This is a genomic window from Gordonia sp. DT30 (assembly GCF_049844915.1).
GTDB lineage: Bacteria > Actinomycetota > Actinomycetes > Mycobacteriales > Mycobacteriaceae > Gordonia.
In genome coordinates, this window is sequence record NZ_JBNCLY010000014.1 from 57,672 (window position 1) to 115,342 (window position 57,671).

Sequence of the window (57,671 nt, forward strand, 5' to 3'; positions counted from 1 at the left end):
CGGTGGAGAACCCGAACTCTTCGGCCCCGAGCAACGCCGCCATGATGACGTCGCGGCCGTTGCGCAGCGCCCCGTCGCACTGCACGGTGATGCGGTCGCGTAAACCGTTGAGCATCAAGGTTTGCTGCGCGTCGGCGAGTCCGATCTCCCAAGGGGTCCCGGCATGTTTGAGCGAGGTCAGCGGCGACGCACCGGTACCGCCGTCGTGTCCGGAGATGAGCACGACGTCAGCGTGCGCCTTGGACACCCCGGTGGCGACCGTGCCGACGCCGACCGCACTCACCAGTTTCACGTGGATACGGGCCTGTGAGTTCGCATTCTTGAGATCGTGGATCAGCTGCGCGAGATCCTCGATCGAATAGATGTCGTGGTGCGGCGGCGGGGAGATCAGCGCGACACCGGGCGTCGAGTGCCGGGTCTGGGCGATCCAGGGATACACCTTGTAGGCCGGGAGCTGGCCGCCCTCACCGGGTTTGGCGCCCTGCGCCATCTTGATCTGGATGTCGGTGGCGTTGATCAGGTAGTCACTGGTGACGCCGAATCGCCCGGACGCCACCTGTTTGACGGCGCTGCGTCGCTCCGGGTCATAGAGGCGGTCGGCGTCCTCGCCGCCCTCGCCGGAATTCGAGCGCGCACCGATCCGGTTCATCGCGATCGCGATCGTCTCGTGCGCCTCGGCGGAGATCGAGCCGTAGCTCATCGCCCCGGTGTTGAAGCGCTTCATGATCTCCTCGGCCGGCTCCACCTCCTCGAGCGGAATCGGCTCCCGTGAGGCGAGTTCGAGTCCGAAGAGCCCACGCAGCGTGCCGCCCTCACGCGAGAGCCGGTCGACCTCGTCGGAGTATTTTTGGAACACGTCGTCGCGGCCGGTCTTGGTGGCGTGCTGCAACATGAAGATCGTCTCGGGGGTGAACACGTGCAGTTCGCCCTCGCGGCGGTACTGGTATTCGCCACCGACCTCGAGTCGTCGGTAGACCTGCTCGGTCGGATTCTCCGGAAACGCCCGAAGGTGGCGCATGCGCACCTCTTCGGCCAGTTCGTCGAGCCCGATGCCCTCGATACGCGAGACCGTACGGGTGAAGTACTCCTTGACCACCGCCGCGGAGAGGCCGACCGCCTCGAAGGCCTGCGAAGCAGTGTAGGAACTGATGGTGGAGATGCCCATCTTGCTCATCACCTTGAGCACCCCCTTGCCCAGCGCCTCCACATAATTGCGGATCGCCTTTCTCGGCGCCACCCCGACGAGCTCACCCTCGGCGACGAGGTCCTCGATGGACTCCAGCGCCAGATATGGGTTCACCGCGGCTGCGCCGAAGCCGATGAGCAGTGCGATGTGGTGTACCTCGCGGGCATCACCGGATTCCACCACGAGCGCCACCTTGGTGCGTTCTTTGGTGCGGACCAGATGATGGTGGACCGCCGAGACGGCCAGCAGCGACGGGATCGGCGCATGATCGCGATCGGTGTGACGATCGGAGATGACCAGGGTGTGGTGTCCCTCGGCGATGGCGCGGCTTGCCCGCATCCGCAGATCCTCGAGCGCATCGGCCAGACCCTGGCCGCCGTCGGCGACCTCGTAGAGTCCGTGCAGCACCTTCGCCGACAAACCGGGGTTGTCCCCGTCGTCGTCGATGTGGACGAGCTTGGCGAGATCTTCGTTGTCGATGACCGGCCAGTGCAGCAGGATCTGCCTGCATGAGGCGGCGGTGGGCCTCAACAAGTTCTGTTCGGGTCCCATCACCCGGGCCATCGAGGTGACGATCTCCTCGCGGATGGCATCGAGGGGCGGGTTGGTGACCTGCGCGAACAATTCGACGAAGTAGTCGTAGAGCAGACGGGATCGTTTGGACAGCACCGCAACCGGGGTGTCGGTACCCATCGAGCCCAGCGGCTCGTATCCGGACGCCGCCATCGGGGTGAGCAGCACTCGCAGATCTTCCTCGGTGTAGCCGAAGGAGACCTGCCTGCGCATGACGGTGTCGTGGTTGGGCTTGTACACCGGGCGATCGGGCAGGGTCGCGATGTCCAGGAGGCCCGCGTGCAGCCACTCGTCATAGGGTTCGGCATCGATCAGCTCGCCCTTGACCTCGTCGTCGGGGACGATCCGGCCCGCGGCGGTGTCGACGAGAAACATCTTGCCCGGTTCGAGCCGGCCCTTGGAGACGACGTCGTCGACGGGTACATCGAGCACACCGGCCTCCGAGGCGAGGATCACCCGACCATCGCGCGTCTGCCACCAACGGCCCGGCCGCAGGCCGTTGCGGTCCAGGAGTGCCCCGACAACCTGCCCGTCGGTGAACGTGACACACGCCGGGCCGTCCCATGCCTCCATGAGGGAACCGTTGAACTGTAGGAATGCCCGACGCTTCGGGTCCATCGACGGCACGTTCTCCCACGCCTCGGGGACCATCAGCATCACGGCGTGTGCGACGCTGCGACCGCCGAGATGCAGCAACTCGAGCACCTCGTCGAGCGAGGCGGAATCCGAGGCTTCGGGCGTGCAGATCGGAAATGCGCGCCGGAGGTCGCCGGGGATCAGGTCGGTGCCGAGGAGCGCCTCCCGCGCACGCATCCGGTTGCGGTTGCCGCGGACGGTGTTGATCTCGCCGTTGTGCGCGACGAAGCGGAACGGGTGTGCCAGCGGCCACGACGGGAACGTGTTGGTGGAGAACCGGGAGTGGACGATCGCGATGGCGCTACGGCAACGGTCGTCGCGCAGATCCGGGTAGTACCGGGGCAGCTGCATCGTGGTGAGCATGCCCTTGTAGACCATGGTGCGGCTCGACAACGACGGGAAATACAGCCCGGTGCCCGCGGCCTCGATCTCCGATGTCACACGCTCGGCCTGCTTACGGAAGGGGTAGATCGCGCGATCGAGGTCGATGCCGCCGATACGCGCCGAGCCCGTAGGCGGGTCGACGGTCACGAAGAGCTGAGCCATATGCGGCATACAGCCGAGCGCGGTCTGCCCGACGTCGGCGCCGTGGGCGTCCACGGGCAGCTCTCGCCAGCCGAGGATCGTGATCCCTTCGGCGGCGGCCAGGTCGGCGACCCGGGTGAGCGCCGCGGCCCGGAGGCCGGGGTCGGTCGGCAGAAAGCAATTGCCCGCCGCGTAGGTGTTCGCACCGGACGCGGTGGCGGCCGGCAGCTCGAAATCGACGCTCGCGCGCAACAACTCGTCGGGGAGCTGGATGAGGATGCCTGCGCCGTCGCCGCTGTTGACCTCTGCACCGGCGGCGCCACGGTGTTCGAGGTTCTCCAGCGCCAACAGGCCGTCGGCGACGATCGAGTGCGACCGCCGACCATGAATGTTGGTGACCATCGCCACGCCACACGAATCGACCTCGGCCTCTGGGTCGTACAGTCCCTGCCTGGGCGGGAGCGCCGAAAACAACATCACTACCTCCACCGGATTCGCTACGAATCACTGCATGATGTCCTCAGGGACAGCGCTGGCCCGTGGAGCACTACGTGGGTCGCGCGCAGATAGAACTGCCGCGGACCGCGAAATCCCACTGTATCCGACGCGTCACCGTGGTGCCCGCGATGAATGCTGCGCGACCGGTGGCAGGCGTCTCTCAGGAGCTGTGGTCGTCGGTGCCCGCGGCCTCGACCGTGTCTTCGCTGTCTCCGGCCGGTTCGGCCTCGTCGGCGGATTCGGCGTCCTGAGTCGGCTCGGCGTCGGCGGGTTCGAGATCGTCGGCGGGTTCGAGATCGTCGGCGGGTTCGAGATCGTCGGCGGGTTCGAGATCGTCGGCGGGTTCGGCGACACTGTCCGCTTCCGACTCGACGATGGCTTCGGGGTCTTGCGAGGAGTCGGTCAACTCATCGGCAACCTCGGGCAGCTCCGCGTCGGCTTCGGGCGCCGCAACTACGTCGGGCTCATCGGCGGCCTCGGGCTCCGCCGCACTCTCGGGCTCCGCTGCACTCTCGGGCTCCGCTGCACTCTCGGGCTCCGCTGCGCTCTCGGGCTCCGCTGCGCTCTCGGCGTCCGCTACCGCGTCCGGAGTGGTCCACGCCGACGACTCGATGCTCTCCGCGGCCGCCGCCGTGGGGATCGGCTCCGTGGGGATCGGCCCCGTGGGGATCGGCCCCGTGGGGATCGGCCCCGTGGGGATCGGCTCCGTCTCCTCGCCGAGGTCTGGGTCGACGGCCGCTTCCTCGTCGTGCTCGGCGATGGCCTCGGTGAGCTCAGCAGGTACCGTCGCGTCGTCGCCGGCGTCGGTCATTTCGCCGTCGGAGTCGAACAGCTCGGTCTCGTCCGGTTCGTCGTCGGCCTCGGGCTCGTCGTCGGCCGCGGGCTCGTCGTAGCCGACGGGCTCGTCGTCGACGTAGCCGACGGGCTCGTCGTCGACGTAGCCGACGGCACCGAGTGCTTCGAGTTCCTCGGCCCGGTCGGGGTGATACATCTGCAGACCACGTTCGCGGCCCTTGGTGGCGACGACGAAGTAGATCGCCGCGCACACGAAGAGCAGTGCCGCGGTGAACACGTTGATGCGGATGCCGGCAATGAAGGTGTAGGCGGTGTCCGAGCGCAGCAGTTCGACCACGAAGCGTCCCGCGCAGTAGCCGGCGACGTAGAGAGCGAACAGTCGGCCGTGGCCGATCCGGAATCGGCGATCGATGATGACGAGCGCGAGCACGACGAGAACGTTCCACACGAGCTCGTACAGGAACGTCGGGTGAACCACCTCGAAGACCTGGCCGGTGGAGGTCCCGCTGATGAGGTTCGGCCCGGTTTGGACGCCGTCGGTGCGTTCGTAGATCTCCAGACCCCACGGCAGCGTGGTCGGGCGGCCGTACAACTCCTGATTGAAGTAGTTGCCGAGTCTGCCGATGGCCTGGGCGAGCAGGATCGCCGGGGCGATCGCATCGCCAAAGGGCGGCACTCTGATACCGCGGGTACGACACCCGATCCACGCGCCGACGGCCCCGAGAATCACGGCGCCCCAGATTCCGAGACCACCGTCCCATATCTTCAGGACGTCGATCGGGCTCTTGCCGCCGCCGCCGAAGTAGATCTGCCAGTCGGTGAGGACGTGATAGATGCGGCCACCGATGAGGCCGAAGGGCACTGCCCAGATCGCGATGTCGAGGACCTCGCCGGGTTGCCCACCGCGAGCCACCCAGCGACGATCACCCCACCAGACCGCGACGATGATGCCGACGATGATGCACAAGGCATAGGCCCGCAGCGGCACCGGTCCGAGATGCCACACACCTTGGGGCGGACTCGGAATATAGGCGAGCAACGTCGTCGTCGGCGCGATCACGGTCACACCCTAGCCGACCACCGAGCACACACGATCGTGTGACCTGGGAACGTCATTCGCTGCGGAGTTCATCGGGGCGGACGCGGGTTGGCGACGCCGTCGGCGAGTTCACCGACGAGATCACGCAGTTGCGCCTGCCCGGCCTGGGCTGCGGTGACCAGCGCCGAGCCGACGATGACGCCGTCGGCGTACGAGGCGATCTGCGCGGCCTGCTCGCCGCTGCGAACGCCCAGCCCCACCCCGATCGGGATGTCACTGTGCTCACGGATTCGGGCACACAATTCGGGTGCGGCGTTCGACACGGCGCTGCGAGCACCGGTGACACCCATCGTCGAGGCGGCATACACGAACCCGCGACACGAATCGATGGTGTGGGCAAGCCGCTCCGGTGTCGACGACGGTGCGACGAGGTAGATGCGGTCGAGGCCGTGGGCGTCGGAGGCCTCGTGCCAGGCGTGACCTTCTTCGGGAATCAGATTGGGTGTGATCAGCCCCGCCCCGCCGGCCTCGGCGAGATCGGCGGCGAACCGATCGATGCCGTACCGCAGGATCGGGTTCCAGTAGCTCATCACGACGGCCTGCCCACCGGCCTCGGTGATCGCGCGGACCGCGGTGAACACGTCGCGCACCCGGACCCCGTTGGTCAGGGCGAGGCCGGCGGCCTCCTGGATGGTCGGGCCGTCCATGACCGGATCGGAGTACGGCACGCCGACTTCGATGATGTCGCAGCCGGCCTCGACCATCGTCGTGAAGGACTCGACCGAACCGCTGACCGTGGGATAGCCGACGGGCAGATAGCCGATGAGCGCGGCGCGGCCTTGCTCCCGGCATCGGGTGAACACCGGCGAGAGCCGTGACGAACCGGCGTGCCGGGCGGTGGTCGCGGTCATCGGCCCTCCCCTGTTTTCTCCGCGGCGGCCTCTTTCTCGGCGGCGGCCGATTCGCTTTGGCCCGCTTCGGTTTCCGATGGCGGCGGATCGAAGAGATGGAACCATTCGGCGGCGGTGTCGACGTCCTTGTCGCCGCGGCCGGACAGGCTGACGACGATGATGGGGGCGCCCGGGGTGCCGGCCTGGGCGCCGCGCGGCGATGTCCGGGCGAGCTCCTGGCCGAGCTTCAGGGCGCCGGCAACCGCATGCGCCGATTCGATCGCCGGAATGATGCCCTCGCGTCGGCTCAGGAGCGCGAGCGCATCCATCGCCTCGGTGTCGGTGATGGGCCGATATTGTGCGCGCCCGATGTCTTTGAGGTAGGCGTGTTCCGGACCGACCCCCGGGTAGTCCAATCCGGCTGAGATGGAATGGGATTCGATGGTCTGCCCGTCGTCGTCCTGCAGCAGGTAGGAGTAGGCGCCCTGGAAGGCACCGGGCGTTCCGCCGGTGAAGGTGGCCGCGTGCCGCCCGGTCTCCACCCCGTCGCCGGCCGCCTCGTAGCCGACCAGTCGCACGTCGGCGTCGTCGATGAACGGATGGAACACGCCGATCGCGTTCGATCCACCGCCCACGCACGCGACCACGGCGTCGGGCAGCCGCCCGGCCTGATCGAGGATCTGCGCGCGGGCCTCGAGTCCGACGATGCGCTGCAGGTCACGCACCAGCATCGGGAACGGATGCGGCCCAGCAGCGGTGCCAAAGCAGTAGTAGGTGTCATGGGCGTTGGTGACCCAGTCACGAAGCGCCTCGTTGATGGCGTCCTTGAGAGTGGCCGAACCGGTTTCCACGGCGATGACGGTGGCTCCGAGCAGTCGCATCCGCGCCACATTGAGGGCCTGGCGTTCGGTGTCGACTCGGCCCATGTAGACGATGCATTCCATGCCGAACAGTGCACAGCCGGTGGCGGTGGCGACCCCGTGCTGACCGGCGCCGGTCTCGGCGATGATGCGCGACTTGCCCATGCGACGGGCCAAGAGGAGTTGGCCGAGGACGTTGTTGATCTTGTGTGAACCGGTGTGGTTCAAGTCTTCTCGCTTGAGGAAGATCCGGGCACCACCGGCTTCGTCGCTGAGCCTGCCCGCCTCGTACAGCGGCGAGGGACGCCCGACGTAGTCACGCTGCAACCGGTCGAGTTCGCCCAGATACTCGTCGTCGGTGCGCATCTTCTCGTAGGCGGTGGTCACCTCGTCGATGACGGCCATCAGCGCCTCGGGCACATGCCGGCCACCGTAGACACCGAAATGGCCACCCGCGTCGGGTTCGAGGGAGGTGCGGGTCGCCACTCCCTGACTGGCCGTGGGCAGCTGGACCGGAGCGGCGGTGTCAGTGCCGCTGTTTTGCTGGTTCGTCACAGGACACCTCACTGCATCACGCATGCCAGCGGGATCGGCCGGAGCCGAAAACCACTGTCAGCGAACGGGTTTCGGACAGGACGGGTGGGTGCCGGCGGTGACCAGATCGGACACCGCGGTGCGGGGGTCGCCGCTGGTGACCAGTCCTTCGCCCACCAGGACAGCGTCGGCACCGGCACCGGCGAAGGCCAGCAGGTCGGCGGTGCCACGCACACCCGACTCGGCGACGCGAATCACCTTGGTGGGCAGCCCGGGAGCGATCCGGGAGAAGTTGTCGCGATCGACCTCGAGGGTCTTGAGATTGCGATTGTTGACGCCGACCACCGAGGCACCGGCGGCGAGCGCCCGGTCGGCTTCTTCCTCGGTGTGCACCTCGACGAGCGCGGTCATGCCGAGGCTCTCGGTTCGGTCGAGCAAGGCGGCGAGGACGTTCTGCTCGAGGGCGGCCACGATCAGCAGGATCATGTCGGCGCCGTGGGCCCGGGCCTCGTGGATCTGATACGGACCCACGATGAAGTCCTTGCGCAGCACCGGTATGTCCACCGCCGCGCGGACCGAGTCGAGGTCGGCGAGCGAACCCCGGAAACGTCGTTCCTCGGTGAGCACGCTGATGATGCGGGCGCCGCCCTGTTCGTAGGTGCGCGCGAGTTCGGCGGGATCGGGGATGACGGCGAGGTCGCCCCGCGAGGGACTCGCGCGTTTGACCTCCGCGATCACGCCGATACCGGGCAGGCGCAACGCCTCCATCACGTCCTTGGGTTCGGGCGCCTGGGCAGAGGCAGCCTTGACCGCCGCGTAATCGATGACCGCTTCGCGCGCGGCGACGTCGGCCTTGACTCCCTCGATGATCGAGTCGAGGATGTTCGGCGTGCTCACGACAGCTGGTTCCCTTTCGACGCTCCTGCCCTCGTCAGGGTAGTCCGGCATCGTTCTCGGCCCGTGCGCGGGTCCGTTGCGACCGATTCCCATCTCCGCCTCCGTCTCAGCGCGGCTCGGTCGGGTCGATCCCGGTGTCGAGCGCGTCCCACATCATGCGTTCGTTCACACCCGGTGAATCCGGCCCCGAAGAGTCCGGATTCGAAGGATCTGACCCGCCCGGATCCGGCTTCGCGGGATCCGAACCCGAGGAATCCGGGTCGCTGATGGCAGCGGTGCGTCGCTGATGCTCGGCGAAGAGTTCACGTTCGAGTTCCTCACGGCGGGCAGCCGGGGTCCGGTACTTGCTCGACATCCCGGCGCCCGATGCGGCGCGCAACAGCAGCACCGCGGCCGCGACGCAGCACACCGTGCCGATCAGGACGATGGCCGCCACCCAGCCGTTGGTGGTCGTCAGCCGGACCACGTAGCGGTCGGACAGGTCGATCGCGCGCGCTGCGTACATCGAGTCCTGACTACTCGTCAGCACCGACAACGCCGGGAATGCGGCGAGCAATCCGCCCGCGGCGACCAGGAGCGCCACCACCCGTAGTCCCCATCCGCGCAACGAGAAAGCGGCGAGGATGGCCGCCAGCAGTACCAGCGCCAACGGTGTGAGCCATGGACTCCAATCGGCGCCCTTGACCGGCATATAGCGGTCGGGCGACATGCCGTCGCCGGCGAACACCGTGGCCCACGTCAGCCTCGAGGACACCCAGAAGGCCAACGCGGCCAGTGCCAACAGGACTGCCGCGATCACCTTGATCCGGCGCGCCCGCGATGCCGAGGTCACGGCGTTGCCGGTCGGTCCGTCGGACGGTGGGTCGCCGGGTACGGCATCGGGTGTGGAGGGTCGATCAGTCACTGCCTTGTCCATCTCTGCATTCGGTGCCGCCCACTCGACGCATCGTCGAGGCGGCGGCGATCGCGTTGAGCACCGCGGTCGCCTTGTTGCGGGCCTCGTTGTACTCGTAATCCGGGTCGGAATCGGCGACCACCCCGCCACCGGCCTGAACATAGGCGCGGCCCTGCTTGACCAGGGCGGTGCGGATGGCGATCGCGGTGTCGGCGTTGCCGGCGAAATCGAGGTAGCCGACAATGCCGCCGTACAGGCCGCGCCGGGTGATCTCGTTCTGTTCGATCAGTTCCATCGCGCGCACCTTGGGCGCTCCGGTCAGGGTGCCCGCCGGGAAACAGGCGGCCACCGCGTCCAGGGCGTGCTTGTCGTCGCGCAACTCCCCCGACACCGTCGACACCAGGTGCATCACGTGGCTGTAGCGCTCGATGTGGCGGTAATCGCTCACCTTGACCGACCCAGGCCGGCACACCCGGCCGAGGTCGTTGCGGCCGAGGTCGACGAGCATCAGGTGTTCGGCATTCTCCTTCTCGTCGGCGATGAGTTCCTTGCCGAGGAGCTGGTCGTCTTCTTCGGTCGCGCCGCGCCACCGGGTTCCGGCGATCGGATGCGTGGTGGCCCACCGATCCTGCACGGTCACCAGCGCCTCCGGACTCGAACCGACGACGGTGTAGGGGTCGGCGTCGATGCCGGGGACGCGCAACAGATACATGTACGGGCTCGGATTCGACGCGCGCAGCACCCGATAGATATCGAGGGGGTCGGCGTCGGTGTCCATCTCGAAGCGCATCGACGGCACGATCTGAAAGGCCTCGCCTGCCTCGATCTCGCCGACGAGGTCGCGCACGATCCGGTGATACTCCTCGCGTGAGCGCTGCACACGGTAATCGGGTGCGGGCTTGTCGAAATGCGAGACGGTCGACACCGCGGGCGCGGCGAGCGCCTCGGTCATCCGGTCCAGACGCGCGAGGGCGTCGGCGTATGCCTGTTCGGCGCGGTCGTCGGAGCCGTCCCAGTTGACGGCGTTGGCGATCAGCGTGATGGTGCCCTCGTGATGGTCCACCGCGGCCAGGTCGGTGGCCAGCAGCATCATCAGATCGGGAAGTTGCAGGTCGTCGGTGGTGGTGGCGGGCAACCGCTCGAGGCGACGAACCATGTCGTAGGCCATGAATCCGACGAAGCCGCCGGTCAGCGGCGGCATGTCGGGTAACGGGTCGGTGGCCAGCAGCATAAGCGACTCGGCCAGCACGGTCAGCGGGTCACCGTCGACCGGAGCGCCGCTCGGTACCGTCCCCCACCAGCTGGCCCGGCCGTCGACAACGGTGAGGGCCGACGGCGCACCGGCACCGATGAACGACCACCGCGACCAGCTGCGCCCGTTCTCTGCCGATTCGAGCAGAAAGGTACCGGCGCGGTCTCCGGCGAGTTTGCGGTACGCCGACAGCGGGGTCTCCGAGTCGGCCAGCACCTTGCGGGTCACCGGCACGACGCGGTGGTCGGCGGCCAGCTCGAGAAACTCGGCCAGCGTGGTGGTGGCCGATCCGGCGGCGTGCTCGTGGGTGGATGTGCTCATCCCAGAGGCTCGCCGCCGACGCCCCACTGCGTGCGCGGAATCTCGGTGATCGTCACCCACACCGAATCGGCGCTCTTGCCGGTCGCCCGCGCATAGGCCTCGGTCACCGCGGCGATCGTCTCGCGTTTCACCCGGTCGGAAAGCCCGGGGGTCTGCGAGATCTGGATCAATGGCATGACTCCTCGCCACCTTTCATCGAATGAGCGTCGGTCCCGATTCTCCCAGGTTCGCTCCGGCAGCTGCTATCCGGCACCGACGGCGTCGGGTTCGGCGAACGGCAGCGACGGGGTGTCGAAGCAACTGTGGTTGCCGGTGTGGCACGCCGCGCCGACCTGGTCGACGATCAGCAGCACGGTGTCGCCGTCGCAGTCCAGCCGCGCGTCGCGCACGTATTGCGTGTGGCCGCTGGTGTCACCTTTGACCCAGTACTCCTGCCGCGACCGCGAATAGTAGGTCGCGCGGCGGGTGGCCAGCGTGCGTTCGAGGGCGGTGTCGTCCATCCACGCCACCATCAGCACCACGCCGGTGTCGCGTTCCTGCGCGACAGCGGCGAACAGGCCATCGGCGTTGCGTTTGAGCCGTCCGGCGAGTTCTGGGTCGAGTGCCATGGGTCATACCTCCATCGGGGAGACGCGTGAGGCGTCGGCCACCGGGGTGTCGCGTGCCGTGCGCACGGTGATGCCCTGGGCGGCCATCGAGTCCTTGACCTCACCGATCGTGAGTTCGCCGAAGTGGAACACCGATGCCGCGAGCACTGCGTCGGCGCCCGCGGTCACCGCAGGCGCGAAGTGCTCGACCGCGCCGGCGCCGCCACTCGCGATGACCGGTACGTCGACCGCCGCGCGCACCGCGCGCAGCATGCGGATGTCGAATCCCTGCTTGGTGCCGTCGGCATCCATCGAGTTCAGCAAGATCTCGCCGACGCCGAGTTCTTGTCCACGCCTTGCCCATTCGACGGCGTCGATACCGGTCCCCCGACGCCCACCGTGTGTGGTGACCTCCCAGCCCGACGCGGTGGGCTCGGCGTCGGCGGGAACGGTGCGGGCATCCACCGAGAGCACGATGCACTGCGAACCGAAGCGCCGGCTCATCTCGGCGAGCACCTCCGGTCGCGCAATGGCCGCGGTGTTGACACTCACCTTGTCGGCACCGGCCCGCAGCATGGCGTCGATGTCGGCGACCGCGCGGATGCCGCCACCCACGGTGAGCGGGATGAAGATCTGCTCGGCGGTACGACGCACGACCTCGAGCATGGTGGCGCGGCCCGAACTCGAGGCGGTGACGTCGAGAAAGGTCAGCTCGTCGGCGCCCTCGGCGTCATAGCGTGCGGCCAGCTCCACCGGGTCACCCGCATCGCGCAGATTCTGGAAGTTGATCCCCTTGACGACGCGCCCGTCGTCGACGTCGAGGCAGGGTATGACGCGCACGGCCAGGGTCATCGGTTGTTCTCCTCGGGACGGGACGGGCGGCCGGTCGGATCCGACCGCGGGTGCGACGGCGGGTGACCGGTGGACTCGACCGACCAGTCGTCGCCGATCACCTCCTCCACAACGGCCATGACCTCGGAATGAATTCCACGGGCACCGGCGACCAGTGACGGCGAGTCGACCGTCCAGCGCCGTCCGGACAGATCGGTGGCCACCCCGCCGGCCGCACGGACGAGCGCGGCCCCGGCCGCGTTGTCCCACGGATGCCGGCCGAAGGCGATCGATGCGCCGAACGTGCCCGACGCCGCGAAGGCCATGTCGACGCCGGTGCTGCCGGTCATCCGGAGCCGGGCGACACGCGTGGACAGTGCGCGGATGAGGTCGGCGCGACGCGCCCCCGGATACCTTCCGCCGTGCCCGGCGTTGAACGGGCCGAACCCGATCGCGTTCTGCGCCAACGTGGTCGGGCGTGGGAGAGCCACCGGCTCCCCGTTGCACAGCAGCGGCGAGTCGAGATGGCCGGCGAAACGCTTGCCCGACAACGGAAGCCACGTGAGACCGAGCACGCTCTCACCGTCGGCGAGCAACGCCAGCAAGATGCCGGTCAGCGGCACGCCCGCCGAATAGTTGAAGGTGCCATCGATCGGGTCGAGCACCCACACCACGCCCTCACCGACCGGCGGCCCACCGAATTCCTCGCCGTGCACCCCGAATCCGGTGCGTTGGGAGAGCTCGTCGCCGATGCGCCGCTCGAGGTCGAGGTCGATCTGGGTGGCGAAGTCGGTGTCGCCCTTGCGAACCGCGCTCGGCGCACCGAGCCCGGCGATGAAGTGGTCACTGACGCCGTCGAGGATGCCCCCGGCCACATTCAGCAGCCGGGGCAGGTCCAGGTCGGCGGCGGGGGTCACCGTCCGCTGACCGCCGACAGTGCCTCGGGCAGCGTGAACCGTCCCGCATAGAGCGCCTTGCCCACGATGGCGCCCTCCACTCCGCTGTCGACGAGACCGGCGATGGCGACCAGATCGTCGACGGCCGACACTCCGCCGGAAGCGACGATCGGCGCATCGGTGGCCGCGGCGACCTCGGCGAGCAGGTCGAGGTTCGGACCGCCGAGTGTTCCGTCCTTGGAGACGTCGGTGACGACGTAGCGTGCGCAGCCGTTGCCGTTGAGTCGTTCGAGGACCTCCCACAGGTCGCCGCCGTCGGTGACCCAGCCGCGTCCGCGCAGCCGGTAAGAGGTGCCCTCGCGGATGACGTCGAGCCCGACGGCGATGCGGTCGCCGTACTTGTCGATCGCGCGGGCACACCACTGCGGGTTCTCGAGGGCGGCGGTGCCCAGGTTCACGCGGGTGCAGCCGGTGGCCAGCGCCGCCTCGAGGGAGTCGTCGTCGCGAATGCCCCCGGACAGTTCGACCTTCACGTCGAGTTCGCCCACCACCCCGGCCAGCAACTCACGGTTGTCGCCGCGTCCGAACGCGGCATCGAGGTCGACGAGGTGAATCCACTGTGCGCCGTCGTTCTGCCAGGCCAACGCGGCCTCGCGCGGCGACCCGTAGGACGTCTCCGTGCCGGCGGCACCCTGCACCAGACGCACGGCCTGACCGTCGGCCACATCGACGGCGGGCAGGAGTTCGAGGGTTGTTCCCATGGGGTTCGGCGGGTCCTTTCGGGTTGTCGACCGTACGGTCGGCGGGTCAGCGCGTCGGGGGATTCATGCCACGCTGGGCACGCAATGCGCGTTCGGCCTTGCCGATCAGCCGCTTCGACGTCACCCCGATCGCGGTGATCATCAACGCGACGCTGATCAGTGCGGCGACGAGTCCGGCGATCGGACTCCACCTGGCCAGGGCCAGGATAATCGGGATAGAGATGAGCAGGACGATCACGCCTGCGCCGAGTACGAACAGCACGAACCGGCCGTAGGAGAACTGATACTCGGCATCGCCGCCCGGATGCCCGCCGGCTGCGGCGCCCCCGGAAGACCCGGGCGAAGAGGTCACGACAGGCTCCCGATCCAGTTGCTCAGCAGCTGCGCCCCCGCGTCACCGGATTTCTCCGGATGGAACTGGGTGGCGCTCAGCGGTCCGTTCTCCACCGCGGCCAAGAACTTGCCGCCATAGTCGGCCCAGGTCAATTGCGGGGCCCGCAGTGCGGTGCCCTCGTTGTCCATATCCCAGGACTGTGCGGCGTAGGAGTGCACGAAGTAGAAGCGGGTCTGGTCATCGAGTCCGGCGAACAGCACCGAGTCGTCCGGGGCGTCGACGGTGTTCCAGCCCATGTGCGGCAGCACCGGCGCCGGCAACCGGGTGACCGCGCCCGGCCACTCGCCGCAGCCGTCGGCCTCCACCCCGAACTCGACTCCCTGCTCGAAGAGGATCTGCATGCCGACGCAGATGCCGAGCACCGGCCGGCCGCCGGCGAGGCGACGGCCGATGAGGCGGTCGCCCTTGACCGCGCGCAGACCCTCCATGCAGGCGGCGAACGCCCCGACGCCGGGCACCACGAGCCCGGTCGCGTTGAGTGCGGCGTCGAAATCGCTGGTGACGTTCACCTGCGCTCCGGCCCGCTCGAGCGCACGCTGGGCCGAGCGCAGATTGCCCGATCCGTAGTCGAGGACAACGACGTCTGGGCTGGTCACGTCCGGGCTCATAGGGCACCTTTTGTCGACGGCACACCCGAGACGCGTGGATCCGGCTCGGTGGCCTCCCGGAGTGCTCGGGCCACGGCCTTGAACTCGGCCTCGGTGATGTGGTGGGGGTCGCGTCCGTAGAGCACCCGCACGTGCAGGGCGATACGGGCGTTGAGCGCGATCGACTCGAAGACGTGGCGGTTGATCACCGTGGCGTAGGGCACGCCCGGATGGCCGCCGATCACCGCGGTGAGCAGATGCTCCGGTTCGCCGCTGTGGACGCAGTACGGCCGGCCGGAGACGTCGACCACCGCGTGCGCCAGGGTCTCGTCCATCGGGATGTAGGAGTCGCCGAAGCGCCGGATGCCCTTTTTGTCTCCGAGTGCCTGCGCCAATGCCTGACCGAGGACGATCGCGGTGTCCTCGATGGTGTGGTGCCCTTCGACCTCGAGATCGCCCTGCGCCTGGACGGTGAGGTCGAAGCTGCCGTGCGCCCCGAAGGCGGTCAGCATGTGGTCGAAGAAGGCGATGCCGGTGGAGATGTCGGTGCGGCCGGTGCCGTCGAGGTTCAGCTCGACCGCGATCGACGACTCCTTGGTCGTGCGTTCGATCTTGGCGATCCGCGGTGACGAGGCGGTCGTTGCCCTCGAATCCTGTGTGGTGGTCACTTACCCATTCTCCAGATCGGTGGCGGCGAGTCGACGGCTGACGTCGAGGAAGGTGTCGTTCTCGTCCGGCAGGCCGATGGTCACCCGCAGGTATCCGGGTATCCCGACATCGCGGATGAGGACCCCCTCGTCGAGGTAACGCTGCCAGGAGGCCTGCGCATCGGCGAATCGCCCGAACAGCACGAAATTGGCGTCGGAATCGATCACCTCGAATCCGGCGGCGGCGAGGGCGCCGACGACCCGCTTGCGTTCGGCGACGATGTGCGCCACCCCCGCCAAGGTGTCGTCGCCGTGCCGCAGCGCCGCCCGCGCGGCGGCCTGGGTGAGAACCGACAGGTGATATGGCAGTCGGACCAGTTGCAGCGCGTCGACGATGGCCGGTGCGGCGGCCAGGTATCCGAGGCGGCCTCCGGCGAAGGCGAAGGCCTTGCTCATGGTGCGGCTGACGACCACCTTGGCCGGGAACTCATCGATCAGCTCGGCGGCACTGGGTTGCTCGGAGAACTCGGCGTAGGCCTCGTCGACGATGACGATCCCCGGCGCGGCGTCCACGATGGCCCGCAGCCCCGCATTCGGTATCGACGCACCGGTCGGGTTGTTGGGCGAGGTGACGAACACGACGTCGGGCCGGCGGGCGCCGATCTCGCCGACGGCGTAATCGACGTCGAGCGAGAAGTCGGCGTTACGCTTGGCCTCCAGCCACGTCGTGGTGGTGCCGTCGGAGATGATCGGGTGCATCGAATAGCTCGGCACGAAACCCAGTGCACTGCGCCCCGGGCCGCCGAAGGCCTGCAACAACTGCTGCAGGATCTCGTTGGAACCGTTCGCTGCCCAGAGGTTCTCCACCGAGAGCCCGACACCTGTCGCGCGCGTCAGGTACTCGGCGAGTTCGGTGCGCAACGCGATCGCGTCCCGATCGGGATAGCGGTGCAGGTCGGCTGCGGCGACCCGCACGGACTCGGCGACGTCGGCGACCAGAGCCGGCGACGGCGGATGCGGATTCTCGTTGGTGTTGAGAATCACCGGAACCTTCAGTTGCGGTGCGCCATAGGGACTTTTGCCACGCAGGTGTTCGCGCAACGGCAGCGCGTCGACACCGATCGACGCTCCGGGAACCCGTTGCCCGCTCACCGCGGTCACTTCCGTACCTCGCCGGCGAACCGCCGGCTGACCGCATCGCCGTGTGCCGGCAGGTCTTCGGCCTGGGCGAGGGTCACGACCTTGTCGGCGACGTCACGCAACGCGGCCTCGTCATAGTCGATGACGTGGACACCTTTGAGGAATGTCTGCACCGACAGCCCCGAGGCGAACCGGGCCGAACCCGACGTCGGCAGAACGTGATTGGAGCCCGCGCAGTAATCGCCGAGACTCACCGGGGCGTAGTTGCCGACGAAGATCGCACCCGCGTTGTGCACACGGTCGGCCACTGCGGCGGCGTCTCGCGTCTGGATCTCCAGGTGCTCGGCGGCATAGGCGTCGACGACCGCCAGACCGGTGTCGAGATCGTCGACGAGGACGATCCCGGACTGCTTGCCCCTCAAGGCAGTTGCCACCCGCTCGCGGTGTTTGGTCTGGGCCACCTGCGATTCCAGGGCGGTGTCGACCGCGTCGGCGAGTGCGACACTGTCGGTGACCAGTACCGACGCCGCGAGCACGTCATGCTCGGCCTGCGAGATGAGGTCGGCGGCAACGAGTTCCGGTACCGCGGACGCGTCGGCGAGAATCGCGATCTCGGTCGGGCCGGCCTCGGAATCGATGCCCACCACCCCGCGGCAGAGTCGCTTGGCGGCGGTCACGTAGATGTTGCCGGGTCCGGTGATCAGGTCGACGGGATCGAGCACCGCCCCCGGTGTCTCGGCGGCGTCGGTGTCGGTTCCGCCATAAGCCAACAGGGCGATGCCTTGCGCGCCGCCGACCGCCCACACCTCGTCGACTCCTAGCAGCGCGCACGCTGCGAGGATGGTCGGGTGGGGCCAGCCACCGAAATCCTTCTGCGGCGGCGAGGCCACCACCAGCGAGCCGACCCCTGCCGCCTGAGCCGGTACGACGTTCATGATCACCGATGACGGATACACGGCATTGCCGCCGGGCACGTACAGACCGACCCGGCGGACCGGAATCCACTTCTCACTGACGACGCCGCCGTCGACGACCTCCGTGCGGGTCGTCTCCCGGCGTTGGTCGGCGTGCACGGCGCGGGCGCGGGTGATCGATTCGCGCAGCGCGGCGGTGATGGCCGGATCGAGCGCGGCGAGCGCGTCGGCGATCATGGCGGTAGGCACATGCACCGAGGTGGGACGCACGCCGTCGAAGCGCTCCCCATACTCCAGCGCCCCGGCGGTCCCCTGTTCGGCGACCGCATGAACCACCGGCGCCACCGTGTCGAGAACGGCGTTGACGTCGGTGCCCCCGCGGGGCAGCGCGCGACGCAGTTCGGCGAGCGTCGGGGTGCTACCGCGCAGGTCGGTTCGGGCGAGCATGGTCTCTCCTGGTCGGGGTGCGGGAATTGACGAGTCCAGGATACGGGGCTGGGGCCACCCGATTTCACCTGCACCTCGCGCGCGCGTCCCGTCAACTCGGAGACGAATCCATTACGCGACGCTAACGGATTGCGGTTCTCGCCGCATCTGCCCCACCGGCGGCGAATATGCTCGCGGCGACTCACGAGCCGAGTCACCGATCCAGACAAACGCCGCCACCGAAATGGAGACCGGTGTGAGTTCTCGACACCGACGCCGTTTTCCGCGCCGGGTGCAAACGCTCGGTGTGCTCGTGGCCAGCGTGTTATCGCCGCGTCCGCAGCGATAACCCTGTCGGCCGGCGACGCCCGGGCCACGCGACTGGTGTCGGTACGCGACGTCTCGGCGACCGAGTCGGTGGTCGAGGTCTATTCGACGGCGATGAACAAGGTCGTCGTCAACCAGGTGCTGCATCCACCCGGGCGGCCGGGCGGACCGACGGTGTACATGCTGCCCGGACTCGGCGGCGGCGAGGACGGTATCTCCTGGATCAACAACGGCGGTGCCCGCGGTTTCTTCGCCGGCAAGCGGGTCACCGCGGTCTTCCCGGTCGGCGGGCGGGCGTCGATGTTCACCGACTGGCAGAACGACGACCCCGTTCTCGGCCGCAACAAGTGGCGGACCTATCTCACCCGGGAGCTGCCGGCGATCATCGACCGGACGTTCCACACCAATGGCGTCAATGCCATCACCGGTGTGTCGATGTCGGGCGGCCCCGCGCTCGCGATCGCCGAATCGGCGCCCCGACTGTATCGGGCCGTGGCCTCGTACAGCAGCTGTCCCGGAACCACCGACCCGGTCGGTCTCGGCGCGGTGACCGCCGTCGTCACCCGTGGGGGCGGGAACGTCCTGAACATGTGGGGGCTGCCCGGAAGCCCCGCCTGGACCGCGAACGACCCGATTGTCAATGCCCCGAAGTTGCGTGGAAAGGCGATCTTCCTGTCTGCGGCGTCGGGCATTCCCGGCCCCATCGATGGCGGCCCGCGTGAGACCTTCGGCGAACTCGTCGGCGGCGGACAGATCGAGGCCTACACGCGGGCCTGCACCACGAACATGTCGAACCGGCTGCACGCCTTGGGAATTCCGCACTCCTTCTCCGCACGGCCCCAGGGCTCGCACTCGTGGGGACTGTTCGCGGCGGACCTGCGTGCATCGTGGCCGGTGATCGGCACAGCGATCGGGGCGTGAGCGGCACCGCGCCTGCCGCTTTCGTGGGCCGGCGCCCTATGAAGTTCTCAAGGTACGGTCGCGGTCCCGGCGGGCCGGGTGCAAGGGGTGGAAAGTCTTGTGGGTAGGCCTGTTTCAGGCAGGTGTCAGATGGCTTGTGCGGTCAGGCCGCGTTGTCGAGTCGTAGGGTGCGCCGGTTGTAGGCGGGTTGTGGTCGTCGTTTCGGGTCGATGGTGGCGGGTGGGATCAGCCACGGATGCCGGTCGAAGCCCATGACCACATCCCAGTAATCATTCGGCCCGCTCGCTTCGCTCCCGGCGCCGGCGCGGTCGTGGACGTCGTGGTGGCACGCGGTGCACAGCAGGCAGCCGTTGTCGACGTCGGTGGGGCCACCGTCGGCCCAATGCTTGAGGTGGTGGCTCTGGGTGCGCGAGGCGGGTGCACCGCATTTGATGCAGCATTCGTCGCGGAGGATGAACGCTTTGCGTTGGGCGTTGGTGAACAATCGTTTACGGCGTCCGAGTTGTAGGGGTGTTTGTTCGTCGTCGAGGATGGCGACGGTCAGTTGGGCGTCACACGTCAATGTGGTGGCGAGTTGGTCGGTGACCGGCCCCATGTGTTGCAGCGCGGATCGGTCGGGCTGTTCGGCGTTGAGTGTCAAAAGCACGTCATACCGCGATGTCGTCGACACCGTGTCGTCGGCGAGTCCGCGGGCGGCGGCTTCCAACAGTGTTTCGAGTGCGTCAGCCTGGCGTTGCCGGACCGTGCGCGGGTCGTGGGAGCCGTCGGGTCGGGGTGTGGGGGCGGACAGCGTTTCGATGGTGGTGCACAGCTTTTCGCCGACACTCATGTCGAGGTCGGCACGCATGTCGAGGCGGCCGTCGCTGGTTGTGGCGAGGGTGACGCTGTTGAGGGAACGATTTTCGGCAGCGGGTGCGCCGCCGGTGTCGTCGGCGAGGAGGTTGCCGAGTTGTCGCGCGTGCTTACCGATTTCGGCTGGACTCATACCCGACAACGCTTGGGACACCAACGCGCGGGTGTGATCGCGGCGTTGTTCGGGGGTGACGGGTTCGCCGGCGCGGGATTTGATGTGGCCGAGTCCGAGGACGATGGCGTCGGCGTGGTCGAGGGATATCGCACCGTCGACGGTATGTGTGCGGAGGCCGTCGATGCCTGTGGTGGTGCCGACGCGGACGAGTCGGCCGGCAACAGCCGGCGCGATTCCCATGGTGATCAACAGTTGTCGTACCGAGCGGCCTTGGGGTGCGGTCATCTTGAGGCGGTCGAACTCGCCGGTCAGGGTGGCCGCGTAGTGATCGAGCATGTTGCGCAACACGATCAGCTGCTGCATTGCCGCGAACGCCTCTCGGGAGGTGATATCCGCACGGAAGGTGCGGTCGTCGAACTGCGCGATGAGGCCCGCGAACAGCTCAGCCGAAAGCTCCGTGGAATGAGTGGTGTCGTCGATCATGAATTCCCCCTGGATGATCTTGCGATGACCCCAGTATAGCAGAAGAATTGCTCGAAGAGGGGGTGGAGGAAGATTAATCCACAAGGGCTGCAACACCTTTCGTCCCATCAGTGAACGATTGCCACATCAGTGAACGCCTTCCTCAGCGTGAACAGAAGTCACGTCGCCAGTATCGTCGGCGACCATTGTTGCTACTCCTGACCCACCGGGCGCCAAAATCGAATACCCGGATTTTGGGCTCGCCGAGGTCACCGGGACCGCATTGCAGTGGAATTGGTCCAGCGGGCCGATCTTTATCACGGATCCTGTGGACTCGACTCGACGGATCTCATCGATCGATCCCAAGGGTCCGGGCATAACGCTGCGCTGCCCGCCAGCGGTCAACTCGCCCGCCACGCATCGCCTCTGCGACCCAGCCCGTTGGCGCTCCCCCGACGCCGACGCTCCGGCCCCGCACCGGACTACGGGATATCCAACCCCAGATCGAGCACGGTCACCGAATGGGTGAGCGCCCCGACGGCGAGGTAGTCGACGCCGGTGCGGGCGTATTCGCCGGCCTGATCGAGGTGCAGACCGCCCGACGACTCCAGCCTCGTCTCCGGCGAGCGAGAGTTGCGGCGCTGCACCGCAATCTGCGTTGCCCACGGCTCGAAGTTGTCGAGCAATACCAACTGCGGTGCGAGCGCCAGCACCTCGTCGAGTTGCTCGAGCGAATCGACCTCGACCTCGACCGGTAGATCCGGTGCGGCCGCGCGGACCGACTCGAGTGCGGCACCGACCGAACCTGCGGCAGCGACGTGGTTGTCCTTGATGAGTGCGGCGTCACCGAGCCCCATACGGTGGTTGACCCCACCACCGGCCCGCACCGCATACTTCTGCAGAGATCGCATGCCGGGCAGAGTCTTTCGCGAGTCACGGATCTTTGCGTCGGTGCCGGAGACCGCGTCGACCCACGCCGCGGTGGCGGTCGCGATCCCGGAGAGGTGACACAGCAGATTCAGTGCGGTGCGCTCGGCGGTGAGCAGCGCCGCGGTCGGAGCGTGCACCGTGAGCACCGAATCGCCGGGCGCCACGCGCGTGCCATCGGCTGTCACCGCGGCGACCTCGTAGGCACCGTGGCCGATCACCTCGTCGAAGACGGCCAGCGCCACCGGGATTCCGGCGACGACGCCGTCTGCGCGGCTGACGATGGCGGCGTCGGTGGTCGCGTCGGCGGGCACCGTGGCAGCCGTGGTGACGTCGGGGCCGAAGCGCAGATCCTCGTCGAGGGCGGTCCAGATCAGCCCCCGGATCTCGTCGGTGATCGCCAGGTCGAGTGCACCGGTCGTGGTTTGTCCGACGAATGCGGCATTCATCGGGTCACTCTCCCGAACCCGGGTTGCCGATCGCGATCATCCGCTCGACACTCTGACGTGCCCGCGCCGCGACGTCGTCGGCCACGAACACCTCATCCCGCCCCTCGCGCAGTGCCCGCAAGAGCGCGGCAGGGGTGATCATCTTCATGTAGGGGCAGGACGCACGGTCGTTGACCGCCTGGAAGTCGATTCCGGGCGCGGCCTTGCGCAACTGATGCAGCATGCCGATCTCGGTGGCGACCAGCACCTGCGCGGCGCCAGTCGTGCGGGCCGCGTCGATCATGCCGCCGGTGGAGAGGATCTTGACGCGGTCGTCGGCCACCGCTCCCTCCCCGGCGAGATAGAGCGCAGATGTGGCGCAACCACACTCGGGGTGGATGAACAGGTCGGCATCGGGGTGGGCGTCGGCCTGCGCGGTCAGCTCGTCGCCGTTGATCCCGGCGTGGACATGGCACTCGCCGGCCCAGATGTGGATGTTGTCGCGGCCTGTCTCGCGTTTGACGTGCGCGCCGAGGAACTGATCGGGCAGGAAGAGCACGTCACGGTCGGGATCGATGGAGGCGACCACGTCGACGGCGTTGGACGAGGTGCAGCAGATGTCGGTGAGCCCCTTGACCTCCGCGGTCGTGTTGACATACGACACGACGACGGCGTCGGGGAACTCAGCCTTCCACGCCCGCAGCTCGTCGGCGGTGATCGAGTCGGCCAGTGAGCAGCCTGCACGCTCATCCGGGATGAGGACGCGTTTGTCGGGACTCAGGATCTTGGCGGTCTCGGCCATGAAATGCACACCGCAGAAGACGATCTCGTCCGAGTCGACCTCGGCGGCGATCCGCGACAGCGCGAGCGAATCACCGACATGGTCGGCGACATCCTGGATCGCCGGCAGTTGATAATTGTGGGCCAGCAGGGTGGCGTTGCGGGCTCGGGCGAGGCGACGGACCTCCTCGGCCCATTCGGCGGTCGGCTCGACACCGCTGTATCCACCGGGTCCGTCGACCCAGTGCACGTCGGCCGGCGCGGACGCCGTCGCGCCGGCAGTGATGCGGTCGCTGGTGATGCTCATCTACCACTCCGTCCTTCATGCCGCCCGGGCATCGCGCTCGTGGCACGGGCTCTATTCCGAGGCCGGTTTTCGTCTGCTGGTCGAAAACCTGGTGACCATCGTAACACCGCCGCCGGCGCGGACATTCCGCCGCGAAGCGAGTAGTTCCAAGCACATTCCAAGTAGTCCACTACGCGTTTGCCGAAAACTCATCGCCCGTAGCGTTCCGTTTGCATCGCTGCTCCACCCCTCACCTGCACCTTCACAGGAGGCCGACCCTCATGACCGCAAGCCTGCCCACCACCGCCGACATCACGAATCCCGTGATCCCGGCAGTTCCACCACGTCCCGTCATCGCGGTGCGACGCACCTACTCCACTCCTCTGCAAGCCGTTCGCCGCCGACAAGAGGCACTCGAACGACTCGCCGCCCGACGCAGCGTTCCTGCAGCTCCTCCGCGACCGGTCACGCTGCGCGCGGTGACACCGGCGGCACCGCCGGAAACCCCCACATATCCCGCGGTGCCGCTCACCTCCCGCGAGATCGAGGTTCTGCGTACCTGGCTGTTGGTCGATTCCAAATCCGAGGCGGCGAGTGGCCTGCACATCTCCGTCGGAACGGTCAACACGCACCTTGCGCGGATTCGCAACAAGTACGCGCAGGCCGGTCGCACCGCACGCACCAAGGCCGCACTCGTCGCGCGCGCCATCCAGGACGGACTCGTGGTACTCGACGAGCTCTGAGCACTCGGCCCACCACATTTTCTGCGCCAAGCGATCTCAGCGCAGATCTCACATGGGAGGGCGCAACGTGGCAAATTCGTCGGTGACCCGAATCTCTTTGTCCGCGAAGGCATACAACGCCGGCGGCCGGCCCCCGGATCGGCCGGTTCGCCCGAGGGTGCCCGTGGCCATGACGACACCACGACGACTGAGGATACGCAACAGATTGGTGGTGTCGACCCGGTAGCCGAGGGCAGCGCCATAGATCTCCGAGAGCTCCGACATCGGGAATCGGGCGGGCGCGAGTGCGAACGCGATATTGGTGTACGACAGCTTCGCGGCCAGCCGCAACCGGGCCTTGGTGATGACCTCACCGTGATCGAAGGCGAGCGCGGGCAGCGCGTCGACGGGATGCCAGTCGCCGCGGTCGGGCACGGTATTTCGTGCGTCACTGGGCACCAGCCCCACATACGTCGACGCGATCGTACGAAGCTCGGGCACGCGGTCCGGTGCGGAGAACACCGCGAGTTGTTCGAGATGTGCGAGCTCCCCGAGGTCGAGTCTGCCTGCGACGATCTGGCGCGCACTCGCCTCCAGGGTCTCCCCCGGTACGACGTCACCGCCGGGCAGACACCACCGGCCGCCCTCGTCGGGTGCCAGCAACACACAGAGCTCGGGCGCGCCGGCGCCGATACCGCGAACCCGGAACACCGCGGTCAGGACCTCGACCCGCACACTCGACGTGGACGCCGCATCGGACCCGGAGGCAGGCGAGGGCGAGGGCATGGCGTCGATTGTATGGGTGCACCCCGCACGGTTCACCCGGGCGACGTTTTTGGTCAGTGGCCTTGCCCGGGCAATCCCGGAGCCGCAGGCAACGGCGCCTCGGCCACTTCCGGCGGGGCGTCGCCGACCCCGAGGTCGCCATGGCGACTGACGAGTGCGAGCACCAGGTAGACCAGCGTCGCGGCCAAGGGCGCGCAGACCACCAGAGCCCATGCACCGCTGGGGGATCCGCGCGTCGCCCCGTCGAGCCACAGGTCGGGTGCGGCCCGGAAGCTCTGGCCGACCGAGAAAGAATCCGGGTCGGGGAATCGGCGGGCGGCCATCAGCGTGCCCGCCCACCCGGCGATGCCCGAACCGACAACGGTGGACACCAACACGACCCCGTAACCGGGCAGCCCACGCCAGGCCGACGCCACGATCCAGACCAGCACGGCCGCGATCGCGCCGTAACCGAGCATGACGAACGCAAAGGCCGACACCCCGGCAATACTGTCGACGGCGATGACACGCGTGTAGCCCTTGACAGCCGTCATCGCCGGAGTGAGAACCGCCCACACACCGCCCGCGACGACTCCGAGGACCACGACGACCACAGCCGCGGCGACCAGGATCGCCGGCGTGCGATGCGGCAGGCGCGTTCGGGTCGGCGCGGTCACCGGTGACCCGATCGGGAGGAGTCGACGCCACCGTGGCGTGAGCATCGGGCATCCCAACCGTCGGGGCGGACCTGCACCACCATCCGCCGCCCGCATTGGCCGCAGAACCGTGGCGGCTCCAGCCCCAGCCGGGCCGCGGGGGGTATGGCCTCGGGTGACTGGATCTCGAGCTCGATACCGGTGTAGACGCCGTACCGGCAGGGCGGATCCAGCGGTCCCGGGATCGGCGGCGTGCCCGTACCCGTCGCGTCTGCCGTCGCTGCGGTTGACCTCATCACTCCACTCACCCTGCGAGCCTAACCACTTGTGCCGTGTCCCCGGTCGTCGTGCGCGTCAGATGCTGTCGTTGAGCGCCTTGATCGGCATCGACAGATCGTTGAGCAGGTCGAGATCGTCCTCGGCCGGCCGGCCCAGCGTGGTCAGATAGTTGCCGACGATGACGGCGTTGATGCCACCGAGGATGCCCTGTTTCGCGCCGAGATCACCGAGGGTGATCTCGCGGCCGCCGGCGAACCGCAAGATGGTGCGCGGCAGCGCCAGCCGGAAGGCGGCCACGGCCTTGAGTGCCTCGGCGGCGGGCAAGACGTCGAGATCGCCGAAGGGAGTGCCCGGGCGCGGGTTGAGGAAGTTGAGCGGGACCTCGTCGGGTTCGAGGGCGGCGAGGTCGGCGGCGAACTCGGCGCGCTGTTCGAGGCTCTCCCCCATGCCCAGGATGCCACCGCAGCAGACCTCCATGCCCGCATCGCGCACCATGCGCAGGGTGTCCCAGCGTTCCTCCCAGGTGTGGGTCGTCACGACGTTCGGGAAGTGGCTGCGCGCGGTCTCGAGATTGTGGTTGTAGCGGTGCACGCCCATCTCGGCGAGCGCATCGACCTGCTCCTGGGTGAGCATGCCCAGGCTGCAGGCGATCTGGATGTCGACCTCGTTGCGGATGGCCTCGATGCCCGCAGCGACCTGCGCGAGCAGCCGCTTGTCGGGTCCGCGTACCGCGGCGACGATGCAGAACTCGGTGGCGCCGGTCTTGGCGGTCTGCTTGGCGGCCTCCACGAGCGACGGGATGTCGATCCAGGCACTGCGCACCGGTGAGGCGAAAAGGCCCGACTGCGAACAGAAGTGGCAGTCCTCAGGGCACCCGCCGGTCTTGAGGGAGATGATTCCCTCGACCTCGACCTCGGGACCGCACCAGCGCATGCGGACGTCGTGGGCCAATTGCAGCAGTTCGGTGAGCCGGTCGTCGCCGAGCCGGAGCACACGGAGCACCTGGTCGCCGGTGACCGGCTCGCCGCGTTCGAGAACCTGCGTGCGTGCGAGGGCGAGGATGTCGTCGGTCGCCGTATCGGCTCGTGTGGTGACGGTCTGTTCGGGTGCCTGGGTCATGGGAGAACTCCTTGCGGGGTCGTGGCGGGCTGGGTCGTGGCGGGCTGGGTCGTGGCGGGCTGGGGCTGGGTCGGTGCTCCCGAGGCGGGGGCGAGGGTCGCAATCCACCCGGCGTCGAACCATCCGGGTGCAGCGCGGGTGAAGGCGGCACGGTCGCGTCGTGCGGCACCGGCGGGCAGCGCGCCGACGACCGGTACGCCGGTCAGCCGGGGCAGGTCCTCGAGGTTGCAACGCATCGCGAGATCCGGTGCCTGCGGCCAGGATCCGATCACGAGTCCGGCCGGCGTCAAGCCCGCCGACCGGATGGCACGCACGCTCAGGTCGGCATGATTGAGAGTGCCCAGATCCGGCGCGACGACGACGAGGACCGCCGCCGAGAGTGCGGTCGCGACATCGAGGATCGTGTGGCCGGGGCCCAGTCGCACCAGTACCCCGCCGGCACCCTCGACGATGGTCATCTGGTGCTGCGCAGCGAATCCGGCGATCCGGCGGTGCACGTCTCCGGGATCTGCCTGGGCCAGGCCGGCATGACGGGCGGCGGTCTCGGGAGCCAGCGGGTCGGGGTAGCGGACGCATTCGAGGGTCGGCAGATTCCCGGCGAGTGCGGTGACGGTCGCGAGGTCACCCGGCTCCTGCGGGCCGACCCCGGTCTGCATCGGCTTGCACACCGCGACGTCGGTACCGCGGGCGGCGAGGGCCGCCGCGAGCGCGGCGGTGACGATCGTCTTGCCGACATCGGTCGAGGTGCCGGTCACTACGAGCGTAGAACCGGAAACCTGTGGTGGCCCGGTGTGCGTGCGCGTCACCTCGCCCCCACTTCACCCAAGGCGGCGCCCACCACGTCGGCAGCGCGGTCGACGGTGGCGGCGTCGAGGTCGGCGCGCATCGTCAGCCGCAGCCGCGAGGTGCCCGCCGGCACCGACGGCGGACGGAAACATCCGACGAGTACCCCTCGGGCCCGGCACGCGGCGGCGGCGGCGACCGCCCGTTGCGGGTCGCCGAGAATCACCGACAACACCGCGGAGGTCTCCGGTGATCCGTCCGGCCCGGTCGGCAGGTCGACGCCCAATCGGTGGGCCATGCGAAGGACGTTGTAGCGCAGCCTTTCCGGGATCTGCGGATCGGCGCGCAGGACGCCGAGCGCAGCGCGCGCCGCACCGACTGCGGCCGGATTGAGCCCGGTGTCGAAGATGAAGGTGCGGGCCCGATCGATGAGGTGATCGCGCAGCACCGTCGGACCGAGCACGATACCGCCCTGGGCGCCAAGGGATTTCGATGCGACAGCGGTGACCACGAGGTCGGGCGCACCGGACAGGCCGGCGTCGGCGACGACCCCGCGCCCACCCGGGCCCCGCACACCCAGTGCATGTGCCTCGTCGACCAGCAAAGCCGCCGCGTGCGCCCGGGCGGCGTCGTAGAGCTCACGCACCGGGGCGGCGGCACCGTCGACGCTGTAGATCGAGTCGGTGACGACCAGCGCCCGCCGTTCCGCCCGATCGGCAAGAGCAGCGCGGACGGCACGGTGATCCCCACGCTCGACGACCACGACCCGGGCCCGTGAGAGCCGGCATCCGTCGATCAGTGACGCATGTGTGCCGGTGTCACTGACGATCAGGTCGCTGCGCCCGGCGAGTGCGGTGATCGCACCCACGTTGGCGAGGTAGCCCGACGAGAACAGCAGGGCCGCAGGGAAACCCAGGAATGCGGCGATCTCGCTCTCGAAGTCGACATGTGCGCGCGTGGTGCCGGCGACCAGTCGCGACGCCGTCGCCCCGGCGCCCCACTGCGCCACGGCGTCGTGCGCACCGGCGAGGACCGCCGGATTGGTGGACAACCCGAGGTAGTCGTTGGAGGCGAGGTTCACCAGCTCGGCGCCGGCGGCACGGACGAACGGCTCCCGGTGCAGGCCAGCCTCGACGGTGGCGCGCTGGTCGTCCGACAACCAAGCAAGTGCGGTACCGGCGGCGTGCTCGCCAGGTGTCCGCGGCATCGAGGCCGGTGCGGGGTGTAGGGCCGTCATCGCGACACCACCTCTCGTGTTGCGTCCAGTGAGGTACCGACCGCGGCCCGCATACCGGTCGCGATCTGCTCGACGTCGGCGGCGGAACTGATAAACGGGGGCATGGCGTAGACGAGCGTGCGGAACGGCCGCAGCCACGCACCGGAGTCGACGGCGGCCGCGGTGGCGGCCGCCATGTCCACGGGGGTGTCGAGTTCGACGACGCCGATCGCGCCGAGGACGCGGACGTCGACGACACCGTCGACCGACCGGAGTGGTTCCAGCCCGGCGCGCAGGCCGGCGTTCACCCGGGCGACGTCCTCGCGCCAGCCACCCGAGATCAGTAACTCCGTCGAGGCCACCGCGACCGCGCACGCCAGCGGATTGGCCATGAACGTGGGCCCGTGGGCCAGTCCGCCCGCCTCACCGGCACTGATGACCGCGGCGATCTCGGCGGTGCACAGTGTCGCGGCGAGCGTCAGATATCCCCCGGTCAGAGCCTTGCCGACGCACATGATGTCGGGAGCGACGTCGGCAAGATGCGCGGCGAACAACGATCCGGTGCGGCCGAATCCCGTGGCGATCTCGTCGAAGATCAGCAGCACGCCGTGCTCGTCGCAGATGCGTCGCAGCGCCCGCAGGTGGGACGGATCGTGAAACCGCATGCCTCCGGCGCCCTGCACGACGGGTTCGACGATGATCGCCGCGAGTTCATCACGACGGGCGGCGACCACGTCGTCGAGTGCGGCGACGTAGGCGTCGTCGGCGACTTCCGGCGGGGCGGGCACGAAGATCTGCCGTGCCAGTACGTCGCTCCACATCTGGTGCATGCCGCCATCGGGGTCACACACGCTCATCGGTGTGAAGGTGTCGCCGTGGTAGCCGCCCCGCCAGGTCAGCAGCCGCGTCCGGTCGGGCCGGCCGCGTCCACGCCAGTACTGCAACGCCATCTTCACCGCGACCTCCACCGAGACCGAGCCGGAATCGCAGAAGAACACCTTCTCCAGCGGTTCGGGAGTGAGCTCGACGAGAAGTTCGGCCAGCCGGGCGGCCGGCTCATGGGTGAGGCCGCCGAACATCACATGCGACATGGAGTCCAGTTGACGCCGGACCGCGTCATCGAGGACCGGATGGCGGTACCCGTGGATCGCCGCCCACCACGAACTCATTCCGTCGACGACCTCGCGGCCGTCGGCCAGGTGCAGGCGCACCCCGGACGCGCCGCGAACGACGAGCGGTTCGGTGGGCGCCGGGATCGCACCGTAGGGATGCCAGATGTGCGCGGCATCGATCCGGCTGATGCTGTGGTGATCCACGGGTGGTCCTTCGTGAGAATCGGGAGCAGCGGTCCTCGGACCGCCCGACCCCTGGACACTGTACAGGCACTCCTGTACGTCGTACAGGGCCTGGTGGGCGGCGTGCCGCGCGAGGCCTCTACGCTGGGCGGATGAGCAACAGCCGCGCCGACATCCTCGCCGCGGCCCGCGACGTCCTCACCCAGCACAGCCTCGCCGACCTCACCATGCGCAGGCTCGCGAGCGAGGTCGGCGTCCGCCCCAACGCCCTGTACTGGCATTTCCCCAACAAGCAGACCCTCCTCGCGGCACTCGCCGACGACATCCTCGGCGCGCTCGCCCGACCCGACCCAGGTCTCCCATGGGACCAACGGCTCGAAGTGCTGGCAACCGGGATGCGAGCCGCACTACTGAGCGTGCCCGACAGCGCCGAGGTGGTGTCGTCCAGCTGGGCCAGCGGCCTGTCCGACCGCGCGGTCGCCGACGACGTCGCCGCGATCGCCACGACCGGCGGACTCGACCTGTACGGCGCGCGGGCGGTCGCCACCGCGGTGTGCCAGGTGGTGATCGGCCTCACCATCGAAGAGCAGACCCGCGCACAGATGGAACGACTCGGCGTCACCGGCCCGACCGAACGAGACTTCACCGCCGAGTTCACCGACGCGCTCGCAGTCATCATCGACGGCGCCCGCAGCCGCGCACCGATGGCCGGAAGCCTCTGATCGATCCCTGACACCATTGCGCACCCGGCGCGCGCCGACACACCCCCGATCGCCGCGCATACCGGTAGCGTCGAGGTTGCATATGTCTGTCCAGCCCCGTACGAAAGACCAAGTTCCCGCCGTGGCCACCACGCAGGCCCCCCACGCCGACGCCCACCCGGCGCCGTCGCCGCTGCCGGTCTACCGCACCGATCTCGACGGTCTGCGCGGCATCGCCATCACCCTGGTGGCCTGTTTCCACATCTGGTTCGGTCGGGTCTCCGGCGGTGTCGACGTCTTCTTGACGTTGTCCGGATTCTTCTTCATCGGCTCGCTGTTGCGTCACACCATCGCCAGCCAGTCCACCGATGTGGGATTCCGGGAGACCCTGAGTCCGTGGCCACGGCTGAGCCGGTTGCTCCGGCGCCTGCTGCCTGCACTACTGACGGTGCTGATCGCGGTACTGGTCCTGACGGTGCTGGTCCTCCCACAGACTCGTTGGGCCGGAATCGGCCATGAGGTCACGGCGAGTGCCCTTTACTACCAGAATTGGTATCTGGCGCTGAATTCGCAGGACTATCTGGCCGCCAGTTCGGCCAACAGTCCGCTGCAGCACATCTGGTCGATGTCGATGCAAGGCCAATTCTTCCTCGGGACATTACTGGTGGCGCTGGCCTTCGCGGGCCTGCTCAAACTATGCGGGCGCGTCGTGGCGCCGATCGCGACGCCGCAGACGATTCGGGTGTTCGTCGGTCTCGGCCTGCTCGGTGCGGCCGCGGTCTCGTTCTATTGGGCAACCATGCGCATGGGCGTGAACCAGCAATGGAACTACTTCGACACACTGTCGCGGCTATGGGAACCGTTGGCCGGTGGGCTGCTCGCGGTGTGGATGCCACGATGGCGGGCCCCGCGATCCCTGCGGAACCTGGCCACCGCGGTGGCACTGGTCTTGATCGTCACCTGCGGCTGGTGGATCGACGGCGTCGACGCCTACCCGGGTCCGTGGGCGCTGGTGCCCGTCGGCTCCACGGTGCTCATCATCTGGTCAGGGGCTGCGGTCATCGGGCGGGCGACCGGTGGTCGGCACGTCAAGACCGGCGACACGTTGCCCCCACTCAACCGGATGCTCGCCTCGAAGTACCCGGTGTGGCTGGGGACCATCGCCTATGCGCTGTATCTGTGGCACTGGCCGCTGCTGATCTTCTACCTCAACTGGCGCGGCAAGAACCACGCATCGTTCCTCGACGGTGCCGGGCTGCTGGCGGTGTCGATTGCATTGGCGTGGCTGACCAAACGCTATGTCGAGGATCCGTTGCGGGCCGGCGCCCCGAGCCGCACGGCGGCCGCCCGAGCGTGGTCGGTCCGTGGCCACCGACTTTCCTACACGGCAGTGGTCACCACCATCCTGGTGATACTCAGCGTGTCCGGGGCCGCCGCGATCGGCGTATGGCACCGGCACGTCGCCAACCTCACCGTCGACACCGCCAACCTCGATCCCCGCGAGTATCCGGGGGCGCGCGCCCTGCTCAACGGAGCGCCGGTACCCGCCCTCGATCCACAACCGACACCGCTGGAAGTCATCCGCGACTACCCGATGACCTCGACCGACGGATACATGAGCAGCTTCGAGGACCCGGCAATCCACGTCGGCGTATACGGCGATCCGACCGCGGCCCGGACCATTGCGCTCGCGGGCGGATCACACGCGGAGATGTGGATCAGCGCACTCGATCGGCTGGGCAAGGCACAGCACTTCCGAGTGACGACCTACCTCAAGATGGGGTGCCCGCTCTCCACCGAAGAGCTACCCCGGATGCAGAACGGGGTGCCCTACCCGCAATGTCATGACTGGGTCGAGCGTGTCATCCCGCAGGTCATCGCCGACCGTCCCGACGCCGTCTTCACCAACTCCACCCGCCCGCAAACGGGCGCCCCCGGCGACATCCTGCCGTCCACGTACGTCCCGGTGTTCGAACGGTTCACCGGTGCCGGTATCCCGGTGCTCGGAATCCGGGACACACCCTGGCCGCACAGCGCCGCGGGCGCCACCGACACCCCGACCTGCCTGGCCGACGGCGGCAACGCCGAATCATGCGGGACGGACCGGGCATCGGCACTGAACGCGACCGATCCCGCGGCCGCACTGGCAGCCACCAATCCGAGGTTCCACCCGCTCGATCTCTCCAACGGACTCTGCACCCCGACGCGATGTCCGGCAATCGTGGGAAACATCATCGTCTACAAGGACTGGCATCACCTGAGCGCAACCTACGTGCGCAGCCTCACCGACGAACTGGGTCCTCAGATCGGTCGGGCGCTGCCCTGGACGATCCGAGGGGGGCCATGAGCACGACGACGATTCCGGTCGCCGACCCCACTCGGCATCTTCGTCACCCGCATCGCCGTCACCGGCCGGACGGTTCCGAGATGAACGCCGACCGCATCGCGGCTACTGTCGGTACATGAACACAGGAAGGTGGGCATGACCGTACCGCCAACCGCCGATGACCAGGCCGACGCCGTCGCGGCCGACATCGATCAGTCCGATTCTGATCAGCCCGACACGGCGACCACAGCGGCCCCGTTACACGACAGCAAGCGACCACACTCGGCCGAACAGCTCATCGCCGACGAGACGCACACCGAAGCACTGGTCGCTCCCGAACCAGCCCCCATTCCGGTATGGCCGGGCCAGCCTTACCCGCTGGGCGCCACCTACGACGGGGTGGGCACCAACTTCTCACTGTTCTCGGAGGTCGCCGAGGCAGTCGATCTATGCCTCATCGACCGGAACGGGTCCGAACGCCGAATCCGTCTCGAGGAGGTCGACGGCTACTGCTGGCACTGTTATCTGCCCAATGTCGTGCCTGGCCAGTTCTACGGCTATCGCGTCCACGGGCCATATGATCCGGCAAGCGGATTGCGTTGCGACCCAAGCAAACTGCTACTCGACCCATATGGCAAGTCCTACCACGGACAGTTCGACGGGGATGCGTCACTGTTCTCCTATCCGCTGCCGGACACCGAGCCAGACGAGACCGGAACGAACGAGACCGGGACAGACGACACCGGGATAGACGAGATCGGCGCCCACGACGGCAAGGTCCCACAGACCCCGACCGAGGGCACAACCGCGGCGGACGAACCCGCCGATGAATCCGGACCACACCCGACCCCGGCGTCGCCGCCGACCACCGAGAAGACCGGCGACACCGACGACGCATCGCCGGCGGCCGCCGGCTCGGTGGCCGATTCCGCCGACAACACCCGGCGCGAACCCGACGACTCACCGCCGACACCCTCGATGCCACAACTGGATTCGCTGGGCCACACCATGTTGTCGGTGGTCATCAATCCGTTCTTCGACTGGCAGAACGATCACTCACCCGGATTGCCCTACCACCAGACGGTGATCTACGAGGCCCATGTGAAGGGGATGACGGCGACACATCCCGACATCCCCGAGGATCTGCGCGGGACCTACGCGGGTCTGTCCCATCCGGTGATCATCGATCACCTCACGTCGCTGGGCGTGACCGCGATCGAACTCATGCCGGTTCACCAGTTCATGCAGGACTTCGTACTACTCGACCAGGGTTTGCGAAATTACTGGGGGTACAACACCTACGGCTTCTTCGCGCCGCACGCCGAGTATGCATCGAACCACGACCAGCCCGGTAGCGCCGTCACCGAGTTCAAGGCGATGGTCCGCGAGTTCCACAAGGCCGGTATGGAGGTGATCCTCGACGTGGTCTACAACCACACCGCCGAGGGAAACCACCTTGGCCCGACGATCTCCTTCCGCGGCATCGACAACGCCGCCTACTACCGTCTCGTGGACGACAACCCCGAGATGTACATGGACTACACCGGGACCGGCAACAGCCTCAACGGCCGTCATCCGCACACGCTGCAGCTCATCATGGATTCGTTGCGGTACTGGGTACTCGAGATGCACGTCGACGGCTTCCGTTTCGATCTTGCCTCCACCCTGGCGCGGGAACTACATGACGTCGACCGGCTGTCGGCGTTCTTCGATCTCGTGCAACAGGATCCGGTGGTCAGTCAGGTCAAGCTGATCGCCGAGCCCTGGGATGTGGGCGAGGGCGGATATCAGGTCGGCAACTTTCCGCCGCTGTGGACCGAGTGGAACGGCAAATACCGTGACACCGTTCGTGATTACTGGCGCGGCGAGCCGGCCAGCCTTGGCGAGTTCGCCTCTCGCCTGACCGGGTCCTCCGACCTATACGAGGCCACCGGCCGGCGACCCCTGGCCAGCATCAACTTCGTCGTCGCACACGACGGTTTCACCCTGCGGGATCTGGTGTCGTACAACGACAAACACAATCAGGCCAACGGTGAGGACAACCGCGACGGGGAAAGCCACAACCGCTCGTGGAACTGTGGCGTCGAAGGTCCCACCGATGATCCCGAGATCAACGAGCTGCGCGCCCGCCAGCAGCGCAACATCCTCGCGACGCTATTTCTGTCCCAAGGCATCCCGATGCTCGCCCACGGCGACGAGATCGGCCGAACCCAGCTGGGCAACAACAACGTCTACTGCCAGGACTCCGAATTGTCCTGGATGGATTGGTCGTTGGCCGAAGAGAACGCCGACCTGCTCGAATTCACCCGCAAGGCGATTGCCCTACGCACCAAGCACCCGGCGTTCCGTCGGCGCCGCTTCTTCGCGGGGAAACCGATCCGGTGGGGCCAGCAGTATCTGGACATCGCGTGGTTGACCCCGTCGGGTGAGGAGATGACCACCGCTGACTGGGACAGCGGATTCGGCAAGAGCCTCGCGGTGTTCCTCAACGGCAACGGTATCGGGGAGAAGGACGATCGCGGCGAGAAGATCGTCGACGACAGCTTCGTCATCTGCTTCAACGCCCACTACGAACCGATCGAGTTCACCCTGCCACCGGTACTCGAGTCGGGCTGGACCGCGGTCCTCGACACCGCCCACCCCACCGGCGAGTCCGACGTCGAGGACCTCGACGGCGGCAGCACGCTCGCGGTGCGATCCCGATCCCTACTCGTCTTGCGCAAGCAGCACTGAGCGATGACGAACCGTCCGGAGCCGGTCGCGACCTATCGGGTCCAGCTGAGCCCCGAATTCGGATTCGTCGACGTGATCGGAATACTCGGGCATCTGGCCGATCTGGGGGTCAGTCACCTCTACCTCTCCCCGATCGGCACCGCGATGCCCGGCTCCACGCATGGCTACGACTGGGTGCCACCACCACAGGTGTCGCCCGATCTGGGCGGCCACGACGGCCTCCATGCCTTGCGGGCCGCCGCTCGCGCACTCGGCATCGGAATCCTCATCGACATCGTGCCCAATCACACCGGAGTTGCTCTCGTACTGCACAATCCGTGGTTCGCAGACCTTTTGCGCCACGGTCCCGGCTCCCGCTTCGCCCGGTATTTCGACGCGGACTTCTCCTCCGACAACGGCAGTGACGGCCGGCTGGCTCTCCCGATACTCGCCTCTGACGGTGACCTGAGCCCGCTGACCGTCGACCCCCACGGCATCCTGCATTACTACGACCACGAATTCCCCACCGCGCCGGGCACACTCGGCGGTACCGCAATCGACGTGCACGAGCGGCAGCACTATCGGCTGGTGCCGTGGGACTCCGGGATCATCGGGTATCGGCGCTTCTTCACCGTCAATGAACTCGCCGCTCTGCGACAGGAGGACGACAGCGTCTACGACGCCACACACGCCTGGATCCGTGAACTGCTCGACGCCGACCTCATCGACGGGGTGCGAGTCGATCATCCCGACGGCCTGTGGGATCCGATGGCCTACCTCGAACGTCTACGCGGCGATATCGGTACCGACCGCTTGCTGTACATCGAGAAGATCCTCGCCGCCGACGAATCCCTCGAACCGACCCTTCCGGTCGACGGGACCACCGGCTACGACCAGCTGCGGATGATCGACGCGGTGTTCACCGCCCCGCCGGGCGTCGCCGAGCTCAGCGAGATCCACGAACACGCCACCGGCGTGCCAGGTGACACGCACTGGTTGCACGATGCGCAGCGGCACCGCAAACTCACCACCCTGGCCGAGCAGTTCCCTGCCGAGCATCGCCGGCTGGTACGGGCGCTCACCCATTCCGATCCCACCGCCGACTCGGCCGGGGTCGCCGATGCCGTCGCCGAATTGATCGCCGATCTGGGCGTGTACCGCGCCGACTATCCGTCCCTGCGACCCCGCCTGGTGCGAATCGCCGGACAGATCGCGCAACGTCGGCCCGACCTCCGAAACGCGCTGGCGCTCATCGTCCGAGCCACCTCGACCCCGGGCGCACCCACCTCCCGGCTGGCCCAGACGTGTGGTGCGGTCACGGCCAAGAGCGTCGAGGACAGCCTGTTCTACCGGACCGCGAGACTGGTGTCGGCCCAGGAAGTAGGTGGTGACCCGGCCGATCCGGCCGTCTCACTGCCGACGTTCCACCAACACAACGTGGTCCGCGCCGGCGAGTGGCCGCGATCGATGACCGCATCGTCGACCCACGACACCAAGCGCGGCGAAGACGTCCGTGCGCGCATCGCACTGCTGACCCAGGTCCCCGAACGATGGTCGATGCTGGTCCGCCGGATGTGGGGCATCGCTCCGCCGCCGGATCGTCTCACCGGATACTTCTTGCTGCAGAATGTGATCGGCGTCTGGCCCGTCGACGGAAGGGTGACCGCCGACCTGCAGAATCGGCTGTGCGCATACGCCCGCAAGGCCGCTCGCGAGTCCGGGCTGCAGACGACGTGGACCGAGGTGGACGAGGCGTTCGAGACGGCGCTCGACGAGTGGATCGTCACGCTCACCACGGGCCCGGCCGCCGAGTTGATCGGCGGGCTGGTGCACCGGATTGCCCCGGCGTGGCGGCAGGAATCGTTGGCACGCAAGGCCATCGCATTGTTGGGTCCCGGGGTTCCCGACATCTATCAGGGCACCGAATGGTTCGAGGATTCGTTGGTCGATCCCGACAACCGGAGAGCTGTCGACTTCCAGCGCTCGACCGCGCACCCCAAGACACGGCTGGTCGGCACCGCACTGCAGGTACGGCGCCGGCATCTGCCCGCGTTCGGCCCTGGCGGCGACTACCGGCCGATTCCGGCCGACGGGCCGGCCGGCGACCACACCATCGCCTTCGGTCGCGGCGTCGTCGGCGAGGACGATCCGCGCGTGATAGTGGTGACCGCACGATTCACGCACAGCTTGCACGCCGAGCGCGCGGCGGCGACAACCCTGACCCTGCCGACGGGCACGTGGACCGATGCGTTGTCGGGCGCCGACCACCGCGGTCTGGTGGATCTGGGAACTCTGCGTGCCGAGAATCCGGTCGTCATCCTGACCCGCGAACCGGCGTCCACGAGGTGAAGGCGTTCGGCTGCGGAAACCACGCCGCAGTCGACAAGCGCTATCCCGCCGGTGCCGGTGCGGGCGCGGGTGCCGCCGGTGCGGCGGGAGCGCCGCCGGCTCCGGCACCGCCCGAGTCGGACAGTCCGGCCTGCATGGCATCGAGATCGGAGACGAGCCAGGCGCCGTCGACCTTGTCGAGCTTCAGCGAATACATGAACAGCGACGTCCCGCCCTGCGGCGCAAGGGTACTCGTGCCCGTCACCTGAACCACCGCCATCGTGCTGGCATGGTCGGTGTCGAAGTCCATCACCGACACTTTCTGCACGTTGATCTTTGTGTTCTTCACGTTGATCGACTGGATCGCCTTGGTGGTGTCCCCGAGCTGGGATTCCAAGTGCTTGCGGTAGTCACCAGTCGTCAACGGTCCGACGATGTCCTTCATGTTGGCCACGGTGTCGGCGTTCATGCTGCTGGTGAGTTTCTGGGCGAAGATCGCGGACGCATCCTTGGCCTCACCAAATGCCTTGAGTCGCTGCTGATCTTGGTAATAGAGCCAACCCAGAACCGCAACCCCGGCGATCGCCGCGACCACGACGAGCGCCACGAGCGACCGCCAGATCGCCCGGGCCGACAAGGTGATCGAGATCTGTTTGCCTGCCGGCTTCTTGCCCGCGGGCTCGCTGGTGGCAGGCTCCTCGGTGGCGGGCACCTTGGCAGCGGTCTTCTTGGTGGCGGACTCCTTGGTGGCGGGCTCCGGGGCAGCGGTGGACTTCATGGTGCGGTCCGAATTCGCCCGTGCATTCTTGGTCCGCGGCACCGGTTTGGACGAGGCCTTCGCCAACGACACCCCTGGGGCGTCCACGTCGGAACCCTCCACCGCATCGCTCACCACACCGGCATCGCTCACCACATCGGTTTCGCTGCGCACGTCATCGTCCTGTTCGCCTGTCATCGCGTGTTCCGTTCTTGATTCGCGCCCGTATGTTCGTCAGGGCCGAGACCCGCTCCCCCGGCGGACGTCACTTGTCCAGCGGAACCGTCCGCGCATTCGGATCGTAATTCGGCGGCGGTCCGGCGGTGTCGTCACCCGGCGGACGGGGAGCGTTCGCCGAGCCACGGATCTGCTGATTGGGATCCTCGGTGACACAGTACAGATTGGTCGGTACCGACAATTCCAGGATCTTGGTAGGCCGCACCGGGGTGACCGCGTAGTCGCAGTACGGGCGGGGGAAGACCGACCCGAACGCCCACCACGCCCCATCGTGGAACATGGCGAGACTCTTGATCGAGGCATCCCGGACCGACGGCAGCAGATTCACCAGGGCCGGGGCCCGCAACGCACCCTGACGGGTCACGTCGAGCAACTGGCCGAGTACATCGGTGACGGGATCACGGATCTCGTTGATCGAGCCGGTCAGACTCGAGAGTTGTTGCGGGCCTTTGCCGAGCAGGGTCCGCAACTCCCGGTCGGCGGCCACCGCGGCGTTGACCACCGAACTCGCCGACGCCACCGTCGTCTGCAGATCCGGCTGGATCTGCGAAGTGGTGTGCAGGATCGTGCCGGTCTCCTGGATCAGCTTCGTGGTCTGCGGCAGTACCCGGTACAGGTCGGCGAAGATGGTTCCGCCGGCGTCGAAGAGCGTCCGCAGATCGTTGCGGTCTCCCTCGGGATTGAGTGCGACGTCGAGGTTGTCCATGATCGCGGCGAGCTTGGTCGGATCGATCTGATCGATGACCCCGAGCGAGGCCTCCAGCAATTTCGGGAACGGTGTCGTCACCGTGGTCTGGTTGACGTTGATGGTGTCGCCGTCATGCAGGAACGGTCCGTCGGCGGTGGCCGGCTGGAAATCGACATACTGTTCACCGGCCGCAGAAAGCGCCAACGCCGAGACCTTCGTGTTCCGATTGATCTTGACGTCGTCGCGGACCGACACCTGCACGCGCACCGACTGTGGTTGCACCTGGATGGAATCGACGTCGCCGATCGGCACACCACGCAGCGTGACCTGCGATGTGTCCTGCAAACCGCCGGAAAACGGAAACTCGATCGTGAGCGCGTAGCGGCCCCGCAGCGGCTGCCAGCCGAGCGTACCGAACGACAGATAGGCCAGGCCGAGGAGCATGACGCCGACCAGCGCGAGGTTGCCCAGCACAACGGAGTGCTTACGCAACCAGCCGAACAATCCGCTCATCCGCAACACCCCTGAGTAGCAGTCAGCCGAGCCAGCAGCCGAGTCAGCGTCTGCTGCAAGGATTCTCCGGCCGCCCCGACGTCCCCGAGCTCGGGTAGGCGACTGGCGGAGTCGAATCCGGCCCCGGGATTGAGGTAATAGATCTTTGCCGAGAGTGAGGCCGCGCTCGAATTCGTCGACTTGACCCATTTGGGGGTCAGCTTCGCAACATTGTCGGCCAGCGCACCGAGGGTGGGCGCGCCCTGTTCGAGTTCGTGGAGCAGGGTGGCCAGGTGATGGATCAATTCGACGAGGTTCTGGCCGTCGCTGTGGAGGAAGTCGTTGGTGGCCGCCGTGACCTGATTGGTCTTGTCGAGGGTCGTCAGAATCTGTTGCATCTCGTCGTTGACCGTGTTGAACGCCGGCGAGAGCTTGTTGATCGAGGCCATGAGCTGCGCGCGTCCGGCGGCGAGCCGGCCGGTCAGCAGCTCGGTGTTCGCCATCGCGGTATCGACTTCGCCCGAGTTCTGGTTGAGCTTGCGCAAGGCGGTGGTGAGACCGTCGATCGCGCCGTTGAGTTGCTGCGGATTGTCCGGCGAGGTGGATACGGCCGCGCTCAGTTCGGCGATGATCTGCTGAGTTGAACCGAGCGACCCGCTGTCGACCACTCCGCTCATGCTCACGAGTAGATCCTCGACCGTGGCGGCCGCCCTCCTCGGCCCGGTGAGGGCCTGCCCGTTGGACATGTAGGTCGTGGCGGACGTGGTCGCCTGCGCCGGCGGGATCAGCGCCACGAACACGTCGCCGAGCGGCGTGGCCTGACGCAACTCGGCGCCGGTGCCGGTGGGCACCTTCGCCGACGTGCTGACGTCCATGGTGACGATGGCCTTGTAGTTCTCCGCGCGCAGGCCCGTCACCTGCCCGACGTCCATTCCGTAGAGCTTCACCTTGGCCCGCGACGGCAGGTTCAACGCGTTGTCGAAGCTCGCGGTCAGCGTCATGGTGTCGCCGAGATTGCCCGGCGCAGGCAACGGGATCTGTTCGACGGTCAGGCCCGGCACCGACGAACACCCCGTGACGGCGAGGACCATTGCGACGACCGCGGTCAACAACAGCTTGCGCATCCCGGTGCGCCGGAGAACAGCGCGCCGGCCGAACATGCTGTGGCGCTCGGCATTCGGAACCAAGGCAGTGCGACTCATCGGGTCAGGGCTCATCGGGTCAGGGCTCATCGGGTCAGGGCTCATCGGGTCAGGGCTCATCGGGTCAGGGCTCATCGGGTCAGGGCCTCCAATGCGGAGAACACACCGAGATCGGGCCCGAAGCCCTGCAATCGACCGGTCTGGCATCCGTTCTTGTGCAGATTGATCGCCCTACAGAAGGTCGAGACCAGCTCGGTGTCGAGTAGCGACTTGTCCAACAGCACCTGCGCGCGCCAGGCGCCTTGCTCGGCGGAGATAGAGTTGCTCAGATTCTGGAAGAGCAGCGGACCGACGTCGATGGTTTCGACCACCTGCCGGGAGAAGTCGCTGAGGTTCTCGGCCAGCGCGGCCAGGCGCCCGGTGGAGGCGCCGATCGTCCCGGCGTTGTTGTGCAAGAACTCCGAGGTGTTCTGCAGCGTCTGGTTCAGGTCGTTCATGGTGGCGACCAAACCCGGGGATTGGCGACCGAGCATCTCGCTCACCTGATTGATCGAGTTGGAGAAGTCTTTCATCTTCGGGTAGTTGGCGACCAAGGCCGCGGTCAGCTGCTGCACCGACTTGACGATCTCCACGATGGCGTCGCCGTTGCCCGAGATCACCTGCGACGAACTGCCCAGTTGGTTGATCGCCTCTTGCAGCCGCTGCCCGTTGTCGGCGGTGATGCCGTTGGTGATGTCGATGAGATCCCCGACGGGGCCCTCGCCGGGGGCCTGCCCGGAGAGGTTGGTGACCAATTTGTCCACCGCATCGAACAGCTGATCCACCGACACCGGGCTACGCCCCTCGTTGCGCATCACCGCGCCGTCGGTCAGCTTGGGTCCGGTGGCGTAGGCGGGGCTGAGCTCGAGGTGGCGGGTGGTGACGATCGAGGTGTTCACGATGGCCGCGGTGGCGTCGACGGGTACCGGGACGTTCTTGTCGATGGTGAACTTCACCATGACGCGGTTGCCCTGCGGCTCGATCTTGGTGATCTGGCCGACCGGCATGCCGAGCACCGCAACGTCGTTGGTCGGATGCAGTCCCGCGGTGTTGGGGAAGAAAGCCGTGACCTCGATGGCCCGGCCCGTTGCGGTCTTCCACCCCGCGGGTATCAGTGAACACGCCGAGAGCAGGCCGATGGCCACCATCACCAGGGCAGCCGAGATCATCACTCGGCGAATCCGCCGAGTACTCCCGAAGCTGTTGTGTGCGTTCAGCATCCGTCCACCACCCGGGCCAGACACAGCCAGTTGTCCGGGAAGATTCCCCAGGGCAGATAGCCGTTGGCGTAGGGACCGTCGGCCATGATGTTGTTGGTCAGGCGGGCGGTGACCGGCAGGATCTCGAGCATCTTGCGGAGATTGTCGCGGTTCTTCTCCAGCCCCTGGGTGATCGTGTTCAGGTTGGCCATGATCGGCGCGAACTGGTTGGCGTCCTCGTCGGCCGCGAGCCGAGACTGCTCGGTGACCGCGGCGATGCCGTCGAGCAATCGCGTCACCAACGCCTCCCGGGCCACGATCTTGTTGGCCAGTTGGGCACCCTGGCCGACGATGATCGCCAGCTGCGCCTGGCTGTCCTGGACGATGGAGGTCACCGACCGGGTGTCGACGACCAGCTGGTTGATCTGGTCACGGCGGTCGGTGATGATCTTCGACATCTGCGTCAGCGAATCAAGGGTCGGCCTGGTCACCGCGGGCGCTCCGGCGAGCTGCTGGTTCAGCGTGCGCAGACTCTGCCCGAGCTGTTCATCGTTGATTCCTTGCAGGATCGGCGTGCCCTTCTCGATCGTCTTCTGCAGGTCGTAGGGAACACGCGTCTCGGTGATCACCCCGTCGTGTGCGGGGTCCGGCGAATTGCCGAGCGAGATGTCGATATAGCGCTGCCCGAGCAGGGTCGACAGCTTGATCTCTGCCGATCCGTTCGCGGTGACGTCGACATCGCGGTCCACCCGCATGGTGATGTGGACGCGGTTGCCCTGCAGTTCGGTGGAGGCGACCTTGCCGACATCGATACCGGCCACGCGCACGGCGTCACCCGAGCGGATACCGCCGGCCTGGGCGAAGTCGGCCGAGTAGGTCTTCTTTCCGATATCGGCCTCGCCGATCGCGGTGACGCCCAGTACCAAGAGCACGATGACGACGACACCGGCCAGTCCGTACCAGAGCAGGCGGTGGTTGTCGAAGCTGCGACGGAATCGACTTCTCATCGGCACACCACCGAATGTTTGGTCCCACCGATCTTGTTGATGATCCCCGGTGGGAACAGGACGTCGCCGATCGCGATGTCGAGGTCACACGCATAGATGTTCAGATAAGCCCCTTGGCCGAGCACGAGCGGGAAGTGTCCGAGGAAGATCGGCAGGTTCTTCGCCATCCCGTCGAGTTTGGTGCCGTTCCCGATCAAGATCTTCGTCGCCTGATTCGCCGAGGCGGCCGCACCCGCCAGGTCGCCGCGCGACTGGGTGAGGATGTCGGCGAAACCTGCTGCGGTATCGCCTATCCGGGTGACCGCGGTGCCGAATGCGGCGGAATTGGCGTTGAGGTTCTTGATGACCGCAGAAATGCTGTCGACGAGCGTGCCGATCTGGTCGCCCTGCCTGGACAGGTCGCGCAGCACGCCACTGAGATTGTCGATGATCGCACCGATCACCACGTCGCGGTTGGACATGTCGGAGGCGAACTTGCCGACCTGGGCGACGGTGTTGGACAACGACACCGTGTCGCCCTGGAAGGCCTGGACGAGGCCGTTGGACAGACCGTTGACCTGTTCGGGGGTCAACGTGTCGAAGACCGGCTGGAAGCCGGCGAGCAGCTTGGTGACGTCGAAGGAATTCTCCGACGGTTCCTTGAGCGTCGATCCCCCGGCCAGCGGCTCCGGATTGCCGTCGGCCAGCGAGAGGGCCACATATCGCTGGCCGATCAGGTTCTGGTAGCGGATCGCGGCCTTGGTGGTGGTGTACATCGGCTGGTCCTTCTGCACCTCGAAGGTGACCTTGGCGCGACCGTCCACCAGATCGATCGAGTCCACCCGGCCCACACGCACCCCGGCCATCCGCACATCGTCACCTTTGTCCAGTCCCGAGGCGTCGCCGAAGAACGTGCTGAAGGTGCCGGTGTCGCCCGACACCGAACGCTCCAGCGTCGAATAGATGACATAGGTCAGCAACAGCGCGACGATCGTGAACAGCGTGAACCCGATCAGCGGTCTGCGGATGCCTGCGGCTGCCCCACTCATCGGCCACCCCCGGCCTGCGCGTTGCCGGTGTGCGTCGAGACCGACTGGACGAGTGGGCCGAGCATCAGGGTGTCGGCCGCGGTGGGCCGGCGGCCCAGCGCCGCGGTCAGGGTCTGGTTGTCGGCGCCGGTGGTCACCATGCCGGCCGGCGAGTTGCGGCGCATTCCGTCGGACGGGTAGATCGCGAGCGGACCGGAGCTGGTAGGGCCGGTGCCGGTACCGGGTCCGACGCAGCCCGGACCACGCGATTGACCGTAGGGGCCGCCGTCGTAGACCGGGCAGTTCTGACGGGTGTAGCGCTGGAAGGCGCCGAAACTGACACCGATGTTGAGCTGTGCGTGTCCGTTCACACCGGTGAAGATGGTGAGCACCCGGGCGGCGAGATTGTTCAGTGCGGTCAACGCCTGTGGGAGTGCGTTCGGCTCGTAGACCACCGCGCCCAGCAGCGTATTGGTGTCGGCGACAATCCTTTTGCCGCCGTCGCCGTTGGCCGCGAACAGCGCCTGCACCTCGTCGGTCACCCCCTGCGCCGCGGAGAGCAGCGCGGTCAGATCGTCATGGGACTGGGCAATGGTCATCGCCGGGATCACGCTCCGGCCGAGCGTGTCGAGTAGCTGTGGCGCCGACTGCGCCAGCCCTGTCACGGATTGATTGAAATTGTCGAATCCCGAAGGGGCGCCGGGCGGGAACTGTGCGTTGATCGTCTTGAAATAGTTCTCGAGGACGCCGACGAACAGGCCGAAGGTCTGTCCGCCGCCGCGCAGCGCGTCGGAGATGGTGCCCAGAACCGCGGCCAGTTGCTCAGGTGGCACCGCCTGCAGGAGCGTGCGCAACTGGTTCTGCGCGTCCTGGAGCTTGATGGTGGCCAGCGAGCTGTCCGCCGGAATCGACGATCCGGCTTCGAGATGATCCGACGACGGCTTCGCCGGCGGCACGAGTTCCACCGAATTCACGCCGAACAAGTTGGACGGCACGGTCCGCGCAGTCACATTCGCCGGGATACCGTCGGTCTGCGACGGCACGAGATCGATGTCGACGCGGCGCAGATCGACGCCGGCGAGCCCCGGCTCGTCGGTGCGTTGCACCCCGGTCACCGAACCGACGATGAAGCCGTTGTAGCGGACGTCGGCACCCGAGCCCAGCCCGTCGCCGACGTCGGTGAGTTTGGCGTTGACGGCGACGGTCGAGCTGAAAACGCCCTGATATCGCATGAACAGCAAGACGAAGATGATCACGAGAACGATCAGAAACGCCAGCCCGCGCACCACATACTGCAGGAGTGAGGGGTTACGTCCGTCGGTGGCTATCAGCATCTTTGCCCCCTCACCCGGAAATCTTGATGCCGGGCGATGTTCCCCAGAACACCAGCGTCATGACCAGATTCGCGAACACGATGACGATGATCGCCAGCCGGATCGCATGCCCTGCGGCCACGCCAACACCTTCGGGGCCGCCGGAGGCGAAGTAGCCGTAGTAGCACTGGATGAATGTCGTCAGCAGAACGAAGACGATGACCTTGAAGAAGGAGAACGCCATGTCTCTCGGCACGATGAACTCGTTGAAGTACGCGAGATAGTTGCCCGCCCCCTGTCCACTCTGAAGCTGGAACATGACTTGCGATGAAAGGTAATTCGCCGCAAGCGACACCGAATACAGCGGGACGATCGCCAGCACCGCCGCACACATGCGCGTGGTCACCAGGTACGGCAGCGGACGGATCGCGATCGACTCCAGCGCATCGATCTCCTCGCTGATCCGCATCGAACCGAGTTGTGCGGTGAATCGGCATCCCGACTGCGCGGTGAAGGCGGTTGCCGCCAGCAGCGGTGCGATCTCGCGGGTCGTCGCGAACGCCGACAGGCCGCCGGTGACCGGCGCCATGCCGAGCAGGTTCAATGCGGTGTATCCCTCGATCCCGACGGTGGCGCCGCCCATGACTCCGAGAATCACCATGACGCCGACCGTTCCGCCGCCGACCACGATCGCACCGTTACCCCACGCGACGTCGGCGAGGAGCCGCCACACTTCTCGTCGGTAGTGCGTGAACGCGACCGGCACCGCACCGATGGACCGCACCAGGAAGGTGATGAGGTGCCCCATGCGGGCCAGCGCATCGCGCGGACCGCGGTACACACCTTTCGCGGACTCGACGGGGCGGAGCAGAGGGGGAACATACCGGGACGCAGCCACCTCACACCACCCGGGCCGGGTGGATGATGTTGAACAGCTGCGTGAGGACCACGTTGACCGTGAACAGCAGCAGCACCGAGTTGACGACCGCGGCGTTCACCGAGTTCGCGACTCCGGACGGCCCACCCTTGGTGTTGAGTCCGCGGTCGCAGGCGACCACCGCGACGATCGCCCCGAAGATGACGGACTTGATCAGGGCGAACAGCAGATCCGACACCGAGGCGAACGACGCAAAGGTGCCGGTATAGCTGCCGGGCGTGCCGCCCTGGAAGTAGACGTTGAAGACGTAGCCCGTGATGAACCCGACGAAGCAGACGAACCCGCAGAGCAGGAAACTGACCACCATGGTCGCGAGCAGCCGGGGGGAGATCAGCCGCTGGGTGGGATTGACGCCCATCACGCGCATCGCGTCGATCTCGTCGCGGATGGTCCGTGAGCCCAGATCGGCGGCGATGGCCGATCCGACGGCGCCGGCCAGCAGCAGTGACGTCACCAGCGGTGCGCCCTGCCGGATGACCCCGAGCCCGGTCGCGGCGCCCGAGAACGACGTCGCACCGATCTGACCGGCAATGTTGGTGACTTGGATCGAGACGATCACGCCGATCGGAATGGCAACCAGGAAGGTCGGGAAGACCGAGGTGCTCGACATGAAGGCACATTGACGGATGAACTCCCCGAACGGGAAGCGCCGCTTGACAATGTCTTCGACGAGGACCTTGAAGACCTCGACGAACATCGCCAACTGGCGTCCGAAGGTTTCAAAACTGGCAACGATGTGAACTCGGAACCAGGTGGATGATCCCCCCGGCCTCCGGCTACCCGCTGCTTCGTCAGAAGCCACTGCATCCGTGCTGCTCAACACCCGTCCCTGCGTCGTATGAATCCATCACGCGTGCCCCCCTGGCAGGCCCAGTCCGCAGTAATATACCGCACCGAAGAGGTGCCGTATGTCACCGGTCACATCGAACATCGGCTGCGTTCTGTCCGCTCACGCAATACCTTGGTACGGGTGGACGAACCTGCGGACCGTTCCTCGTCGAGGGCGGGCCACACATGTGTGGGTGACGACACACTAACTTGGTCAGGCGTCCAGAGTGAGGAGAAACACTCGAAACGTCTCAACAGATCTTCGGCAAAGCCGTTCCATCCGCCCAGAAACGCCGGCGAGCTCCGGGTATGGGCGCCGGCCGCGAGCCGGGTGCGGGCCGTGGTGACCACTTCGGAAGGCTCCGCCGAGATCCCCATGATCGCCGACGAGGCGGGTTGGTTCCAGATCGCCTCCGACACCCTCGGTGCTTCCGGCCACACTAGAGACCCACAGCTTCTGCGTTACGGATTCCTCCTCGACGACTCGACCCGGCCGCTCCCCGACCCCCGGTCGGCTCGCCAGCCCGACGGCGTACATGGGCTGTCGGCGCTGCACACCGTGGACGACGCGATCTGGCACGACGCCGGCTGGGCGGGCCGCGACATCCGCGGCGCGGTCCTCTATGAGCTGCATGTGGGAACATTCACCGCCGACGGCACCCTGGACTCGGCGATCGACCGTCTCGGCGAGCTGGTCGACCTCGGCGTCGAGGCCGTGGAGGTGATGCCGCTCAACGCCTTCAACGGCACGCACAACTGGGGGTACGACGGCGTCGGGTGGTATGCCGTCCACGAGCCGTACGGTGGCCCGGATGCGTTCGCACGGTTCGTCGATGCCTGCCACACCCGGGGCCTGGCGGTCGTCCTCGACGTCGTCTACAACCATCTGGGCCCGTCGGGCAATTATCTTCCCGACTTCGGGCCGTATCTCGGTGCCGGCTCGACCGGATGGGGTGCGTCGGTGAACCTCGACGGCCCCGACTCCGACGAGGTTCGCCGCTTCATCCTCGAGAACGCGCTGCGCTGGTTCGCCGAGTTCCACGTCGACGCGCTGCGCCTCGATGCGGTCCACGCACTCGTCGACCGGCGGGCCTACGGACTGCTGGAGGCACTCGCGGTGTCGACCGAGGCGCTGGCGGCCACGCTCGGGCGGCCACTGTCGTTGATCGCCGAGTCCGATCTCAACGATCCGCGTCTCGTCGAGCCGCGCGTCGCCGGCGGTCTGGGGCTGACCGCGCAGTGGGACGACGACATCCATCATGCGATCCACACCATCGTCTCCGGTGAACGGCAGGGCTACTACGCCGATTTCGGCAGCTACCCCGGACTCGCAAAAGTGTTGTGCGGCGGCTTCTTCCACGATGGCACGTATTCGTCGTTCCGGCGCCGTCACCACGGCCGGCCGATCCCCGAGTCGGTGCCGACGACCGCGCTGGTGGCCTACACCTGCGATCACGATCAGATCGGCAACCGTGCGCTCGGCGACCGGCCCAGCGCTTATCTCGATCACGGGCAACTGGCGATCAAGGCTGCGTTGGTGCTGCTGTCACCGTTCACACCGATGCTGTTCATGGGCGAGGAGTGGGCGGCGACGACACCCTTCCAGTACTTCACCTCCCATCCCGAACCCGAACTCGGTGCGGCCACCCGGGACGGCCGCCAGGCGGAGTTCGCCGAACACGGTTGGCACACCGGCGATGTCCCGGATCCCCAGGACCCCCGGACATTCGAGCGGTCCAAGCTCGATTGGGCCGAGCCCGGGCACCCCGACCACGCGCGTGTCCGGCGCTTCTACCGCGACCTGATCACGCTGCGCAAACACACCACAGCATTCGCCCGCGGCGACTTCGCGTCGGTGGCGGTCGACTACGACGAGGCGGCCGGCTGGTTCGCGATGCACCGCGGGGATGAATGGTCGGTGGTGTGTGTGCTCGCCGACCATCCGGTCCCGGTCGGTATCCCGATGAGCGTCACGCACTCATGGGAGGCCACCGAATCCGTTGCGGGCGGCGTTCTCAGCCCGGGGCACAACGTATTCGTCGGGCGCCGACAGTCGTAGTCTCATCTCGGGCCGGGGCCTGCGGTCATGCCGGGACCGGTCAGGTCAGGTACTGATACGCCGGTGAGCCAGGATCCAGGCGTTCGCAATCGAGGCGCGAGTAATCCATCCGCTCCATCAGCCCGGCCAGTCCGTCGCGGTGCCCGAGCTGGACGCCCACCAGTGCGGCGCCGGTCTCGCGGTTGTTGCGCTTGACGTACTCGAACAGCGTGATGTCGTCATCGGGGCCGAGGACCTCGTCGAGGAAGCGACGTAGAGCGCCGGGCTCCTGCGGGAAGTCGACCAGGAAGTAATGCTTGAGCCCCTGGTGGACCAACGAGCGTTCGATGATCTCCCCGTACCTCGACACGTCGTTGTTGCCACCGGAGACCAGACACACGACTGTGGCCTGTGCGGGCAGCTTCAACTGCGACAGCCCGGTCACCGCGAGCGCTCCGGCGGGCTCGGCGATGATCCCCTCGTTCTGGTAGAGCTCGAGCATCGTGGTGCAGACCGCGCCCTCGTCGACGTGCGTGATGTGTACCGCCCCGGACGGCAGCGACAACGGTTCATCCGGCAGGATCCGCGCCTGGGGGTGCGCTGCCCCCGGGAGTGTGTCGAAGACCGGGTGGGCGGTGACCGAGGCGTCGAACGCGCCCATCACCCGATGCCCGAGCACCCCGATACGTTTGACCGCCGCGCCGTCGACGAAGGGATCGATCTCGTCGAGGGTGACCGGGCCGCCCATGACCAGCGCCGCGGCCAGCGAGACGGCGCCGCTGGGCTCGACACCGACGATCGTGATCTCCGATGACAGCGAGCGAAAATAGGTGGCCATGCCGGCCAGGCAGCCACCGCCACCGACCGGCGCGACGATGACATCGGGGACCCGGCCGAGTTGCTCGACGATCTCACGGGCGATCGTGCCCTGCCCGGCGGCGGTCCGTGGATCATCGAAGGCATGTATCCATGACGCGCCGGTGCGCAAAACATCGGCCTGGGCCGCTGCCGCGGCCGCGTCGTAAGTTTCCCCTACCGCGAGCAGTTCGACGAAATCTCCTCCGTGCCAAAGAATCCGGTCACGCTTTTGCTTGGGCGTAGTGGTGGGCACATAGATGCGGCCGGCGATCTGCATGGTGCGGCAGGCGTATGCCACGCCCTGTGCATGATTGCCCGCACTGGCCGCGACCACCCCCCGCGCCCGCTCGTCGGCAGACAACTGCGCCATCACGTTGTAGGCACCGCGGATCTTGTACGACCGTACAGTCTGCAGGTCTTCCCGTTTGAGATACACCTGTGCGCCGGCATCCCGGCTGATGCGTGGGGCGCTCTCGAGAGGAGTACGCGCCACTGCCGGCTCGATGCGCTGCGCGGCCGCGTCGATGGCTGCGGCGGACAGTTCGGGCATCCACTCGGGGTCGGTGACGTGCGGTTCGCTCACGGCATCCATGTTCTCACCGGTAGACGGCTGCAGACCGGGCGGGGCGGGGCCGCCCGCCCCGAAGGGTCACGTCGCTTCGGAAGGTGAAGGTCACCTCGGCGCGGGCACCGTGTTCCCGGGCAGGTGACGGGCGAGCACCCAGGTGACCGACAGCGCGCCGGCGGCCAGCCAGGCGGCGATCTGCGGGCCGAGGACCGCCAGTCCGATCACCCCGACGACGAGCGCCATCGCGACGGCCTGGAGCTTGTGGGCCGGCCAGGCCGCACCGGCGACGTCGACGGTGCGGACCGCGCGGGCGCGCGGGTGCGACGGATTGCTCTCGATGATCGCGGTCATCACGTCTCCTGCCGACGCTTCTCAGTTCTGCCGTGCCATATTCGATGTGCCGGACATTCACTACGGTACTCGCGTCATACCAGGTTTCGGCAACCCGAAACCTGGCGTCGCCGCCGGTGCGGCAACCGACCTCAGCGGCTGCGCTGCAGGGTGTCGAGCAGTTCGTGATACGGCCCGACCAGATAGGCGGTGTCCTCGGCGACCAGCCGCTCGTCACGCCGCGGATGCAGCACGGTCCCCGACCGTCGAATGATCGCGATGATCCGGGTACGCGTGGGGAGGTCCGCGAGCAGCATGCCGTCGAGGACGCTCCCACGCCGCACGAACAGGCCCCCGACCATGAACGAGTGGCGCCCGACCGAGAAGGTCGAGACAACCTGCAGGCCCAGCGCCGCCCCGATGAACCAGGGCGCGGCGAGTTCGACCGTGGACCGGACGTTCTCGAATCCGAAACGGTGGGCCACGGCCGCGCCCAGCGACTCGTCGTAGACCCGGAGCACCACCGCAACACCGGGACGCCCGGCCGTTCCGGACCAGCGGCGCCCGAGCACCTCACGCAGGATGATGCCGACCTCGATGTTGACCATGTCCTCATGGGTGAGCACGGCAACAGCTTGCGCACGGTCGATACCGGCGTCGGCGAGTGTGCGCCGCAATGTTGCGTCGCCGATGATCACCGGGATGTCGAGTTCGGCCGCCACCTCGAGGAACCGGTTGTCGTCATTGCGTTCGATGACGACGACCTCGTGCCCCAGCGCTCGCAGGTCCGTCGCCACCCGGATCCCGAAGGAGCCGAGCCCGACGACCAGGATGTGACCGGCCATGTCGCGGACGCGCCGGCGTGCCGCCGACGCGCCGATCCGACGGGACAACAGTAGGTCGGCGACGAAGGCCATCAACACCGCGGTGGTGGTGACACCGGCGAACATCAGCCCGATGGCGAACAGCCGCAGCCAGAGCGGCTGGCCGACGAAGCTGAAGTCGCCGTAACCGACAGTCGCAATGGTCTCGGTCGAGAAGTAGAGCGCGTCGACCAGACTCATCCCGGGCCGGTGATAGGTGAAGCGCAGCAGAACGGTGGCGAAGGCCAATAGTGCGAGCGAAACCCCAAGGGCGCGAAAGAGGTTCGGGTTGACGTCGTCGCGAAAGGCGCGAACGGCGCCGATTGCGCGCAACGGCAGCGGACGGCGGGAACGTGTTCGTGGACGGTGCACGGCGATCTCGATGCCCTGCGCGGCGAGGTCGTCGACCGTACCGATCATCGCGACCCGATCGCCGGGTTCGACCGGCAGATCCCGGCCCGGACAAGGCACGACCGATCCCGAGCTCGACCCGGAACCGGCAGGCAACACGGCGACCGGCGCGAGGTCACCATAGAGTTCGCGCAGGGTGCCCCCGGCGTTCGGGGCGTACGCCGCGGACACGATGAACTCGTTGCCTGCCACCGAGATCGAGTGCGTGGTGCGCCCCAGCAATGCCTCGATGACCGACGGGGCGGCGAGCTCGGCGACATCGAGAACGGCGCCCGGTCCGTTACGAGAGGCGACCGCATCACGGAGCACCGGATTGGAGAGGTTGGCCACCACTCGCACATGGGGTTCGAGAGTTCTTGCCAGCAGCGCGATCTCGAGGTTCACGGCATCATCTGATCCGGCGCACACCACCGCGGCGGCATGCCCGAGGTCGGCATCGGCGAGGCCGGCCGGCGACGCCAGTCCGACGACGCGCGCACCGGCACTGGCGAGTTCTTCGGTGATCCGCAGCGTCAACGCGTCGTCACCGTGCACGATGATGTGACCGGGCATCTCGCAGACGCTACCCGCGGCTCGCCCCTCACGCGTGCCGGACGCCGGCCGCCGGTCAGCCCAGACAGCTCGGCCCGAGCAGGGCCTTGAGGTCGCCCATGAGGGCTGAGCTCGGGGTGACCCGCAGCGCTTCGGTGAGGCGCAACACCGTCGATCGATCGCCCGAGACGAGCGTGACGTGTACGTCCGCGATGCCGGGATGGCGGGTCAGAACCTGCTTGAGGGCGGCAACCCGATCCGGTGTACACAGGCGCGAGGGCAGGGTCAGCGACACCGGTTTGGAATCGCCGGCCGCAGCAAGATCGGGCACTGCGAGATCGTTGGCGCTGATCATGGTCGAGTCGTCGCGCTGGTTGACGCGCGCCCGCACGAGCACGATGTTGTCGGGCGCGATGTCCATGCCGTATACGGCGAACGCTCGCGGGAAGAAGTAGACCTCCACCCCGCCGACCATGTCCTCGATGGTCACCGCGGCCCACGGCTCGCCCTTCTTGTTCACCCGCCGGGTGACCGCGGAGATGATGCCGCCGATGGTGATCTGCGCGCCGTCGGGCACGTTGCCCTCGAGGAGCTGCGTGATGGACGTGTCGGTCTGGGCCGCGATGGCGTGTTCGACCCCCGCCAACGGATGCCCGGACACGTAGAGCCCCAACATCTCTCGCTCCAGGGTCAGCTTGTGCTTGGTGTCCCATTCCTGGTCGGGCACCTTCACGGCGAACACCTCGGCAAGGCTGTCGCCGGCGGCCTCGTCCCCGCCGCCGAACAGATCGAACTGACCGATCGCCTCGGCCTTCTTGGTGCCGATGACCGACTCGACGGCCTCGGTGTGGATCAGGAACAGGCCCTTGCGGGGATGGCCAAGCGAGTCGAACGCTCCCGCCTTGACCAGCGACTCGGTGACCTTTTTGTTGCACGCCGTGACGTCGATCTTGTTGAGGTAGTCCGAGAAGGACGTGTACTTACCCTTCTCTTCACGCGCGCCGAGGATCGAGCCGACGACGCCGCTGCCGACGTTGCGGATGGCTCCCAGACCGAACCGGATGTCGCCACCGACGGCCGCGAAGTTGCGTTGCGACTCGTTGACGTCGGGCGGCAGGACGGTGATGCCCATCTTGCGGCAGTCCGACAGATAGATGGCCGCCTTGTCCTTGTCGTCACCGACCGAGGTCAACAGTCCCGCCATGTACTCGGCCGGATAGTTCGCCTTGAGGTAGGCGGTCCAGAACGAGACCAGGCCGTAGCCTGCGGCGTGCGACTTGTTGAACGCGTACCCGGCGAACGGCAGGATCGTGTCCCACAACGCCTTGATGGCGGCCGCGGAGAAGCCGTTGTCCTTCATGCCCGCCTCGAAGCCCTCGAACTCCGCGGCGAGGACCTCGGCCTTCTTCTTGCCCATCGCGCGGCGCAAGATGTCGGCTCGTCCGAGCGAGTACCCGGCGACCTTCTGCGCGATCTGCATGATCTGCTCTTGGTAGACGATCAGACCGTAGGTGTCGGCGAGGATTTCCTTGAGCGGCTCGGCCAGCTCGGGGTGAATCGGCTTGACGTCCTGCCGACCGTTCTTGCGGTCGGCATAGTCGTTGTGGGCGTTCATGCCCATCGGGCCCGGACGATACAGCGCGAGCACCGCCACGATGTCCTCGAAACCGGTGGGCTGCATACGTTTGAGCAGTTCCCGCATGGCCGCGCCGTCGAGCTGGAACACGCCGAGCGTGTCACCGCGCGCGAGCAGTTGGTAGGTCTTCGGGTCGTCGAGCGGCGTCTTGTCGAGATCGAGGTCGAATCCGCGGTTGGTCTTGATGTTCTCGATCGCATCGCCGATGACGGTGAGGTTGCGCAGACCGAGGAAGTCCATCTTCAACAGGCCGATGGCCTCACACGACGGATAGTCCCAGCCGGTGATGATCGCCCCGTCCTGGGCGCGCTTCCAGACCGGGATGGCGTCGGTCAGCGGCTCGCTGGACATGATGACCGCACACGCGTGCACGCCGGCGTTGCGGATCAGGCCCTCGAGCCCGAGCGCGGTGTCGTAGATCTTCTTGACGTCCGGGTCGGTCTCGATGAGGGTGCGGACCTCGGTGGCCTCACCGTAGCGCTCGTGGGCAGGGTCGGTGATACCCCAGACCGGGATGTCCTTGGCCATGACCGGCGGTGGCAGCGCCTTGGTGATGCGGTCGGCGATGGCGAATCCGGGCTGCCCGAACTGGACGCGGGCGGAGTCCTTGATCGCAGCCTTGGTCTTGATGGTGCCGAATGTGATGACCTGGGCCACCTTGTCACTGCCCCACCGCTCGGTGGCGTAGCGCACCATCTCACCGCGGCGGCGATCGTCGAAGTCGATGTCGATATCGGGCATCGACACACGTTCGGGGTTGAGGAATCGCTCGAACAGCAGTCCGTACGGAATGGGATCGATGTTGGTGATCCCCAGCGCCCACGCGACGAGTGAACCGGCAGCCGAACCACGTCCCGGCCCGACGCGGATACCGACCTCCTGAGCGTGCCGGATCAGGTCGCCGACCACCAGGAAGTAGGCCGGGAAACCCATCTGGATGATGACGTCGAGCTCGTAGGCTGCGCGATCCTGATAATCCTGCGGCACGTCCGAGTCGGGAAAGCGCCGTCCGAGGCCGGCGGCGACCTCTTTGCGCAGCCAGGTCTGCTGGCTCTCACCCTCGGGTACCGGGAAGACCGGCATGCGATCGTGGTGGGTGAACACGTCGGCGTAGCTCTGGACGCGCTCGCCGATCTCCACGGTGGCGTCACACGCGCCCGGGATGACCGAATCCCATTGCGCGCGCATCTCATCGGCGGATTTGAGGTAGTAGCCGTCGCCGTCGAACCTGAACCGGGTCGGATCCGAGAGCGTTTTGCCGGTCTGCACACACAGCAGCGCCTCATGGCTCTTGGCGTGATCTTTGGTCACGTAGTGGCAGTCGTTGGTGACGATCGGCCGGATGCCGAGTTTGCGGCCGATCTCGAGCAGCCCGTCTCGGACGCGGCGCTCGATCTCCAGACCGTGCTCCATCAGCTCGAGGAAGAAGTTCTCCTTGCCGAAGATCTCCTGCCATTTGGCCGCGGCCTCGAGCGCTTCGCGGTCATGGCCGAGGCGTAGCCGGGTCTGCACCTCACCGGACGGACACCCGGTGGTGGCGATGATGCCTTCGGAATGCTGCGCGATGATCTCGGCATCCATCCGCGACCACTTGCCCAGCTGACCCTCGATCGAGGCGCGCGAGGACAGGGTGAACAGATTACGCAGGCCGGTTGCGTTCTCCGCGACCATCGTCATGTGCGTGTAGGCGCCCGAGCCGGAGACGTCGTCGCCCTTCTGATCACGCGTACCCCACAGCACGCGCTTGGTGTTGAACCGTGACTCCGGCGCGATGTAGGCCTCGATACCGATGATCGGCTTGATGTCGTTGCGCACCGCGGTGTTGTAGAACTCGCTGGCGCCGAACATGTTGCCGTGGTCGGTCATACCGATGGCGGTCATCCCGAGGCGCTTGGCCTCGGCGAACAGCGGCGACACCTTGGCCGCGCCGTCGAGCATCGAATACTCGGTGTGGTTGTGCAGGTGAACAAACGAATCGGCCACTGGCGCTTCTCACCTCGACATCGTGCAGACGGTCACTTCCGCCCGCGGCACCGATCGACACCGGTACGCACGAGCGGGTCCCACTCTATGCCGACGCACCGACAGTCTCGGCGGGGCGCGCCCGCCTGTGACGGATGAGGCACCGGGGACGGCGTGTCGCCGACGGGCGTGTCGGCTCAGGCCCGACGCAGCACGTCCAGAGCTTGCTGCAGGTCTTTCGGATAAGGGCTGACGAACTCGACATACCGCCCATCGGCGGGATGGGCGAAGCCCAGGGACCGCGCATGCAGCCATTGCCGTTCCAGGCCCAGTCGGGTCGCCAGCACCGGATCGGCCCCATAGGTCAGATCGCCACAGCACGGGTGATGCAGCGCGGAGAAGTGGACCCGGATCTGGTGGGTTCGCCCGGTTTCGAGATGGACGTCGAGCAGCGAGGCCGCCGCGAACATCTCGACCGTGTCGTAGTGGGTGACGCTCGGCTTGCCGTTGGCGGTGACCGCGAACTTCCAGTCGCTGCCGCGGTGGCGGCCGATCGGGGCGTCGATCGTGCCTTCCGAGGGATCGAGATGCCCTTGCACCAGAGCGTGGTACCCCTTGTCGACCTCACGGTCCCGGAACGCCCTTTTGAGAAGCGAATACCCGTGCTCGGAGACGGCGACGACCATCAGCCCGGAGGTGCCGACGTCCAGACGCGAGACGATGCCCTGGCGCTCCTGGGCGCCG

Annotated in this window: 48 protein-coding genes (2 of these 48 cut by a window edge); 7 read left to right on the forward strand and 41 right to left on the reverse strand. The window is 67.2% G+C overall.

Annotated elements, in window-relative coordinates:
* The 17 genes from gltB to hisD form a co-directional block, all read right to left on the reverse strand.
* Nucleotides 1–3,397, reverse strand: the 5' portion of a protein-coding gene (gene gltB, locus ACLQ3C_RS14220; protein ID WP_425705724.1) for a glutamate synthase large subunit. It extends 1,175 nt beyond the left edge of the window; the window shows 3,397 of its 4,572 coding nt (coding positions 1–3,397); its start codon is at nt 3,395–3,397; its stop codon lies beyond the left edge, outside the window.
* A gap of 181 nt (nt 3,398–3,578) precedes the next feature.
* On the reverse strand, nt 3,579–5,279 hold the full coding sequence (lgt, locus tag ACLQ3C_RS14225; protein WP_425705725.1) for a prolipoprotein diacylglyceryl transferase: 1,701 nt from the start codon (nt 5,277–5,279) through the stop codon (nt 3,579–3,581).
* Between the two features lie 62 nt (nt 5,280–5,341).
* Entirely contained in the window at nt 5,342–6,163 is an 822-nt protein-coding gene (trpA, locus tag ACLQ3C_RS14230) for a tryptophan synthase subunit alpha (RefSeq protein ID WP_425705726.1), read from the reverse strand.
* On the reverse strand, nt 6,160–7,557 hold the full coding sequence (gene trpB, locus ACLQ3C_RS14235; protein WP_425705727.1) for a tryptophan synthase subunit beta: 1,398 nt from the start codon (nt 7,555–7,557) through the stop codon (nt 6,160–6,162). The genes trpA and trpB overlap by 4 nt, the downstream gene beginning before the upstream one ends.
* A 57-nt stretch (nt 7,558–7,614) precedes the next feature.
* On the reverse strand, nt 7,615–8,433 hold the full coding sequence (gene trpC, locus ACLQ3C_RS14240) for an indole-3-glycerol phosphate synthase TrpC (protein WP_425705728.1): 819 nt from the start codon (nt 8,431–8,433) through the stop codon (nt 7,615–7,617).
* Nucleotides 8,434–8,539: 106 nt separating this feature from the next.
* Entirely contained in the window at nt 8,540–9,265 is a 726-nt protein-coding gene (locus ACLQ3C_RS14245; RefSeq protein WP_425705771.1) for a TIGR02234 family membrane protein, read from the reverse strand.
* A gap of 64 nt (nt 9,266–9,329) precedes the next feature.
* Nucleotides 9,330–10,901, reverse strand: a complete 1,572-nt coding sequence (locus ACLQ3C_RS14250) for an anthranilate synthase component I (protein ID WP_425705729.1) — start codon at nt 10,899–10,901, stop codon at nt 9,330–9,332.
* Complete coding sequence (locus ACLQ3C_RS14255; protein WP_425705730.1) at nt 10,898–11,077, reverse strand: tautomerase family protein; 180 nt, start codon at nt 11,075–11,077, stop codon at nt 10,898–10,900. Before ACLQ3C_RS14255 ends, ACLQ3C_RS14250 begins: the two co-directional genes overlap by 4 nt.
* A 66-nt stretch (nt 11,078–11,143) precedes the next feature.
* The gene (gene hisI / locus ACLQ3C_RS14260) at nt 11,144–11,509 is read right to left on the reverse strand and encodes a phosphoribosyl-AMP cyclohydrolase (RefSeq protein ID WP_425705731.1); all 366 of its coding nucleotides are present in this window, start codon (nt 11,507–11,509) and stop codon (nt 11,144–11,146) included.
* 3 nt (nt 11,510–11,512) lie between these two features.
* Nucleotides 11,513–12,340 (reverse strand): imidazole glycerol phosphate synthase subunit HisF, encoded by an 828-nt coding sequence (gene hisF, locus ACLQ3C_RS14265; protein ID WP_425705732.1) that lies wholly within the window; start codon nt 12,338–12,340, stop codon nt 11,513–11,515.
* Nucleotides 12,337–13,236: an inositol monophosphatase family protein gene (locus ACLQ3C_RS14270; protein ID WP_425705733.1), complete on the reverse strand. Its 900-nt coding sequence runs from the start codon at nt 13,234–13,236 to the stop codon at nt 12,337–12,339. Before ACLQ3C_RS14270 ends, hisF begins: the two co-directional genes overlap by 4 nt.
* Nucleotides 13,233–13,976: a bifunctional 1-(5-phosphoribosyl)-5-((5-phosphoribosylamino)methylideneamino)imidazole-4-carboxamide isomerase/phosphoribosylanthranilate isomerase PriA gene (gene priA / locus ACLQ3C_RS14275; protein WP_425705734.1), complete on the reverse strand. Its 744-nt coding sequence runs from the start codon at nt 13,974–13,976 to the stop codon at nt 13,233–13,235. The genes ACLQ3C_RS14270 and priA overlap by 4 nt, the downstream gene beginning before the upstream one ends.
* Nucleotides 13,977–14,022: 46 nt before the next feature.
* Entirely contained in the window at nt 14,023–14,328 is a 306-nt protein-coding gene (locus ACLQ3C_RS14280; RefSeq protein ID WP_425705735.1) for a hypothetical protein, read from the reverse strand.
* A complete protein-coding gene (gene hisH, locus ACLQ3C_RS14285) occupies nt 14,325–14,978 on the reverse strand; it encodes an imidazole glycerol phosphate synthase subunit HisH (RefSeq protein WP_425705736.1) in 654 nt (217 codons plus the stop codon). The genes ACLQ3C_RS14280 and hisH overlap by 4 nt, the downstream gene beginning before the upstream one ends.
* Nucleotides 14,975–15,625: an imidazoleglycerol-phosphate dehydratase HisB gene (hisB, locus tag ACLQ3C_RS14290; RefSeq protein ID WP_425705737.1), complete on the reverse strand. Its 651-nt coding sequence runs from the start codon at nt 15,623–15,625 to the stop codon at nt 14,975–14,977. Before hisB ends, hisH begins: the two co-directional genes overlap by 4 nt.
* Nucleotides 15,626–16,765, reverse strand: coding sequence for a histidinol-phosphate transaminase (locus ACLQ3C_RS14295; RefSeq protein WP_425705738.1), 1,140 nt, complete (start codon nt 16,763–16,765; stop codon nt 15,626–15,628).
* Nucleotides 16,762–18,105, reverse strand: a complete 1,344-nt coding sequence (gene hisD / locus ACLQ3C_RS14300; protein WP_425705739.1) for a histidinol dehydrogenase — start codon at nt 18,103–18,105, stop codon at nt 16,762–16,764. The genes ACLQ3C_RS14295 and hisD overlap by 4 nt, the downstream gene beginning before the upstream one ends.
* A gap of 324 nt (nt 18,106–18,429) precedes the next feature.
* On the opposite strand from hisD, the gene ACLQ3C_RS14305 reads away from it, so the two are divergent.
* Nucleotides 18,430–19,332 (forward strand): alpha/beta hydrolase, encoded by a 903-nt coding sequence (locus ACLQ3C_RS14305; RefSeq protein WP_425705772.1) that lies wholly within the window; start codon nt 18,430–18,432, stop codon nt 19,330–19,332.
* Between the two features lie 142 nt (nt 19,333–19,474).
* On the opposite strand, the gene ACLQ3C_RS14310 is transcribed toward ACLQ3C_RS14305, so the two are convergent.
* From ACLQ3C_RS14310 to nadA, 3 genes are all read right to left on the reverse strand, one after another.
* Nucleotides 19,475–20,779 carry a DUF222 domain-containing protein gene (locus ACLQ3C_RS14310; RefSeq protein WP_425705773.1) on the reverse strand — a complete coding sequence of 435 codons (1,305 nt, stop codon included), beginning with the start codon at nt 20,777–20,779 and terminating at the stop codon, nt 19,475–19,477.
* A gap of 464 nt (nt 20,780–21,243) precedes the next feature.
* Nucleotides 21,244–22,137, reverse strand: a complete 894-nt coding sequence (nadC, locus tag ACLQ3C_RS14315; protein ID WP_425705740.1) for a carboxylating nicotinate-nucleotide diphosphorylase — start codon at nt 22,135–22,137, stop codon at nt 21,244–21,246.
* 4 nt (nt 22,138–22,141) lie between these two features.
* A complete protein-coding gene (gene nadA / locus ACLQ3C_RS14320; protein WP_425705741.1) occupies nt 22,142–23,203 on the reverse strand; it encodes a quinolinate synthase NadA in 1,062 nt (353 codons plus the stop codon).
* 260 nt (nt 23,204–23,463) lie between these two features.
* Here nadA and ACLQ3C_RS14325 point away from each other — a divergent pair, with 260 nt between their 5' ends.
* Nucleotides 23,464–23,925: a response regulator transcription factor gene (locus ACLQ3C_RS14325; RefSeq protein ID WP_425705742.1), complete on the forward strand. Its 462-nt coding sequence runs from the start codon at nt 23,464–23,466 to the stop codon at nt 23,923–23,925.
* Nucleotides 23,926–23,973: 48 nt separating this feature from the next.
* Here ACLQ3C_RS14325 and ACLQ3C_RS14330 read toward each other — a convergent pair whose 3' ends face one another.
* The 7 genes from ACLQ3C_RS14330 to ACLQ3C_RS14360 are packed head-to-tail and all read right to left on the reverse strand — an operon-like array spanning nt 23,974 to nt 30,038.
* A complete protein-coding gene (locus ACLQ3C_RS14330; protein WP_425705743.1) occupies nt 23,974–24,690 on the reverse strand; it encodes an NUDIX hydrolase in 717 nt (238 codons plus the stop codon).
* 53 nt (nt 24,691–24,743) lie between these two features.
* On the reverse strand, nt 24,744–25,346 hold the full coding sequence (locus ACLQ3C_RS14335) for a DUF2567 domain-containing protein (RefSeq protein ID WP_425705744.1): 603 nt from the start codon (nt 25,344–25,346) through the stop codon (nt 24,744–24,746).
* Complete coding sequence (locus ACLQ3C_RS14340; protein ID WP_425705745.1) at nt 25,343–25,621, reverse strand: hypothetical protein; 279 nt, start codon at nt 25,619–25,621, stop codon at nt 25,343–25,345. The genes ACLQ3C_RS14335 and ACLQ3C_RS14340 overlap by 4 nt, the downstream gene beginning before the upstream one ends.
* A gap of 58 nt (nt 25,622–25,679) precedes the next feature.
* On the reverse strand, nt 25,680–26,723 hold the full coding sequence (gene bioB / locus ACLQ3C_RS14345) for a biotin synthase BioB (RefSeq protein WP_425705746.1): 1,044 nt from the start codon (nt 26,721–26,723) through the stop codon (nt 25,680–25,682).
* Nucleotides 26,720–27,478 (reverse strand): dethiobiotin synthase, encoded by a 759-nt coding sequence (bioD, locus tag ACLQ3C_RS14350; protein WP_425705747.1) that lies wholly within the window; start codon nt 27,476–27,478, stop codon nt 26,720–26,722. The genes bioB and bioD overlap by 4 nt, the downstream gene beginning before the upstream one ends.
* Before the next feature lie 47 nt (nt 27,479–27,525).
* Complete coding sequence (locus ACLQ3C_RS14355; protein ID WP_425705748.1) at nt 27,526–28,743, reverse strand: 8-amino-7-oxononanoate synthase; 1,218 nt, start codon at nt 28,741–28,743, stop codon at nt 27,526–27,528.
* Complete coding sequence (locus ACLQ3C_RS14360; protein ID WP_425705749.1) at nt 28,740–30,038, reverse strand: adenosylmethionine--8-amino-7-oxononanoate transaminase; 1,299 nt, start codon at nt 30,036–30,038, stop codon at nt 28,740–28,742. Before ACLQ3C_RS14360 ends, ACLQ3C_RS14355 begins: the two co-directional genes overlap by 4 nt.
* 131 nt (nt 30,039–30,169) lie before the next feature.
* On the opposite strand from ACLQ3C_RS14360, the gene ACLQ3C_RS14365 reads away from it, so the two are divergent.
* From ACLQ3C_RS14365 to treY, 4 genes are all read left to right on the forward strand, one after another.
* Complete coding sequence (locus ACLQ3C_RS14365; protein ID WP_425705750.1) at nt 30,170–30,739, forward strand: TetR/AcrR family transcriptional regulator; 570 nt, start codon at nt 30,170–30,172, stop codon at nt 30,737–30,739.
* Between the two features lie 121 nt (nt 30,740–30,860).
* Nucleotides 30,861–33,065, forward strand: coding sequence for an acyltransferase family protein (locus ACLQ3C_RS14370; RefSeq protein WP_425705751.1), 2,205 nt, complete (start codon nt 30,861–30,863; stop codon nt 33,063–33,065).
* A 135-nt stretch (nt 33,066–33,200) separates the two neighbouring features.
* Complete coding sequence (gene glgX / locus ACLQ3C_RS14375; RefSeq protein ID WP_425705752.1) at nt 33,201–35,777, forward strand: glycogen debranching protein GlgX; 2,577 nt, start codon at nt 33,201–33,203, stop codon at nt 35,775–35,777.
* 3 nt (nt 35,778–35,780) lie between these two features.
* Nucleotides 35,781–38,105 carry a malto-oligosyltrehalose synthase gene (treY, locus tag ACLQ3C_RS14380; RefSeq protein WP_425705753.1) on the forward strand — a complete coding sequence of 775 codons (2,325 nt, stop codon included), beginning with the start codon at nt 35,781–35,783 and terminating at the stop codon, nt 38,103–38,105.
* Nucleotides 38,106–38,145: 40 nt separating this feature from the next.
* Here the strand turns inward: treY and ACLQ3C_RS14385 are convergent, their stop codons facing one another.
* From ACLQ3C_RS14385 to ACLQ3C_RS14425, 9 genes are all read right to left on the reverse strand, one after another.
* On the reverse strand, nt 38,146–39,039 hold the full coding sequence (locus ACLQ3C_RS14385) for a hypothetical protein (RefSeq protein WP_425705754.1): 894 nt from the start codon (nt 39,037–39,039) through the stop codon (nt 38,146–38,148).
* A gap of 67 nt (nt 39,040–39,106) precedes the next feature.
* On the reverse strand, nt 39,107–40,279 hold the full coding sequence (locus ACLQ3C_RS14390; RefSeq protein ID WP_425705755.1) for an MlaD family protein: 1,173 nt from the start codon (nt 40,277–40,279) through the stop codon (nt 39,107–39,109).
* A complete protein-coding gene (locus ACLQ3C_RS14395; protein WP_425705774.1) occupies nt 40,276–41,370 on the reverse strand; it encodes an MlaD family protein in 1,095 nt (364 codons plus the stop codon). The genes ACLQ3C_RS14390 and ACLQ3C_RS14395 overlap by 4 nt, the downstream gene beginning before the upstream one ends.
* A 161-nt stretch (nt 41,371–41,531) precedes the next feature.
* Nucleotides 41,532–42,659 carry an MCE family protein gene (locus ACLQ3C_RS14400; protein WP_425705756.1) on the reverse strand — a complete coding sequence of 376 codons (1,128 nt, stop codon included), beginning with the start codon at nt 42,657–42,659 and terminating at the stop codon, nt 41,532–41,534.
* Nucleotides 42,653–43,645 (reverse strand): MCE family protein, encoded by a 993-nt coding sequence (locus ACLQ3C_RS14405; RefSeq protein ID WP_425705757.1) that lies wholly within the window; start codon nt 43,643–43,645, stop codon nt 42,653–42,655. Before ACLQ3C_RS14405 ends, ACLQ3C_RS14400 begins: the two co-directional genes overlap by 7 nt.
* Entirely contained in the window at nt 43,642–44,673 is a 1,032-nt protein-coding gene (locus ACLQ3C_RS14410; protein WP_425705758.1) for an MlaD family protein, read from the reverse strand. Before ACLQ3C_RS14410 ends, ACLQ3C_RS14405 begins: the two co-directional genes overlap by 4 nt.
* Nucleotides 44,670–45,986, reverse strand: coding sequence for an MlaD family protein (locus ACLQ3C_RS14415; protein ID WP_425705759.1), 1,317 nt, complete (start codon nt 45,984–45,986; stop codon nt 44,670–44,672). Before ACLQ3C_RS14415 ends, ACLQ3C_RS14410 begins: the two co-directional genes overlap by 4 nt.
* Nucleotides 45,987–45,996: 10 nt before the next feature.
* The gene (locus tag ACLQ3C_RS14420) at nt 45,997–46,863 is read right to left on the reverse strand and encodes an MlaE family ABC transporter permease (RefSeq protein ID WP_425705760.1); all 867 of its coding nucleotides are present in this window, start codon (nt 46,861–46,863) and stop codon (nt 45,997–45,999) included.
* 1 nt (nt 46,864) lies between these two features.
* Nucleotides 46,865–47,704, reverse strand: coding sequence for an MlaE family ABC transporter permease (locus tag ACLQ3C_RS14425; RefSeq protein ID WP_425705761.1), 840 nt, complete (start codon nt 47,702–47,704; stop codon nt 46,865–46,867).
* Nucleotides 47,705–48,070: 366 nt separating this feature from the next.
* Here ACLQ3C_RS14425 and treZ point away from each other — a divergent pair, with 366 nt between their 5' ends.
* The gene (gene treZ / locus ACLQ3C_RS14430; protein ID WP_425705762.1) at nt 48,071–49,789 is read left to right on the forward strand and encodes a malto-oligosyltrehalose trehalohydrolase; all 1,719 of its coding nucleotides are present in this window, start codon (nt 48,071–48,073) and stop codon (nt 49,787–49,789) included.
* A gap of 40 nt (nt 49,790–49,829) precedes the next feature.
* Here the strand turns inward: treZ and ilvA are convergent, their stop codons facing one another.
* The 5 genes from ilvA to ACLQ3C_RS14455 all read right to left on the reverse strand — a co-directional run.
* Complete coding sequence (gene ilvA / locus ACLQ3C_RS14435) at nt 49,830–51,218, reverse strand: threonine ammonia-lyase IlvA (protein ID WP_425705763.1); 1,389 nt, start codon at nt 51,216–51,218, stop codon at nt 49,830–49,832.
* Between the two features lie 81 nt (nt 51,219–51,299).
* The gene (locus tag ACLQ3C_RS14440; RefSeq protein WP_425705764.1) at nt 51,300–51,545 is read right to left on the reverse strand and encodes a hypothetical protein; all 246 of its coding nucleotides are present in this window, start codon (nt 51,543–51,545) and stop codon (nt 51,300–51,302) included.
* A 131-nt stretch (nt 51,546–51,676) separates the two neighbouring features.
* Nucleotides 51,677–53,350, reverse strand: coding sequence for an NAD-binding protein (locus ACLQ3C_RS14445; RefSeq protein WP_425705765.1), 1,674 nt, complete (start codon nt 53,348–53,350; stop codon nt 51,677–51,679).
* Between the two features lie 55 nt (nt 53,351–53,405).
* Entirely contained in the window at nt 53,406–56,948 is a 3,543-nt protein-coding gene (gene dnaE / locus ACLQ3C_RS14450; RefSeq protein WP_425705766.1) for a DNA polymerase III subunit alpha, read from the reverse strand.
* A 176-nt stretch (nt 56,949–57,124) separates the two neighbouring features.
* On the reverse strand, nt 57,125–57,671 hold the 3' portion of the coding sequence (locus tag ACLQ3C_RS14455; RefSeq protein ID WP_425705767.1) for an RluA family pseudouridine synthase. Its footprint extends 380 nt past the window's final position; 547 of the gene's 927 nt are visible here — the last part of the coding sequence; its start codon lies off the right edge, out of view; its stop codon occupies nt 57,125–57,127.

Excerpts from the sequence above, each read along its gene's own strand:
- trpA (WP_425705726.1), bottom strand. The coding sequence starts at position 6,163 with ATGACCGCGACCACCGCCCGGCACGCCGGTTCGTCACGGCTCTCGCCG.
- ACLQ3C_RS14250 (WP_425705729.1), bottom strand. The coding sequence starts at position 10,901 with ATGAGCACATCCACCCACGAGCACGCCGCCGGATCGGCCACCACCACG.
- ACLQ3C_RS14255 (WP_425705730.1), bottom strand. The coding sequence starts at position 11,077 with ATGCCATTGATCCAGATCTCGCAGACCCCCGGGCTTTCCGACCGGGTG.
- hisI (WP_425705731.1), bottom strand. The coding sequence starts at position 11,509 with ATGGCACTCGACCCAGAACTCGCCGGACGGCTCAAACGCAACGCCGAT.
- hisF (WP_425705732.1), bottom strand. The coding sequence starts at position 12,340 with ATGACCCTGGCCGTGCGCGTCATACCCTGCCTCGACGTCGACGACGGG.
- priA (WP_425705734.1), bottom strand. The coding sequence starts at position 13,976 with ATGGGAACAACCCTCGAACTCCTGCCCGCCGTCGATGTGGCCGACGGT.
- hisH (WP_425705736.1), bottom strand. The coding sequence starts at position 14,978 with ATGAGCCCGGACGTGACCAGCCCAGACGTCGTTGTCCTCGACTACGGA.
- hisD (WP_425705739.1), bottom strand. The coding sequence starts at position 18,105 with ATGCTCGCCCGAACCGACCTGCGCGGTAGCACCCCGACGCTCGCCGAA.
- nadC (WP_425705740.1), bottom strand. The coding sequence starts at position 22,137 with ATGAATGCCGCATTCGTCGGACAAACCACGACCGGTGCACTCGACCTG.
- nadA (WP_425705741.1), bottom strand. The coding sequence starts at position 23,203 with ATGAGCATCACCAGCGACCGCATCACTGCCGGCGCGACGGCGTCCGCG.
- ACLQ3C_RS14325 (WP_425705742.1), top strand. The coding sequence starts at position 23,464 with ATGACCGCAAGCCTGCCCACCACCGCCGACATCACGAATCCCGTGATC.
- ACLQ3C_RS14330 (WP_425705743.1), bottom strand. The coding sequence starts at position 24,690 with ATGCCCTCGCCCTCGCCTGCCTCCGGGTCCGATGCGGCGTCCACGTCG.
- ACLQ3C_RS14340 (WP_425705745.1), bottom strand. The coding sequence starts at position 25,621 with ATGAGGTCAACCGCAGCGACGGCAGACGCGACGGGTACGGGCACGCCG.
- bioB (WP_425705746.1), bottom strand. The coding sequence starts at position 26,723 with ATGACCCAGGCACCCGAACAGACCGTCACCACACGAGCCGATACGGCG.
- ACLQ3C_RS14355 (WP_425705748.1), bottom strand. The coding sequence starts at position 28,743 with ATGACGGCCCTACACCCCGCACCGGCCTCGATGCCGCGGACACCTGGC.
- ACLQ3C_RS14365 (WP_425705750.1), top strand. The coding sequence starts at position 30,170 with ATGAGCAACAGCCGCGCCGACATCCTCGCCGCGGCCCGCGACGTCCTC.
- glgX (WP_425705752.1), top strand. The coding sequence starts at position 33,201 with ATGACCGTACCGCCAACCGCCGATGACCAGGCCGACGCCGTCGCGGCC.
- treY (WP_425705753.1), top strand. The coding sequence starts at position 35,781 with ATGACGAACCGTCCGGAGCCGGTCGCGACCTATCGGGTCCAGCTGAGC.
- ACLQ3C_RS14385 (WP_425705754.1), bottom strand. The coding sequence starts at position 39,039 with ATGACAGGCGAACAGGACGATGACGTGCGCAGCGAAACCGATGTGGTG.
- ACLQ3C_RS14390 (WP_425705755.1), bottom strand. The coding sequence starts at position 40,279 with ATGAGCGGATTGTTCGGCTGGTTGCGTAAGCACTCCGTTGTGCTGGGC.
- ACLQ3C_RS14400 (WP_425705756.1), bottom strand. The coding sequence starts at position 42,659 with ATGCTGAACGCACACAACAGCTTCGGGAGTACTCGGCGGATTCGCCGA.
- ACLQ3C_RS14405 (WP_425705757.1), bottom strand. The coding sequence starts at position 43,645 with ATGAGAAGTCGATTCCGTCGCAGCTTCGACAACCACCGCCTGCTCTGG.
- ACLQ3C_RS14410 (WP_425705758.1), bottom strand. The coding sequence starts at position 44,673 with ATGAGTGGGGCAGCCGCAGGCATCCGCAGACCGCTGATCGGGTTCACG.
- ACLQ3C_RS14415 (WP_425705759.1), bottom strand. The coding sequence starts at position 45,986 with ATGCTGATAGCCACCGACGGACGTAACCCCTCACTCCTGCAGTATGTG.
- ilvA (WP_425705763.1), bottom strand. The coding sequence starts at position 51,218 with ATGGATGCCGTGAGCGAACCGCACGTCACCGACCCCGAGTGGATGCCC.
- ACLQ3C_RS14440 (WP_425705764.1), bottom strand. The coding sequence starts at position 51,545 with ATGACCGCGATCATCGAGAGCAATCCGTCGCACCCGCGCGCCCGCGCG.
- ACLQ3C_RS14445 (WP_425705765.1), bottom strand. The coding sequence starts at position 53,350 with ATGCCCGGTCACATCATCGTGCACGGTGACGACGCGTTGACGCTGCGG.